The following is a 57,161-nucleotide window of genomic DNA, read 5'->3' as shown; positions in this document are numbered from 1 at the left end:
GCCCGGGCGTGGCGTGGCGGTGGCGCGAGTACGTCGACCGTTCGGCACGGCAGTCCCCGGCCCGGCTCGCGCTCGGGGTGTTCGGCCTGGTGATCGGCACGATCACGCTCGGCCTCTCCGCCCCGTGGGCGACGGCCACCGGACAGCGCGCCCCGTTCGTCGACGCGCTGTTCACGGCGACCTCCGCCAGCACCGTCACCGGCCTGGTCGTGGTCCCGACCGGCGAGTACTGGTCGGCGTGGGGCCTCGTCGTCATCCTCGTCGCCATCCAGATCGGTGGCCTCGGCGTGATGACGCTCGCGTCGCTGCTCGGCATGGCCGTGTCCCGGCGCATCGGCCTGACGCAGCGGCTGCTGGTCTCGTCGGAGACCAAGGAGACGCGGCTCGGGGAGGTCGGGTCGCTGATCCGGACCGTCATCATCACGTCCGTCGCGCTCGAGCTGACCATCGCGCTGGTCCTGTTCCCGCGGTTCCTCATGTTCGACGAGGACCTGGGCGAGGCGGCCTGGCACTCGATCTTCTACGCGATCTCCGCGTTCAACAACGCCGGCTTCGTGCCGACGCCGTACGGGCTGGAGCCGTTCGTGTCCGACTGGTGGGTGCTGATGCCCATCATCATCGGCGTGTTCATCGGCTCGCTCGGCTTCCCCGTGATCCTCAACGTGGCCCGGCGCCTGCGCGAGCCCCGGCGGTGGAGCCTGCACTCGAAGCTCACGGTGACCACCAGCCTCGCGCTCGTCGTCGCGGGATCGGTCCTCGTGGCGGCCTTCGAGTGGACCAACCCGGACACCTTCAAGCCCCTGGGCCCCAGCGCCACGGCGCTCGCCTCCCTGTTCGCCGGGGTCATGCCCCGGTCCGGCGGCTTCTCCACCGTGGACGTCGGCGAGATGCACGAGAGCACCTGGCTCCTCATGGACGCCCTCATGTTCGTCGGTGGCGGCTCGGCGTCGACCGCGGGTGGCATCAAGGTGACGACGCTCGCCGTCATGCTGCTCGCGATCATCGCGGAGGGCCGTGGCGACAAGGACGTCGAGGCCTACGGGCGGCGCATCCCGCGCGAGGCCCTGCAGGTCGCGATCGCCGTCTCGCTGGTCTCGGCGACACTGGTGCTGGTCTCGTCGCTGCTTCTCCTGGCCATCACCAACCTGACCCTCGACAGGGTGCTCTTCGAGGTCATCTCCGCGTTCGCCACGTGCGGGCTGTCCACCGGCATCACGCCGGACCTCCCCGACCCGGCGAAGTACGTGCTCACCGTGCTCATGTTCATCGGCCGGACCGGCACGATGACCCTTGCGGCCGCGCTCGCGCTGCGCAACCGTCGTCGGGTGATCCGGCTACCAGAAGAGAGGCCGATCATTGGCTGACAGGTTTGGCGACGCCCTCAAAGGGACGCAGAACGCACCGCGCACGCCGAAGAAGGACTCGGGCGTGCTCGTCATCGGGCTCGGCCGGTTCGGGTCCTCCATCGCCGCGACCCTGGACCGGCTCGGCCAGGACGTGCTCGCCGTCGAGCGCAACCCCGAGCTGGTCGCCCAGTGGGCCGGCCGCATCGCGCTCGTCGAGGCCGACGCCGCCAACCCCGAGGCGCTCGAGCAGCTCGGCGCGCGCGAGTTCCCCGTGGCGGTCGTCGGCGTCGGGTCCTACCTCGAGGCGTCGGTGCTCATCACCGGCAACCTGGTGGACATCGGCGTCCCGCAGATCTGGGCCAAGGCCGTGAGCAACGAGCACGCGCGCATCCTGCAGCGCATCGGTGCGCACCACGTGGTGCTCCCCGAGGCCGACGCCGGCGCGCGCGTGGCCCACCTGGTGTCCGGCAAGCTGCTCGACTACATCGAGGTCGAGGACGGGTTCACCATCGTCAAGATGCGCCCGCCCAAGGAGACGCAGGGGTTCACGCTCGCGCAGTCCAAGGTGCGCGAGCGCTACGGCGTGACCGTGATCGGCGTGAAGAGCCCGGGCATCGACTTCGTCTACGCGACCCCGGACACGCGCCTGTCGGGCAACGACCTGATCATCGTGTCGGGCCACGCGGACCTGCTGGAACGCTTCGCGGCGCGCCCCTGACGCACCGAGCTCGGTGGTTCGGGCCGAGCTCGGTGGCTGCAACCACCGAGCCGGGCGCGAACCACCGAGCTCGACGTCGGGCTAGCGGCGGCGGATGACCAGCAGGCGCTGCAGGACCACGAAGATCAGCAGCAGGGCGCCGATGAAGATCTTGGTCCACCACGAGCTCAGGGTGCCCTCGAACGTGATGATCGTCTGGATCAGGCCCAGCACCAGCACGCCGAGGACGGACCCCAGGACGAAGCCGCTGCCACCGGTCAGCAGGGTGCCGCCGATGACCACCGCGGCGATGGCGTCGAGCTCCATGCCGACACCGGTCAGCGCGTAGCCGGACCGCGAGAAGATCGCGAACAGCAGGCCGCCGAGCCCCGCACAGGTGCCGCTGATGACGTACACCAGCACCTTGGTGCGGGCCACGGGCAGACCCATGAGCTTCGCGGACTGCTCGCTGCCGCCGATCGCGTAGACCGTGCGACCGAACCGCGTGTAGTGCAGCGTCACGAACGCGATGGCCACGACGGCCAGCGCGATGACGCCGCTCGGCGTGATGACCAGGCCGTCGTCGGTGCCCCAGCGCGTCCGGGCGAGCGACACGATGGTCGGGTCGGTGATGGGGATGGACTTGGGCGCCACGATGTAGCAGAGCCCCCGGGCCAGGAACATGGCGGCCAGGGTGGCGATGAAGGGTTGTATCTCGAACACGTGGACCATCACGCCGACGACGAGCCCGATGACGGCGCCGACGAGGATGACCGCCGGGATCGTGACCGCGGCACCGTAGCCGTGCGTGAACATCCAGGCCGCGACGCAGCCGGACAGCGCCACGACGGCGCCGACGGACAGGTCGATCCCCCCGGTGAGGATCACGAACGTCATGCCGACGGCGATCACCACGAGGAACGAGTTGTTGATGAGCACGTTGGCCATGACGCGGCCGGTGAGGAAGTTCTCGTACCTGGAGCCGCCGATGATGAGCATCGCGACCAGGACGACGACCGTGCCCAGGACGGGGATGTACCGCTCGTCGATGCGGAAGCGTCGGACACGGGAGCCGAGGGACGCTCGCGCGTCCGTGGGCACCTTCGAAGGGGTGAGCTGGTCGGTCGCCATCAGGCCGGGACCTCCACGGGAGCAGGGGCCGCCACAACTCGTCGTTTCCGCAGCTTCTGCCGGACGACGGGCGACTGGAGCAGGCAGACCAGGATGACGACGAGGGCCTTGAACAAGGAGACCGCGTTGGCGGGGACGCCCAGGATCGTCACCGAGAACGTGAGCGTCGTGATCACCAGGACCCCGACCAGCGTGCCGACCAGCGAGAACTTGCCGCCCGCCAGCGAGGTGCCACCGATGACCACCGCGAGGATGGCGTCGAGCTCGATGAACAGCCCCACGTTGTTGGCGTCGGCCGCCATGATGTCGGAGCTGCGGATGAACCCGGCGACGCATGCGAAGAACGCGCACAGGATGTAGACGGTCCAGATGATCGTCCGGGCCCGCACGCCGGCCAGCCGCGAGGCGACGGGGTTGATGCCGACCGACTCGATGAGCACCCCGAGCGCCGTGCGACGCGTGATGAGGGCCATGGCGACGAAGAAGAACCCGGCGATGAGCGCCGCGACGGGCAGCCCCAGCCAGTAGCCGGTGGCGATCGTCTTGTACGGGGCGCTGGTCACGGTGGTGATCTGGCCGCCGGTGATGAGCATCGCGATGCCCCGGCCGGCGGTCATGATCACGAGGGTGGCGATGATCGGCTGGATCCCGACCACCGCGACGAGGAACCCGTTGAACACCCCGATCAGGAGGCAGACCAGGAGCGCGCTGCCGATGGCGGACAGCACGACGGCGAGCGACTCCGGGTTGTCCGAGGCCGCGATCTGGGACAGGGCGACCGCCCCGGCGATCGCCATGACGGCGCCGACGGACAGGTCGATGCCGCGCGTCGCGATGACGAGCGTCATGCCCAGGGCCACCAGCAGCAGCACGCTGGAGCGCCGCACGATGTCGATCGGGCCGCCGTACAGGTGCCCGTCCAGGACCGTGATGTTGAGGAAGGTGTTCGACTTCAGCACGCAGGCCAGCACCAGCACGGCCAGCGCGACGACGGGCCAGAACAACCGGTGCCGGGTGATGGCACCGGCCGAACTCATGACGGAGCTCATGACTGCCCTCCGCTCGCGATGAGGTGGACGACGTCGTCGGTGGTGACGTCGTCGTTGTTGGTGATCTCGGCGACCTTGCGGCGGTCGCGCAGCACCGCGATGCGGTGGGAGAGGCGCAGGACCTCCTCGAGCTCGGCCGAGATGAACACCACGGCCATGCCCTGCGCGGCGAGGTCGGCGACGAGCTTCTGGATCTCGGCCTTGGCGCCGACGTCGATCCCGCGGGTGGGCTCGTCGAGGAGCAGGAGCTTCGGGGCGGTGGCGAGCCACCGCGCGAGCAGCACCTTCTGCTGGTTGCCGCCGGACAGGTTGCCGGCGATCGCCTCGGGGTTGGCCGGGCGGATGCCCAGCGTCTCGATGTAGCGGTTCACGACCTCGTCGGACTTGCGCTTCGAGACCCGGCGCAGCCAGCCGCGGTCGGCCTGGAGGCCCAGCACGATGTTCTCGCGCACCGTCAGGTCCCCGACGATGCCCTCGGTCTTGCGGCTCTCCGAGGAGTAGACGATGCCGCGCGCCAGGGCGTTGCGCGGGGTCCGCATCTTCGTCGTGACCCCCTCGACCCGGAGCTCGCCCGAGTCCGCGTGGTCCGCGCCGTAGAGCAGGCGCGCGAGCTCCGTGCGGCCGGAGCCGAGCAGACCCGCGAGCCCGACGACCTCACCGGCGTACACGTCGAGGTCGAACGGCTCGATGGTGCCCTTGCGCCCCAGACCGATGGCCTGCACGAACGGCTGCGTGTCGGACCGCTCGGCGACGGACCGCTTCGGGGCCTCCTCGAGCTCCTCGAGCACGGCGAGCGCGCGGCCGATCATCTTCTGCACCAGCTCGACCCGGTCCAGGTCCGCCGTGCGGTACTCCCCCACCAGCGCGCCGTTGCGCAGGACCGTCATGCGGTCGCTGATCTCGTACACCTGGTCGAGGAAGTGGGAGACGAACAGGATGGCGACGCCGCGGTCGCGCAGGGCGCGCACGACGTCGAACAGCCGGGCGACCTCGTCGGCGTCGAGGCTGGACGTCGGCTCGTCGAGGATGAGCACCCGGGCGTCGACGACCATGGCACGCGAGATCGCGACCAGCTGCTGGACCGCCAGCGAGTGGGACGACAGCGACGACTTCGGGTCGATGTCGAGGTTCATGGTCCGCAGGTGCTCGCGGGCAGCGCTGCGGGTACGCCGCCAGTCGACCACCCCGGCGCGGCGGACCTCGTGGCCCAGCATGATGTTCTCGGCCACCGACAGGTTGTCGCAGAGGTTGACCTCTTGGTAGACGGTGCTGATCCCCGCGGCCTGCGCCTGCGCGGGACCGGCGAACGTGCGCTCCTCGCCGTCGATGACGATCGACCCGGAGTCGACCGTGTAGACGCCGGTGAGGGCCTTGATGAGGGTGGACTTCCCGGCACCGTTCTCGCCCATCAGGGCGTGCACCTCGCCGGGGAACAGCCGGAAGTCGACGCCGTCGAGCGCCTTGACCCCGGGGAACGTGATGGAGATCCCGGTCATCGCGACGATGGGTGCCGGGTCCTGCGTGGTGACTGCTGTGTCGGTCATCGTCGACCTTTCGTCCGCGCCGGTCTCACGGTACCGGCAGGGCGGTGCTGCCCGGGGGGACGCGGAGGTCCCCCCGGGCAGCCGGGGCGATAAGGGTCAGTACTGGCGGTCGGCCAGAACTGCCTGCGCACCCGCCTGGTCGAACGCCTCGTCCTTGGTGACGATGCGCGGCTCGACGGTGCCGCCGTCCTCGAGGGTCTTGATGATCTCCGCGAGGTCCGGGCCGAGCAGCGGGTTGCACTCGACGATGTAGCTGATCTCGCCGGCCGCGAGGGCGGTCATGCCGTCCTTGACGCCGTCGATGGTGACGACCTTGATGTCCTTGCCGGGCACCTTGCCGGCCGCCTTGATCGCCTCGATGGCACCCAGGCCCATGTCGTCGTTGTGCGCGTACACCACGTCGATGTCGGGGTACGCCTGGAGGAAGCCCTCCATGACCGTCTTGCCCTCGGCGCGCGTGAAGTTGCCGGTCTCGGAGGCGATCACCGAGATGTTGTCGTTCCCGGCGATGGCGTCCTCGAACCCGGTCTTGCGGTCGATCGCCGGTGCGGAGCCCGTGGTGCCCTGCAGCTCGACGACGTTGATGGGCTCGGTGCCGAGGTTGTCGGAGACCCACTCACCGATGCGCTTGCCCTCCTCGACGAAGTCGGACCCGATGAACGTCACGTAGAGCGACGTGTCCTCGGAGTCGACCGCGCGGTCGGTCAGGATGACGGGGATCCCGGCGTCCTTGGCCTCCTCGAGCACGCTGTCCCAGCCGGACTCGACGACCGGGGAGAACGCGATGTACTGCACACCCTGGGCGATGTACGACCGGATCGCCTGGATCTGGTTCTCCTGCTTCTGCTGGGCGTCCGAGAAGCTGAGGTCGAACCCGGCCTCAGCCGTGAGGGCGTCCTGGATCGACTTGGTGTTGGCTGCACGCCAGCCGCTCTCCGAGCCGACCTGGCTGAAGCCGACCGTGATCGCGCCGCCGTCGCCACCGTCACTACCGGCGGTCTCCCCGTCACCGGAGTCACCGCTGCTGCACGCTGCGAGACCGAGTGCGAGCACCGCGATACCTGCCGCGATCGACCGTGACCTGAACATCTTGCTGACCATCTGCTTCTCCTCCTCGAGAAACGCACTCGCTCGCAGGCCCGACCCACGCCGGTCGGGCCGCGTCGTGCACCGGGGCACCGGGACACGCGTCCCGCTGGACCGAGGTCCAGCAGGTGGTTCGCCTGCATGTTAGCGCTCACATTCGACGCAGGGGCGGCGTTCAAAGGTTGCATTCCGGTCACGCTTCGGAGAGGTCGCGCATCTCGCGCAGCGCCGGGACCCCACGCGCGGGCACGAACTCGCTCCTCCACGCCGAGCTCGCCGGACAGCGCCGAACTCGTCGTTCCGCGCCGGCTGCCGCTCACGATCTCGTCGCAGGCTGTCCATCCGGCGCGGTCGACGCGAGGACCCGGAGGTCGGGCAGCGCCGGGTCGGGGGCCTCAGGGGGTGCGGCGGCGGAGGGTGGCGGCGCCGACCACGAGGGCGCCGACGATGAAGCCGGCGATCACCGCCACGTCGCCGCGCACGTCGGTCCACGTGCCGCCCGCGGCCAGCAGCTGCATGGCGTCCAGGGCGTAGGTCAGCGGCAGCACGCGGGAGATCCACTCGAGGACGGTCGGCATCTCGTCGCGCGGCATGAGCAGCCCGCAGGTGATCAGCTGCGGGAACAGGACCAGCGGCATGAGCTGCACGGCCTGGAACTCGGTCTTCGCGAGGGCCGACGCGCCCAGGCCGAGCGCACACCCGAGCACGGCGTCCAGCACCGCGACGAGGACCACCAGCCCGATCGGCCCGGCGACGTCCATGCCGCACACCCAGACCGCGAACCCGACGATGACGAGCGCCTGGACGGTCGCGAGCACGGCGAACGCGAGGGCGTAGCCGACGACGACGTCGCCGCGCCCGATCGGCAGGGTCATCAGCCGCTCGAGCGTCCCGGACGTGCGTTCCCGCAGCGTGGCGACGCTGGTGACCAGGAACATCACCATCATCGGGAACAGCCCCACCAGCAGCGGACCGAACTGGTCGAGCACCGGGGTGCCGTTGAACATCCACGCGATCAGACCGATCAGCACGCACGGCAGCAGGACGACGAGCGCGATGGTCCGCTTGTCGTGCCGCAGCTGCGTGAGGACGCGGCGCGCGGTCGCCGCGGTGAGCGTGACCGTCATCGTGCGCGACGGGACGTCCCGGACCGCCGTCGCGGTCAGCGTGGCACTCATGACACTGCCCCTCTCGCGGCGACGTCGCCGGCTGCGGCCTCGTCGACGAGGGCCAGGAACGCCGCCTCCGCGTCGGTGGTGCCGGTGCGGCCGAGCAGGTCGGCGAGGGTGCCGTCGGCCAGCACGCCTCCCCCGCGCAGCAGGATGAGGCGGTCGCACCGTGCCGCCTCGTCCATGACGTGGCTGGACACCAGGAGGCTGACCCCGGACCGGCTCAGGCGGTGGAACAGGTCCCACAGGTCGCGGCGCAGGACCGGGTCGAGGCCGACGGTGGGCTCGTCGAGCACCAGCAGGTCGGGCTTGCCCAGCAGGGCGATCGCCAGCGACACCCGCGCGCGCTCCCCGCCGGACAGGGTCCCGATGGACTGGCCGGCGTGCCCGAGCAGGTCGACGTCCGTGAGGGCCTGGCGGATCGCCGCGGCGTCCACCCCGAGGATCGCGGCCGCGTACCGCAGGTTCTCCGTGACCGTCAGGTCCGAGTAGACGCTGGGCGACTGGGTGACGTACCCGATCCGGCGCCGTAGCGCGGCGGAGCCCGCGGGCAGGCCGAGGACCGTGACCGTGCCGCCCTCGACGATCTGCGCACCCACGATGGCGCGCATGAGCGTGGTCTTGCCGCTGCCGCTGGGGCCGAGGAGCCCGACGACCTGCCCGACCGGCACGGCCAGGTCGAGCGACGGGATGACGGGGGTGCCGCCGCGCACGACCCGGAGCCCTGCGATCTCGATCGCATTATTCCCCATGCGAGGAATTCTGCTCCTCGGTGGGCCGTGACGCAAGGACTACTGCGTCGAGTCCACGATCACCGCGCGCAGCCGGTCGACGGCCGCCTGCTCCCCGTCGACCGTGAGCCCGTCCACGCCGCCGCGCCCCCAGAGCCACAGCTCCAGGTCCCAGGCAGGGCCGGCGACCGTCGCGGTGACGTCCTCGTCCTCCCCTTCCCAGGGCGCGCCGCCGACGAGCTCCCCGCACTCCTCGTCGTACTCCGTGCCGGTGGTCGGGGACGTGCCGTGGAACCGGCCGAAGGCCAGGACCCACTCCCGCTCGGCGTCCGTGGCGAGCAGGCGAACCCGCTGGCCGTCGGGTGTGAACGTGGCCCACGCCGGCAGCCCGCTCACCATGACCCCGAGCATCTCGTCCACCCCGTCGGCCGCCAGCGCGATCCCCGGGTCGGTCACCGGCAACCCGGCGGTCTGCTCCGCGTCGACCCGGTGCACCAGCGCCTCGTGCGCCTGGCGGCGCAGCACCCATCCGACCGTCCCGCCCGTGGACGACCAGGACCAGCACGGGTCCGCCGGGTCGTGCGCCGCGAGCGCGGCCAGCAGCGCCTCCGTGCGCGTGCGCAGGAACGGGACGAGCTCGTCGTCGGCTAGGCGCTCCGTGTCGTCGGCGTCGTCGGGGCCGGCGGGGGCGTTGCCGACGATCTGCGACCAGAAGTCCTGCACCTCACCCAGGTGGTACGCCAGGTCGGCGGCGCTCCAGTCCGAGCACGACGGCACCGGGGCGGTCAGTGGAGCCTGCGCGAGGGCGTCCGCCATCCGCGCCGACTCCTGGGCGATCACGCCTGCGTAGTCCATGCGCCGCACGCTACCGAGGGAGGCCGACACAGACCTCCCGACGTGCCCGACGCCGACACCGGTGGCTACGGTGACGGGTGCTCACCGACACCCTCCGCCGGCACGGCCCCGCCCTGGCGCTCGCCGCCCTGCTGGGTACGTCGGGCGTGCTGCACCTGCGCAGGCCCGACATCTTCCGGCCCCTCATCCCGCGCACCCTGGGCGACCCCGACCCGTGGGTGCTGGGCAGCGGCGTCGCGGAGCTCGCGTGCGCCGCGGCCCTGGTGGCCCCGCCGACGAGGCGGCTCGGCGGGTGGGCGTCGGCCGCCCTCCTGGTCGGCGTCTTCCCGGGGAACGTGACGATGGCGGTCCGCTCCCGCCCCGACGCGCGCGGGTGGGCCGGGAAGCCTGCCGTCGCGTGGGCACGACTTCCTCTGCAGGTCCCGCTGGTCGCCTGGGCCGTCTCGGTGGCGCGCCGCGCGGACGGCTAGAGCGGACCGGTCAGGTAGCGCTCGAGCGTGGGAGCGACGAGGGCGACGACGTCCTCGGCGGGCATCGACGCGAGCGGCTCGAGCCGCAGGACGTGCCGGGCCAGCAGGACCCCGGCGACCTGCGACGCGACCAGGGACACCCGCAGCTGCTGGTCCGGCGGAGGGAGGAGCTGCGCCACCCGCGCGAAGACCGCCCGGCCGACGTACCCCGCGAGCGCCTCGGCCTGCATCTCCCCGGACGTCATCCCCGCGAACGCCACCCGCAGCGCGACACCGTCGTCCCGGCCCCAGATCCCCAGCACGGTGGTCAGCAGCCGCTCCCCGAGCCCGTCGACACCGTCGGCCGCGATCCGCGCCACGAGCACCGCCGGGTCGACACCGCTCGGCACGATCCCGGCGGCGAACAGGTCGGACTTGTTCCGGAAGTAGTGCCGCACCAGGCCCGGGTCCACGTCGGCTCGACGCGCCACCGACCGGATGCTCGCCCCGTCGAAGCCCCGCTCCGCGAACTCGTCGCGGGCCGCCGCCAGGATGGCGCCCCGCGTGTCCTCCCCCGCGGGCCGGCGCCCCCGGCGACGGGCCGTGGCAGCAGGGCCGACACCGGCGTCGTCGTCGGTGCCGGCGTCGAGGGACATGGGCACAGCGTACGGAGCGCGCTCAGGACCTCGGGGTGGCGTGGCGCTGCGTCGGGACCTCCGTGAGGGCGGATGGGCCCCGGCCGGCGGGCCAGCGCAGCGGACGGGTCGCGACGGGCGACGCCGCGACGGCGAGCACCGTCATCGCGACGGCAGCGGCGGCACTGACCAGCTCGAAGGCGATGGCGGCGAGGCCACCGGTGATGATGACCGTCTGGACGGATCGGCGAAGGAAGGGGTGCACGGCGGACTCCCTGGACGGGTGCGGGGGCGCCTCGGACGGGCGCGGAGCGTGTCGCGCAGGCGCGCGAGGCGCCCGGTCACGCAGGGAGGTCGAGGTTCTCGACGTCAGGTGCGGGAACGTGCCCAGGACACGGGCCCGCCCGCGAGCTCAGGACGCGCAGCTGCGGCGGCTCGACGTCGGCAGGCAGGGCACCGTCGGCACCGGAGCGCCCGCTCGACGTCGCGGTGCTCGCCCAGGCCGGCAGACCAGCCGCCTGTCCGTCCGAGGGCCTGGGGTCGTCGCCCCGGCTCGTGCCGCCACGGGCGTGCTCGACGCTCGGCGGCGAGACGGCGACCGGTGCCGGGTCGTCGGGGCTGCCCGGCCCGCCGCCGCCGTCGAGCCCGTGGCTCCACCCGCGGACCGGGCGAGCGGTGGCGACGACGGGCGGAGCGACGGGCGGGCACGGATCGACCTCCGCGACGGGGGCGGCCGGGTCGGCGGCAGCGACGGCCGGCGTGCTCGGGTGCCGCTCCGCGGTGTGCACCCTGCGTGCGACGGGCTGCGGCGAGGTGAGCGGCAGCGACGCGTCGAGCACGGGCGACAGCACCAGGGGCTCCGCGACCGCCGCTGCGACGCGCGCCTCCACGGTCGGCGCCACGGGTGCGACGGCCTCGACCGCGGTCTCCTCGACCGGCGGCTCCGGTACCTCAGGAGCAGGGACCACCTCGGGCGGCGCCTCCTCGACGAGCGGTGGCGCCGGGTCGAGCACGTCCTCGACCGCAGCGAACGGCGCCGGGACGTCCGTCGGCGGTGCGGGTTCCGGTGCGACCTCGTCGGCCACCGGGGTCACGGGGTCGTTGCCGGGCGGGTCGAGTCCGTCGGGTGGCGCATCCGCGACGGTCGGGGCAGCCGGAGCCGTCGTGAGGTCGACGGCGCCGTCCCCCGCCACCTCGTCCTGCGCCGACGCGCGCACAGCCGTGGAGAACCAGAGGACGGTGAGCAGCAACCCCGCGGCGGCGACGAGCAGGACCCGGAGCAGCCACCGGTTCCTGTCCGCCGCCTGCACGGTCATCGGTCCGCTCCCTGCTATCGCTCCCGCCCCTGGTCTGACGCTATGCACAGATGTCTGCGCGAGCAATGATCGGGGGCGGGAGAGGACTCAGAAACCCTGGGCGAGCCGGAAGTAGACCTGGTTCCAGCGGACCTGGTCGCGGAACCCCCGGCGCGTGGTGGCCTCGTCGATGACGAGGAGCTCGGTACGGGCGATCTCGGCGAAGTCCTCGAACGCCTCGACGCCGACGGCCGTCGTGAGCACCGTGTGGTGCGCTCCCCCGGCGGTCAGCCAGGACTCGGCGGACGTGCGGAAGTCGGGGCGGGGCTCCCAGACGGCCCGCGCGACCGGCAGGTGCGGCAGGTCGGCGGTGGGCGGGACGACGTCGACCACGTTGGCGGTGAGCCGGAACCGGTCGCGCATGTCGGCCAGCGACACGACGACGCCGACGCCGGGGTCGGCGTTGAACACCAGGCGGACCGGGTCCTCCTTGCCGCCGATGCCGAGCGGGTGGATCTCCAGGGTCGGCTTCGACGTGGTCAGGGTCGGGCAGATCTCGAGCATGTGGGCGCCGAGGATCCGCTCCGAGCCGGGCGTCAGGTCGTAGGTGTAGTCCTCCATCAGCGACGCGCCGCCGGGCAGCCCGGCGCCCATCACCTTGGCGGCGCGGACGAGGATCGCGGTCTTCCAGTCGCCCTCGGCACCGAACCCGTACCCGTCGGCCATCAGCCGCTGGACGGCGAGCCCGGGCAGCTGGCGCAGGTCGCCGAGGTCCTCGAAGTTCGTCGTGAAGGCCTTGGCCCCCAGCGACTCGAGCAGGGTGCGCAGCGCGATCTCCTGGCGCGCGCCGTAGCGCAGGGAGTCGTGCCGGTCGCCGCCCTTGGTCAGCTCCGGGACGACGTCGTACAGGTCCTCGTACTCGGCGACGAGCGCGTCCACGTCGGCGTCGGAGACCGCCTCGACCGCGGCGACCAGGTCGTTCACGCCCCACGTGTTCACCGAGACGCCGAACCGCAGCTCGGCCTCGGTCTTGTCTCCCTCGGTCACCGCGACGTTGCGCATGTTGTCGCCGAACCGGGCGAGCTTCAGCTCGTGCGTCGCGGCCCAGCCGGCGCACGCCCGCACCCAGACGTCGATCGACGCGGTGACGGCCGGGTTCGACACGTGCCCCGCGACCGTCTTGCGCGCGGCACCCAGGCGCGTCGCGATGTACCCGAACTCGCGGTCGCCGTGCGCGGCCTGGTTGAGGTTCATGAAGTCGAAGTCGATGGTGTCCCACGGCAGCTCGACGTTGGCCTGCGTGTGCAGGTGCAGCAGCGGGGTGCGCAGCGCGTCGAGGCCGGCGATCCACATCTTGGCCGGGGAGAACGTGTGCATCCACGCGATCACGCCGATGACCGCGTCGTCGGCGTTCGCCTCCAGCGCGGCGCGACGGATCGCGTCGGAGTCGGTCAGCACGGGCTTCCACACGACCTTCGCCGGGAGGACGTCCTGCAGGACGGCGGCGATCTCCTGCGACTGCGTCGCGACCTGCCGCAGGGTCTCCTCGCCGTACAGACCCTGGCTCCCGGTGAGGAACCAGATCTCGCGGTCGGCGTAGGGCTTGGTCATGAGTCGCTCTCCGGGGTGTTCGTGGGCTGCTGCTGGCCGTAGACGTGCTGGTAACGGGCGTACAGGGAGTCGATGTCGGACGGCGCGATCGGCACGGTGTCGCCGAGCTGACGGGCGATGTGCACCGTCCGCGCGACCTCCTCGACCATCACGGCCGCCTTCACCGCGGCCTTGGCGTCCTTGCCGATGGTGAACGGGCCGTGGTTGCGCATGAGCACGGCCGGGCTGCGGGAGTCCCGCAGGGTCTCGACGATGCCGCGGCCGATGGAGTCGTCGCCGATGAGCGCGAACGGGCCGATCGGCACGTCACCGCCGAACTCGTCGGCCATCATCGTCAGCACGCACGGCACCGGCTCGCCGCGGGCGGCCCAGGCCGTCGCGTAGGTCGAGTGCGTGTGCACGACGCCGCCGATGTGCGGCAGGTGCTGGTAGACGTACGCGTGCGCCGCGGTGTCGCTCGACGGTGCGCGGGTGCCGTCGACGAGCGTGCCGTCGAGGTCGCACACGACCATCGACTCCGGGGTCAGCTCGTCGTAGGTGACGCCCGACGGCTTGATGACCAGCAGGTCGTCGGGGCCGGGTGCCGATCCGACGACGACCCGCTGCGACACGTTGCCGGCCGTCCACACGACGAGGCCCCAGCGCGGGAGCTCAGCGTGCAGGGTGGCGACGACGGCGCGGGTGCGCTCGATCTCAGCGAGCACAGAGTGCGGGTATCCCTGCGGGTAGGTGCTCACAGTGCCTCCACCGCGGCCTTCTCGATCGCCAGCCCGGCGCTGTAGCGCTCGAGGTAGGCGTCGAAGCCGCGGACGTCGTCGGCGTCCGGCTCCACCGTCGTCGCGACGGCACCGCCGAACACGCGTTCCTCGAGATAGCCGGCCAGGTCCTGCTCCGACGCCGCTGCGAGGTACGCGGCGAGCACCGCGATCCCCCACGCGCCGCCCTCACCCGCGGTGCTGCCCACGGTCACGGGTGCACCGACGGCCGCCGCGAGCAGCCGCTGCGCCACGCCCTCGGTCCGGAACAGGCCGCCGTGCGCGAACATCGCGTCGAGCTCGACACCCTCGCCGCGCAGGACCCGCATGCCGAGGCTGAGGGTGCCGAACGCGCTGTAGACCTGGGTGCGCATGAAGTTTGCCAGCGTCAGCCGGCTGTCGGGGGTGCGCACGACGAGCGGGCGACCCTCGTCGAGCCCCGTGATCGGCTCGCCCGACAGGTAGTTGTAGGCCAGCAGGCCGCCGCCGTCCGCGTCCCCGCGCAGGGCCTCCCGCAGCAGCACGCCGAACACGTCGTCGGCGCTCGCCGTCGCCCCGAGCGCCGCGGCGAACTGGCCGAACACCTCGGCCCAGGCCCCGAGCTCGCTCGCGCCGTTGTTGCAGTGCACCATCGCGACGAGGTCGCCCGACGGGGTGGTGACCAGGTCGAGCTCGTGGTGCACGCTGCTCAGGGCCTTCTCCAGCACCACCATCGCGAAGATGCTGGTGCCGACGCTGACGTTGCCCGTGCGGGGGGCGACGGCGTTCGTCGCGACCATCCCCGTGCCGGCGTCGCCCTCGGGCGGGCACAGCGGGATGCCCGCCTGGAGCGTGCCGGTGGGGTCGAGGAGCGCCGCGCCGGCCTCGGTCAGGCTGCCGGCGTCCTGGCCGGCGAGCAGGACCTCGGGCAGCAGGCCCTCGAGGGATGCACCGGGGTAGGCCGCGAGCATCTGCGCGTCGTACGCCCGGGTCTCCGGGTCGATCGGGAACATGCCCGACGCGTCGCCGATGCCCAGCACCTTGCGACCGGTGAGCTTCCAGTGCACGTAGCCGGCGAGCGTGGTGACGAACGCGATGTCCGGGACGTGCGGCTCGGCGTCGAGCTCGGCCTGGCGCAGGTGGGCGATCGACCAGCGCAGCGGGATGTTGTGACCGAACAGACCGGTGAGCTCCGCCGCCGCCGCACCGGTCGTCGTGTTGCGCCAGGTGCGGAACGGGACGAGCAGCTCGTCGGCGGCGTCGAACGCGAGATAGCCGTGCATCATCGCGGAGATGCCGATGGCGCCGACCGTGGTCGGCCGCACCCCGTGCTTCTCCTCGGCGTCGGCCAGGAGAGCGGCGACGGCCGCCTGCAGGCCGGACCAGACGGCGTCGAGCGAGTACGTCCAGACGCGGTCGACGAACTGGTTCTCCCAGTCGTGGCTGCCGCCGGCCAGCGGGGCGTGGTCCGGACCGATGAGGACGGCCTTGATCCGCGTGGAGCCCAGCTCGATGCCGATCGCCGTCCGGCCGGCCGCGATGGCCTCCCGGGGATCGGCACCGTGGGGATCGACCGTCATCACGCGGACTCCGCTCCGTACGTCACGGACCGCGGCGGACGCCTGCGGCCGAGACATATGTTAGCGCTAACATCACGTCCTCGGTCCACCTTCTCGTCGGCGCTTCCCGTGGCGAACCCGGCATCGTTGCCGCTCATCGCCGAAGGATGGCACACGTGCCGGGTTGGTCAGCCGTGCGACGACCGGCCCAGCCCCGTCAGCGTGGTCAGGAGGAAGACGCTGTCGTCCACCGCGTGGACCGAGTGCCGCTCATGCGTCAGCACCCAGAGGTGCCCGGCGGTCGCCTCCACGTCGCCGGCCGGCGACTCGACGCGCACCCGCCCCCGCCAGACCTGGAGCGTCGCCGCGTTGGGCGAGTTGTGCTCCCCCAGGCTCGACCCGGCGGTCAGGGCGATGACCGACTGACGCAGCTCGCCGTCGTGCGCCACGACCCCGGCCGACCGGCCGTGCGGGTCGGAGCGGGCCGCGTCGAGGTGCTTCTCGGCGAGCTCGGCGATGTCGATCATCGGACCTCCAGGGGCGTCGGCGGTGACCCGAGCCTAGGACCCACGCGTGCGGCTCAGCACCGCCTCGACCAGCGCGGGGTCCACCGACGCCGCGAGCCGGGTGAGGGCTCGGGCGGTCTCGTCGTCTGCCGGGTAGAACGACTCGATCACCAGCTCGGCCACGGTGATGTCGAGCGGGGTGCCGAACGTCGCCACGGTGGTGAGGAACGTCAGCGACTCTCCGCCGACGGACAGGCCCATCGGGATCGCGACGCCGTCACCGGTGCCGCCCACGGCTTCACCGCCCGGATACCCGGTGAGCTCGTCGAGCAGAACGGCGAGCTCGCGGTCGCCCGTCGCCGCGACCTGCCTGCGGACCCGGTCGAGCGCGTGGGCCCGCCACTCCGCCAGGTTCGCGATGTGGGGCGCCATGCCGCGGGGGTGCATGGCGACGCGCAGCACGTTCACCGGAGGTTCGAGCAGCGCCGGATCCACGTCGCCGAGGAGGACGGCGACGGCCGCGTTGGCCTCGACCAGGTTCCAGGAGCGGTCGACGACGAGCGCCGGGTTGGGGCCGTGCCCGTCGAGCACCACGCGCAGCGCGGCACGGACCGCGGACATCGACGGGTCGTCCAGCGGGGTGCCGCGGTACTCGGGTGCGAAGCCGGCCGCGATCAGCAGGTGGTTGCGCTCACGCAGCGGCACGTCGAGATGCGAGCTGAGCCGGAGCACCAGGTCGCGGCTCGGGCTCGACCGGCCCGTCTCCACGAAGCTGAGGTGCCGCGTCGAGACCCCCGTCTGCGACGACAGCTCGAGCTGGCTCAACCGCCGACGCACCCGCCACTGCCGCAGCAGCGCGCCTGATCCTTGGGTCATGGTGCCGACGAGTCTGGCAGCCGCGCGAGCCCGCGTGCCTCGGCGACCGCGAACCCGGCGACGACCACCGCCTGCCCGATGACGTAGGCCACCCCGAACGGCGTCGCCGGGGTCGTCACGATCAGGACCGCGCTGGCCGCGACCCAGGCCCAGTTGGCGACGACGAGCGCACGGACCGCTCGTCGTCGCAGCGGGCGCGCGCGGCTCGTCCACACGAGGGCGACCACGTAGCCGATCAGCGCCAGCCCGACGACCCGAAGGACCTGCTCGGGCAGGCCGGTCAGCCGGGCGTACAGGCCCGTCGCGGCGAGCAGCCCGAGCGCGGCGACGAGCCCGACGAGCGCGTCCGCCGCCAGGACCCGGCGCAGGGTCCGCTCGCTCGTCGGCGCGGCGGTCAGGGCAGGGGATGCGGCCATGGTGCTCCTCCGGACGGTGGTGGTGGGTGTGCACCTGAACCGTCGCGTCCGGGGGGTCATCGTGTCGATGACCTCGGAGGTCATGCTCCGTGGGCGGTCTCCGCGGGACGGATCGAGCTGGCCCGGACCACGAGCTCTGCGGGGATCTGCTGGCGGGCGACGTCCTCGCCCGCGAACGCCGCCTGCAGCGAGTCGACCGCGAGCCGCCCGAGCGCCCCGAAGTCCTGCCGGACGGTGGTCAGCGGCGGTGTGTAGTGGGCGGCGCCGACCTCGTCGTCGAACCCGACGACCGCCACGTCGTCGGGCACCCGCACACCCTTCTCCCAGAACGCGTGCAGGAGCCCGAGCGCCAGCTGGTCGTTCGCCGCGAAGATCGCCCTCGGCACCCCCTCGCGGACCATGCGCAGCCCCAGCTCGTAGCCGTCGGCGGCGTCCCAGCCGGCCTCGATGTGCTCGGGGGCGCCAGGCCCGGAGACCTCGCGCCAGCCGGCCAGCCGGTCCTGGGCGTCGAACCAGTCCTGCGGGCCGGCGACGTGGACCACCTCGGTGAAGCCCTGGTCGAGCAGGTGCTGCGTGGCGAGCCGGGCGCCGTGGCGCTGGTCGACGCCGACCGCGTGCAGGTGCGGGACGGGTGGGACGTCGGACGCCGACGAGATGAGCACCACCGGGACCGGGGACGCGATCGCGGCGATGGCCTGGGCGACCTCCGTCGTCGGCGCGATGATCGCGATGCCGTCGACGCCCTGCCCGAGGAAGTGCTCGAGCGCGGTGTGCATGCTGTCGCCGTCGAACTGCCGGATGGTCGCGACGGAGACGAACCAGCCGACCACGCGCGCGGCTTCCTCGAGCCCGACCAGGGTGCTCGTCGGTCCGTACAGCGCGGTCGCCGGGGTGACGACGCCCAGGGTGCCGGACCGGCGCGTGACCAGGGTGCGAGCGGCGCTGTTGCGGCGGTAGCCCAGCTGGGCGATGGCCTCGGCGACGCGCTCGCGGGTCTCCGGTCGGACGCTCGGGTGGTCGTTGAGCACGCGGGAGACGGTCTGGTGGGAGACGCCCGCGAGCGCGGCGACGTCACTCATGGCGGGCGGACGCGCGGCACTGTTCATCAGTACTGCTGACCGAGCTCGCGCGACCGGTTCCGGGCGGCTTCCGCGGCGGCGACGACGCCCGCCCGGACGCCGTGGGCGTCGAGCACCTGGACCGCCGCGACCGTCGTGCCGCCCGGCGACGACACCCGTTCCCGCAGGACCGCGGGATGGTCCCCCGACTGGGCGGCGAGCGCGGCGGACCCCTCGACGGTGGCCACGGCGAGCCTGGTGGCGAGGTCCCGGCTGAGTCCGAGCAGGACCCCCGCCTCGGCCATCGCGTCGATGAGGTAGAACGCGTACGCCGGTCCGGAGCCGGAGATCGCGGTCACGGCGTCGAGGTCCTTCTCCTCCACCCGGACCACGAGCCCGGTGGCGGCGAGCATCGTCTCGACGAGGACCAGGTGCCCCTCGGTCGCGTGCGTGCCGGGCGCGATGGCGCTCGCGCCCTTGCCGACGACGGCCGGCGTGTTCGGCATCACGCGGACGACGGGCTGCCCGGTGGGCAGGCGCTTCTCGTAGCTGGAGATGGGGAGCCCGGCGGCGACGCTGACGACGAGCTCGCCGCCGCGCAGGGCCTGCGACACCTCGTCGAGCACCGAGGCGACCACGTTCGGCTTGACCGCCAGGAGCACGACGTCGGCACGGGCGGCCGCCTCGGCGTTCGACGCGCCGGTGCGGACGCCGTACCGGCCGGCGAGCTCGTCGGCCCGCGGGACGTGCCGCTCCGTGACCTCGACCTGCTCCGGCGCCCAGCCCGCGGTGAGCAGCGCACTGAGCAGCGTCTCCCCCATCACACCGCCGCCCAGCACCGCGACCTGCGGCCTGCCGCCGGTGGGCTCGTCGGTCATCGTGGTCCTCCCGCTCCGTGCCGCCGGAAGGCGACGTCGCGAGCCTACCGACGTGCGGCGGGCGCCGGGGTGAGCGCTCACATGGGCGCGCCCGCCGCCGGCGTCAGCCGCCGCTGCGCTGGGTGAACCCGGCCGGTGGACCGCCTCCCAGGTCGCCGTTCATGACGAACCCTTCCGGCGGCCCCATCATCTCCGTCTGGTCGCCCCCCAGGCCGGACAGGCCCGTGGTCGTCGACGTGCTGGACTCGATCGGCTCGTCGAGGTCCGCCAGGACCACCTCGTCGCCGACCGCGAGACCGTCCGTGATCTCCGTGCGCTCCGTGCCGACCGCCCCGAGGGTCACGGTGACCTCGGTCGGCGTGCCGTCCTGGAGCACCTGGACCGTGGCGGTCGTCCCGTCGACGTGGACCGCCGACGTCGGGACGGTGAGCACCTCGTCGGCGCCCGCGACCGTGATCCGCACCTGCGCGGACGCGCCGTCGTAGAGCTTCTCGTCCGTCGGGTCGACGGCGAGCTCGACCGTGTAGGCGGGGTCGGCGGTGGTCGACGTGTCGAGGATGCCGATGCTGCTGACCGTGCCGGTGAGCGCCGTGTCCGTGCTCGGCGTCGTCACCTGCGCCGCCTGGCCGACCGACACGATGTCGATCGACGTCAACGGGACGCTGGTGGTGACCGTGTAGCCGTCGGGGCCGAGGACCGTGATGACCGCGGTGGTCGACGACGCGGTCACCGCGTCGCCCGGCGCCAGCGCGACCGCGGCGACCGTGCCGGAGATCGGGCTGGTCAGCGTCGCGAACGGGAGCCTGCTCTGCGCCAGCGTGACGTTCGCCGAGGCCAGGTCGATCGCCGCCTGGTCGGCCACGATCGTCGCCGCGGTGACCGTCGTGGTGTCGTTGTCGTCGGAGGGAGCCTGCGTGCTCGACGACGGGGTGCTGGTGGACGGGGTGCTGGTGGACGGCGCGCTTGCGGACGGGGTGTCCGTGGACGGGGTGTTCGGCGACGGGCTCGACGACGACTCCGCGACGGCCTTCTGCAGCTCCTGCACCGCCTGGTCCAGCGCGGCGGCGAGCGTCAGGAGCGCCTGCTGCTCGGTGTCCGTCGCGGTCTGGGCGTCGAGGGCTCCCGTCAGCGCGGCCTGGCAGTCGGCGAGCGCCTGCTCGACGGCGGTCGGGTCGGGCTCCTCGGTGCTCGGCTCGTCGGCGTCGGTCGGGTCGGTCGCGTCCGTCGCGTCCGTCGCGTCGGTGGCGTCCGGAGGCTCGCTGGCCGCCGGCTCCGGCGTCTCGATGTCGCCGCCGACGACGGCGAGGAACGCCGCGCACGTCGCCTGCGAGGCCGTGACGCTCGCGCTGCTGGCGGTCAGGGCGTCGGCGGTGAGCTGGTACTGGTCGAGGAGCGCCCCCTGAGCCTTGCGCACCTCGGCCGCCGCCCGCTCGACGGCGGGGTCCACGGAGTCACCACGGGTGTCGTCGGCCGCGGGGGCCTCCGTCTCCGTGGACGTCGAGGGAGACGCGGAGGGGGTGGCGGAGGGCGACGGGGTCGAGCTGGACGAGCTGCTCGAGGTCGAGCTGGACGCCGACGAGCCCGACGTCTGCGCGTCGAGGTCGTCGCTGAGCTGCTGCTGGGCGTCGGCGAGGTCGGCCTGCGCCTTCTCGACCGCGTTCCGGAGCGCCTCGGTGTCGAGGGTGGCCAGCACGTCCCCGGCCGCGACCACCTGCCCGACCGTCACGCCCACGGTCGCGACGGTCCCGTCGACGGAGAACGACGCGTCCCGCCGGCTGGCCGACGCGATCGTCCCGACGGTGTCGATGACCTGCTCGACACTCGCCCGCTCGGCGGCGGCGGTGCGGTACCGGTTGTCGTCGGAACCGCCGACGGCCAGGGCGACCCCGCCGCCGGCAGCCATGAGGACCACCGCACCGGCGGTTCCCAGCGCGACGATGCGACGGCGGCGGGCGCGGTGCCGGCGCGCGACGGACGGCCGGGCTGCGAGCTCAGGCATCGGTGCCACCGTCCTGCGTGGAGCCCTGCGGGCCCCCACCGAAGCGCTGGAGCATCCCCATCGAGCACTCCCCGTCGGTCGGTGCGGACACGGTGATGCTCGTCGCGGTCACCTTGCCGCTGTCGTCCGCCTCGCCGCGGGCGCTGGCGCACTGCCCGACCACGATCGCCGACGCGTCGGCCGCCACCGTCGTCGTGTACGTGGTCGCGTCGGTCACGGTGACCGTGCGCGTCGTCGTCTCGTCGTCGCCCCCGGTGGACTCGACCGTCAGCGTGCTGCCGTCGACCGCGGTGACCGTGCCGATGGCGCCGCCGCTGAACGACCGCATGCCACCGGGAGGCAGATCGGTCGGGGCGCCGTCGGGCCGCTCCCCCTCGGGCATGGTCGGCAGGTCCGTCGGCGCCCCGTCGGGCCGTTCTCCACCGAAGGCCGGCCCGCCACCGAAGCCACCGGTGCAGGTGCCGTCGTCGGTCGGCTGGGTGACCTGGACGCTCGTCGCCTCGACCGGGGCAGAGGTGTCGGTGTCCGTGCCCGTCGCGCTGGTGGACACCGCCACGACGCACGAGCCGACCGTCACGTCGGCGAGCGTGCCGGCGACCGTCGCGGAGAACGTGGTGGCGTCGGTCCAGGTCACCGCCGTCTGCGAGTCCGTCGACCGAAGCTGCATGACGGTGCCGGTGACGGACGCGATCTCGCCGGACGCGCCGCCTCCGCCGCCGCCCGGGCCGGAGCGCTGCGGTCCGTCGCCCTGCCGCGTGGCGGCGGTCGAGTCGTCGTCGGGTGGTGCGGCCGACGAGGGAGTTCCGGTGCAGCCGGCGAGCACGAGGACCGTGGCCGCGGCGAGCGCCGGGAGCACCAGGGCGGTGCGGTGTCGCGTGGTCAGAGACATGGGGTGACTCCTTGCTGGGAGGGGGTTACTCCGCGCGCAGCGCGTCGATGGGGGCCAGTCGCGCGGCGCGCGTGGCGGGGTAGACGCCGAACACCAGGCCGATGCCCATCGCGACGACGACGGACCCGGCGACGGCCGCACCGGAGACGACGACGGACGTGTCGAGCAGGCCGGGCAGGACCTGCGCAGCGACGATCCCGAGCACCGCGCCCAGCACGCCGCCGGCCAGGCCGAGCACACCGGCCTCGACCAGGAACTGCCGGCGGACGGCCCACGGCGGGGCGCCGAGCGCCTTGCGCAGACCGATCTCGCGCGTCCGCTCGGTGACCGAGACGAGCATGATGTTCATGACCCCGATCCCGCCGACCAGCAGCGACAGGGCCGCGATGCCGGTGAGCAGGACGGTCAGGGTCTTGTAGACCGCGGTCGCCGTGGAGACCAGGGCGTCCTGGCTGTTGATGGTGAAGTCGGCGCTGTCGGCGTCGGTGATGCCGTGCAGGTTGAGCAGCAGCGCCTGCGCCTCCTGGTAGGCGGCGGTGAGCTGGTCCGACGACGCGGCCTGCAGGTAGATCGTCGAGACGGCGTTGCGGTCCTGGCCGCCGACGAGGGTGTCCGCCGCGGTCGACATCGGGATGACCGCGAGGTCGTCGAGGTCGCTCTCGCCGGACGCACCCTCGGCCTCCAGGACGCCGACGACGCGCAGGTCGGTGTCGCCGACGGTCACGGTCTGGCCCACCACGCGGGTGGACCCGAACAGCTCCTCGGCGGTGGACGGCCCGAGCACGACGACCGCCGCGCGGGACGCCTCGTCGTCGGCCGTGAAGAACTCGCCGGACGCGAGCGTGCGGCCGCGGACGTCGAGCCAGTCCGTGCTCGTGCCGACGACGCTCGTGGTCCAGTTGGTGTCGTTGGCCTCCAGCGAGGCCGACGATGTCTTCTCGGCGGCGACCTTCCCGATGTCGGGTGCGTTCACCGACGAGTCGAGCGCCTCCGCGTCGGCCGTCGTCAGCGTGGTGCGCGAGCCGAAGCCGCCGCGGACGCCCTCAGTGCTGGTGCTGCTGCCCGGCCGGACGATGAGCAGGTCGCTGCCCAGCTGGCTGATCTGCGCGCTCACGTCCTTCTGCGTGCCCAGCCCCAGGCCGACCGTGAGGATCACCGCGGCGATGCCGATGAGGATGCCGAGCACCGTGAGGATCGACCGCATCGCGTGCGACGTGACGGCCGACCAGCCCGTGCGCAGGGTCTCGGTCCAGGTCATCGGGCACCGTCCGAGACGATCAGGCCGTCGTGCACCCGCACGATGCGGTCCGCGCGGGCGGCGACGTCGGCCTCGTGCGTGATCAGGACGATCGTGCGGCCCTGCGTGTGCAGCTCGTCGAACAGCGCCAGGACGTCCTGCGTGGAGGTCGAGTCGAGGTTGCCGGTGGGCTCGTCGGCGAGGAGCAAGGCGGGTTCGCCGACGAGGGCCCGGGCCACCGCGACGCGCTGCTGCTGGCCACCGGACAGCTCACCGGGGCGGTTGTCGAGCCGGTCGGCCAGGCCGACCCGGTCGAGCGCGGCCACCGCACGGTCGCGCCGGACCGCGGTCGGCACCCGCCCGTAGACGAGCGGGAGCTCGACGTTGCGCCACGCCGAGAGCGACGGCAGCAGGTGGAACTGCTGGAACACGAAGCCGATGCGGCGGTTGCGGATGTCGGCGAGGTCGATCTCGTCGAGCTCCCCCACGTCCTCGCCGGCCAGGTGGTACGAGCCGCGGGTCAGGGTGTCCAGGCAGCCGAGGATGTTCATCAGCGTCGACTTGCCCGAGCCCGACGGACCCATGACCGCGACGTACTCGCCGGGCTCGATCCGCAGGTCGACACCGCGCAGGGCCTCGAACTCGAGGCTGCCGGACGTGTAGGTCTTGGTGACACCGACGAGGTCGATGACGGAGTCGGTGCGCCTCTCGACGAGCGGCATCGTGAGCTCAGCCATTCGTCGGACCACCCTGCTGCAGGACCGGACCGGTGCCCCCGTCGGGGGGAACGCCCTGGAACCCACCCTCGGGGAAGGTGCCCTGGTTCTGCCGGCCGGTGCCGCCGGTGCCGGGCGTGAAGACCGCGAGCACCACCTCGTCCCCCTCGGCCAGCCCCTCCGTGATCTCCGTGACGTTCCCGGACGTCTCGCCGGTGGTGACCGGGACGTCGACGAGCTCGCCGTCGGCGTCCGTCTGCTGCACGGTCGTGGTGCCGTCGGCAGCGGTGGTGACCGCGAGGCTGGGCACGGTCAGGACGTCGGTGCGGCGCTCGTAGACCAGCTCGACCTCGGCGGCGACCCCGTCGTGCAGGCCCTCCTGGTCGCCCGTGACCGCGACGGTCACGGGGTAGGCCGCGACGCCGGTGTCGCTGGTGGACAGCAGGCCGATCGCGCTGATGGTGCCGAAGACGGGCTCCGTGGCACCGTCGAGCGTGACCTCCGCCTGGTCGCCGACCTCGACGAGCGCGACGTCCGCGTCGGAGACCGTGACCTCGACCTGCCAGGCGTCGGTGCCGACGATGGTGAACTGCGCCTCGGTCTCGCCGGACGCGGACGGTCCGGCGCTGCTCCCGACAGCGTCGCCCACCTCGACGTTCACGGCGGTGAGCAGACCGGCCACCGGTGCCGTCAGGGTGGCGCCGTCCATCGCCGACTGTGCGGTGTCCACGCCCGACCGGGCGACGTCGACCTGCGCCTGCGCGGCCGCGACCTGCGCGCTGCCGGACGCGTCGGCCAGCTTCGCCTGTGCGTCCGCCAGCGTGGCCTTGGCCTGGAGCAGGTCCGCGGTGAGCTGCAGGGTGTCGACCGTTGCCAGCGGCTGCCCGACCGTGACCGTCTGACCGACCGCCACCGGGACGGCGTTGACCGTGCCGGTGACCTCGAAGCTCACGTCCTGGTGCACCGACGGGGTCAGCGTCCCGCTGCCGCTGACCGACTTCTGCATCGTCGTCAGGCTCGCCGCGACGGTCCGCGTGACCGACTCGGCCGACGCCGCCGACGCGTCCCGGATCCCGAACCACCAGATGCCCGCGACCACGAGCGCGACGAGGACCACGGCGGTGACCGTCCTCGTCAGCGGCGTCGTCCGCCTCCATACGTGCTGCATGTTCTCCCTCACGTCGACCCGGCCGGATGACCTGGGCCGAACGTAGGGACGGGCGCTGGGCCGCCCGTAGCACTGACCTGTGGCTCACCTGTGAGTCGGCAGCCGGCTCCACAGGTCGAGCAAGCCATGGGTGCCGCCACGGGGTCGATTGGAGTCACTCATGGCTTGTTCGACCCCGGGCGGCGAGCCAGCACCCCAAACGTTTCGGGTCTGTCCGGTTCGACCCTTTCTTTGGTAACTTGACTAACTCTGCTCCGCCTCGTCCGCGACCGTCCGGTCTGTGCGGTTCGAGACCACCCAGGAGGTTCAATGAAGAACCGTCATCTCGCGCGTGCTCTGACTGCGGGGATCACCGCTGCGGCGCTCAGCGGGCTCGTGGCACTGCCCGCGGCCCAGGCGGCCGAGACCGTCACCATCGTCGACCCAGGTGCCAGCCCGGCGACCCGGTCGCTGTTCTCCTACCTCGACGACATCCGCGGCGAGGGCATCCTGTTCGGCCACCAGCACACGACGTCCTACGGCCTGACCGTGACCGGTGCGGACGGCACGAAGTCCGACGTCAAGAACATGACTGGCGACTTCCCGGCTGTCTTCGGCTGGGACACGCTGATCCTGCAGGGCGACGAGGCCCCGGGCTCCGCGAGCAACTCGACCGCGCAGAACATCGCGGCGCTCGACGACTACATCGCCAAGGCGCACGGCCTCGGCGGCATCAACACGCTGTCCGCGCACATGGAGAACTTCGTCACCGGCGGCAGCTTCTACGACACCACGGGCGACACGCTGCGCGCGGTCCTGCCCGGCGGCGCGAAGAACGCGGACCTGAACGCGTACCTGGACAACATCGCCGCCGCGGCCGACGGCGCCCGCGACGCCGAGGGCAACCTCATCCCGATCATCTTCCGGCCGTACCACGAGAACGCCGGCTCCTGGTTCTGGTGGGGTGCCGCGTTCGGCTCCCCCGGCGAGTACAAGGAGCTCTTCCGCTACACGGTCGAGTACCTGCGCGACATCAAGGGCGTCTCCAACTTCCTGTACGCGTTCGGCCCGGGCAGCGGGTTCGGCGGGAACGCCGACACGTACCTGCGCACCTACCCGGGTGACGAGTTCGTCGACGTCTTCGGCCTCGACGCGTACGACAACACCGGCTCGGCCGCGTTCCTCGACGGTCTGGTCAAGGACCTCGGCATGATCGCCGACCTGGCCGACGCCAAGGGCAAGGTCTCCGCGTTCACCGAGTTCGGCGTGACCAACGGCGTCGGCAGCACCGGCTCCAGCCCGGAGCAGTGGTTCACCAAGGTCCTGGCCGCCATCAAGGCCGACCCGAAGGCCAGCCGCAACGCGTACATGGAGACGTGGGCCAACTTCGACGCCGGCCAGCACTACGTGCCCGTGACCGGTGACGCCCTGCTGCCCGACTTCCAGGACTACGCGGCCGACCCGTACACGCTGTTCGCGAGCGAGGTCACGGGCGCGTTCGACCGTGCGGTGGACACGACGCCCGCCGGCCCGGTGCTGCACATCGCCTCCCCGGCGGACAGCGCCCGGGTCGCCACGTCACCGACGACGATCCGCGCCACCGTCCAGAACGTCGCCGCGGACCGCGTCTACGCCACCGTCGGCGACACCGAGATCGAGCTCGCCCCCGGTGACGGCCTGTGGTGGTCCGCTCCGTGGGACATCCCCGCGGCGCAGCTGGACAACAGCACGCGGACGCTCACGGTGCACGTGGTCGCCGACGGCGTCGAGGTGCTCACCGAGAGCTCGTCCGTGGTCCTCGGGCCGCGACCGACGTTCGGACCGGGCGTCGTCGACGACTACGAGGGCTACGGCGACGACACCGCGCTGCGGGCCGAGTACGTCTCCTACGGCGCCAACACGCTCTCGCTGGACACGAGCGGTTCGTCGAAGGCGCTGCGGATGGACTACGACTTCGCCACGCAGACGTACACCGGGTTCGGGAAGCAGATCAGCGGCGACTGGTCCGACTTCAACGAGCTCGCGCTGTGGATCAAGCCCGACGGCTCGGGCAACAAGATGGTGCTCCAGCTCGTGGCCGGCGGCGTCTCCTACGAGGCGTACCCGTCCCTGGCGGGCACCGAGCCCGGTGTGGTGACCTTCCCGTTCATCGACTGGCGACCGGCCCCGTGGGACACGGCCAACGCCAACCGCCGCATCAGCGACGCGGACCTGAAGGCGATCTCGCAGTTCAACATCTACGTCAACGCGGCCGACGACGGCACCGGCGACCCGTCGGGAAGCATCGTGGTCGACGACATCGCCGCCCTGCCGGGGGTCGAGCCGCCGCCGGTGTTCTCCGACGTCCTGCCGGGCTCGCTGAACTTCGACAGCATCATCTGGCTGCACGACCAGGGCCTCGACGACGGCTACCAGGACGGCACGTTCCGCCCGACCAAGCCGGAGACCCGCGAGGCCGTGGCGTCGCTGCTCTACCGCTACTCGGAGGCCACCTTCGTCCCCACGGCGCCGAAGCCGACGTTCCGCGACGTGCCCAGGAAGCATGCCTTCTACGACGAGATCGAGTGGCTGGCGCACGAGAAGCTGGTCGACACGACGATCCCGCTGTTCCTGCCCAAGGCGCCGCTCGACCGCTCGTCGGCGGCGGAGCTGCTCTGGCGGCTGGCGGGGTCGCCCGAGCCTGCCGCGCCGGAGGCGTTCAGCGACGTCCCGTCATGGCACCCGTACGGCAAGGCCATCGCGTGGGCGACCGAGACCGGCATCATCGTGCCGACGTCGGCGTACAAGTTCGGCGTGCTCAAGGTCGTCACGCGCGGTGACTTCGCCGGGTACCTCGACCGGTTCGACCACCGGCCGAGCCCGCTGGAGCCCGTCGTGCTGACGGACTTCACGGACGGCGCCCAGGGCTGGGGGCCCATCGGTGAGGGCACGGCCACCGGCACCGGGGGGACGCTGACGATCGACGCGGCTGCTCCCGACGGCGGCTGGTTCGGGTTCGGCCCGTCGGTCGGTGACTGGACCGGGCGCACCGAGCTGCGGTTCGACGTGGTGTCCACCACGGGCTTCGACACCAAGGCCGCCCTGCAGCTGGGGTCGTCGTGGACCTGGTGCGAGACCGCGCAGGTGGGGTGGATCTCCGCCCCGACGTCGGACGTGCTGGTCGACCTGGCCACGCTGAGCGCCGAGTGCGGGGTGCAGCTGGCCGACGTGAAGAAGGTGAACCTGTACTTCAACGCAGGAGCCCACGTGATCGACGACGTCGAGATCCGCTGACGGACCGACGCGCGTCCACCCGCTGACGTCCGCACTCCTGAGGGCCCCTCCCCCTCGGAGTGCGGACGTCAGCACGTCTGACCCGGCAACGTCCGCACTCCGGCGGGCTCGAGCCCGCTCGAGTGCGGACGTTGCGGCGCTAGTCCGCGGGGAGCAGCAGGCCGTCGCGGATCAGGCCACGGGCCGACGGGAGGACGTCCGCGGCGACCGCCTCGGCGCCGACCTCCAGCAGCGCGCCGAGGGCGCTGACGATCTGGCCGACCGTGAGCTCGCCGTCGCAGACGCCGACGAACCCCGCGAGCGCCGTGCCCGCCTGCACGGCCCGGCCGAAGCCGCCGCCCTGGCGCAGCAGCACCACCTGCGGGTCGGGGTCGCCGGGCGTGAGGTACCGCTCCTCGGTCACGTCGGGGGCGACGACGAGGCGCTGGTCCGCGAGGTCGTCGTCGCTCATGGAGAGCCAGTCGTGCGCGGCGAGGGAGGCGGCGAGGGCCGGACCGAGCGGCTGCCGGACCGTCCCGGTGACCTCCTCCAGCCGGCGCAGCGTCGGAGCGCCGAGCGGCTTGCGCAAGGTGACGAAGCCGAACCCGATGCCCTCGACGTCCCGCGACGCGAAGTCGTCCAGCCACTGCCCGTACCGGACGGCCCACGCGGCGCGGTCACGGTCGGGTGTGGTGCCGCCGTCGCGGATCCACGTCTCCGCGTACTGCGCGGGGTCCTGCAGCTCGCGCTGGACCACCCACCCGTCCAGCCCGCTGGCGTCGAGCCAGGAGCCGACGCGCTCGTGCCACTGCTCGCCGCGCCGCACCTCCCAGTTGCCCAGCAGCTGCGCCACTCCCCCGGGCGCCAGCACCGCTCCGACGCCCTCGACGAGCTCGCGCACGATCGCGTCCCCGGCACGGCCACCGTCGCGGTACTCGTACGACGGCATCCCCGGGGTCCGGGGCGTGATGACGAACGGCGGGTTGCTCACGACCAGGTCGAAGCGCTCGTCGGCGACGGGGTCGAGCATCGACCCCTCGCGGAGATCAAGCCCCACCCCGGCGAGCGCGGCGTTGAACCGCGCGAACGCGAGCGCCCGCCGCGAGATGTCGGTGCCGACCACCCGGCGCGAGTGCCGGGACGCGTGCAGCGCCTGGATCCCGCAGCCGGTGCCGAGGTCGAGCACGTGGTCGCGGTCGTCGCGCACGGTGACCTGCGCGAGCGTCGTGGACGCCCCGCCGACGCCCAGCACGTGGTCGGTCCGCAGCGCCTGGCCGGTGGCGAGCTCGCCGAGGTCGGAGGCGATCCACCAGTCGACCTCGCCGCCCCCGTCGACCGCGGTGTACGGACGCAGGTCGACGCGGGCACGCACCTGGTCGCCGTCGGTCTCGACCAGGCCGAGCCGCTCCGCTCCGTCGATCCCCAGCGTGGGCAACGCTCGCTCCAGGGTCCGCCGCGGGACGGCGACACCGAGCAGGAAGGTGCGGACGAGCGCGGCGACCACGTCGTCGGCCGCCGCCCCCGTCGCGCGCAGGGCCGGCACGGGCTCCTCCCGGTGCAGCGCGTCGGCGGCAACCGCCCCCAGCACCTCCTCGACCCCGGCGACGCCGTACCCCGCAGCCGCCAGGTCGTCACGCAGCGCCGCGACGAGTGCGGGATCGGTCAAGGGCGCACCGGGCGTGATGTCGAGAGCCACCCCGCCATCATCCCCGCCCCACGCTTGATCAAGCCGACAGCGTCCGCACATCCGGTCGTCCGGGCGCTCGAATCCGCGGACGTCCGGGTCCTAGCGCAGGAGGTCCACGACGAGTGGGCGGTGGTCGCTGCCGACCTGGGCGGGCTGGCCGGACGGCACCCGGGCGGTCCCCGTCGCCAGGTCCGGGGACCGCAGGATCGCGTCGATGCGCTGCCGCGGCTCGATCGCGGGGAACGTCGGGTCACCCATCGGGTCGACGTCGACCAGCACGGTGGTGAGAGTCGTCCAGGTGGGCCCGCCGGGCGGCTCGTTGAGGTCGCCGAGCACGACGGTCCGCATCCTCGGCACGTGGTGGACCAGGAGGTCCGACAGGTGGGCGGCGCGCTCGTCACGGACCAGCGACAGGTGCACGACGACGAACCGGACGCCGTCGACGGTCGCGACGGCGACACCGCGGGCGGTCCGGCCGGACAGGTTCGGCAGCTTCACCGCGGACGCGCCGGTCACCGACCGGCCACGCGCGACGAGGAGGGCGGTCGTGCGGGCGCCACGACCGTTCACCACGGCGCTCATCCCCACGTCGCGCGCGAACCGCCACGTCTGGAACCAGCCGAGGAGTCCACGCGGCGGCTCCTGCACGCCGAGCACGTCCGGTGCGGCCGCGCGCACCACGGCGACGACGTCGGGCCGGGACAGCTGCAGGCCCTTGACGTTGTACGTCATGACCCGCAACGGGGCGCGCTCGGGGACGGTGGTCATCGACCCATCCTGGCGAGGACCTGAGAGGGGCACAACGGACAGCATCCCGTCGGGCGGCCGCGGGCTAGCGTGATCCGTCATGGAGGCGCCGTCCGACCGCTGGGTCCCACCGCGCTGGGTGGCGTGGGGGGCTGTCGTGGTGGCCTTCGCCTTCGCGGGTGTCAGCCTCGCGTGGGCCCTGGGGAGCACGGTGGGCCTGGACACCCTCGGAGGCGCCATCGAGCGGATGGCTCGGGCCGGCGACCCGGCGCTGCTGGCCGCGAACGCCGTCGCCCTCGTGCTGAAGGTGATGGGCGGCGTCCTCGCGCTGGCGCTGGTCCAGCCGTGGGGTCGTCACCTGCCGCAGCGACCCCTCCTGATCCTGGGCTGGCTCGGCGCCGGCGTGCTGGTGCTCTACGGCGCGCTCCAGACGGGGTCGGTCGCCCTCGTGGCGGCGGGCGTGGTCGAGCTCGACGAACCCCTGTCCGAGCGGGCGCTCACGTGGCGGCTGTTCCTGTGGGAGCCCTGGTTCCTGGTGTGGGGCCTGCTCCTGGCCGGTGCGACCCTGCGGTGTCAGCGGCTCAGCAGCCAGCGGACCTCGCGGCGGAACAGGTCGACGCGCGACGGGGACCGGTAGGAGCGGACGTCGTGCCCGAGGGCGTCGTAGACGATCCGGCCCGGTCCGGGGGCGACCCAGACGACGGGGTGCGCGGTCCCCTCGTGGTCGGCGACGACGAGGACCTCCACGTCCGGGGACACGTCGAGCGAGAGGTACTGCTCGTCCTGCACGGAGATCTCGGACAGACCCGCGACGGCGGGGTGGTCCGAGGCGACCACCCGGAACGTCACGTCGCCGAGCGGGGGGTGCCAGGTGGTGCCCTCGATCCACCGGCCGCCGAGCAGCGGGCCCCACGACGGTGCGTCGAGGAACGTGTTGGTCGCCTGGTGCAGACCGAGCACGGGGACGCCGGATGCCACGAGCGCGGAGAGCCGCGCGTGGAACGGCAGCCAGTCCTCGTCGGTCCCGTCGAAGTCGGCGTCGGGCCTGCCACGGCCGGACGCGACCACCAGCAGGTCGGGCTCGATGTCGTCGAGCGCGTCGGGCAGGGTCCCCCGGATCGTCACGTCGATCGCGTCGTCGGCCAGCAGCTGCGCCACGCGATGGGCTATCGCGGCGTTGTCGTGCCACGGGTCCTGGTAGCGGCCGTGTCCGGCGAGCACGAGCGCGTGGGTCATCGGTCCTCCTGCGGTGTCAGGGCGTACCTGGCGTTCGACCACACCACATAGAGAAGCGGGGCGCACGCGATCAGGACCCCGATGCCGGGCTTGACCAGCAGGACCGTCACCAGGACGGCGAGCACGAGGACATTGAGCGCGGACAGGTACCAGCGCCGCAGCGCCACCACGGCCGCCACCCGCAGGGGTGCGCCGACCAGGGCGTACGGCAGCACCGCGACGACGAGCACCGCCAGGACCACGAACATCGGCAGGAGCGGCCGGGCGAACGCGACGTCGCCGGAGAGCGCACCGGCGACGTTGACGGCGAGCACTCCGAGGACCGCGGCCCCACCCGCCCAGAGCAGCAGAGCGCGCAGGAACCCGCGCCGGTACGCCGCCACGAACGCCGCGGCCGGACGGTCGTCGGCGGCGAACGAGCCGAACGCGCCCACGATCGCCGGCCCGCACAGGCACGACAGCACCGCGAAGAAGGGGAGCGACGCCAACGGGTCGTCGACCAGCACGAGCGCGAGCAGCAGCGGCGCGCACGCCACGGCCAGCAGCAGGTTCACGACGAGCGCCGTCCACAGGCCACGGAAGCCGCGCTCGTAGGTGGTCACGGACAGGGTGCTCATCCCTTCAGCCCGCTCGTCGCGATGCCCTGGATGAAGTACTTCTGCCCGAGCAGGAAGATCACCAGGATCGGCACGACGGAGATCACCGAGCCGGTCATGATCATCGCGTAGTCGCCGTCGAAGAGGCCGACGAACGACTTGAGCCCCAGCTGCACGGTCCACAGCTCGTTGCTGGTCAGGTAGATGAACGGCCCCATGTAGTCGTTCCAGGTGGCGACGAACGTGAGCAGCGCGAGGCTGGCGAGCGCCGGCTTGGACAGCGGAAGGATGATCCGCCGGTAGATGCCGTACTCGGACAGGCCGTCGATGCGGGCTGCCTCGCAGAGCTCGTCGGGGATGGTCAGGTAGTACTGCCGCAGCAGGAACACCCCGAACGCGCCGAACGCCTGGAGCAGGATCAGCGACCAGAACGTGTTGACCAGGCCGGCCTTCTGCAGCATCACGTACTGCGGCACCATGTACGCCTGCCACGGCACGGCGATGGTCGCGATGTAGGCGACGAACAGGGCGTCGCGGCCGCGCCAGCGCACCTTGGAGAACCCGTACGCCGCGAACGAGCCGGTGAGCACCTGCAGGAACGTGATGACGAGCGACAGGAACAGCGAGTTGCGCAGGTAGGTGGTCATCGGGATGCGCGACCAGATGTCCACGTAGTTGTGCCACTGGAAGTCGCGCGGGATCCACTGCGTCGGGACGGTGAAGACCTCGTTGTTGTTCTTCAGCGACGAGGAGACCATCCACACGAACGGCACGAGCACGCCGAGCGCGATGACGGTGATCAGCACGTACATGACGGCGGTCCGCACCGGGTGGCGCTCCGGACCGGGCGACGGCACGTCCGGCGGGTCCAGCGAGACGGTGGCGATGGGGGCTTCGACGACGCTCATCAGCGGTCCTTCCGCTCACCGAGACGGAACTGCAGCACCGTGACCAGGAGCACGATGACGAAGAGCACCAGGGAGATGGCCGACGCGTACCCGAACTCGCCTTGTGCGATGCCTTCGCGGTAGATCAGCTGCGAGAGGACGAGGGTGGCTCGGCCGGGGCCGCCGTCGGTCATGACGACGATGAGGTCGAAGACCTTGAACGAGCCGACGGTCAGCAGGATCAGGACGAGGAACGTGGTGGGTCGCAGGGTCGGCAGCGTGATGTGCCAGAACCGCTGCCACGCGTTGGCGCCGTCGACGCGCGCGGCCTCGTAGTACTCGACGGGGATGGTCTGCAGACCGGCGAGGAACAGGATCATGTAGTAGCCCATGTCCCGCCAGACGCTCGTGATGATGACGGCGGGCATGGCCCAGTCGGTGCTCGACGTCCACCCGGGCGGGTTCGCGACGCCCAGGGTGGTCAGGAGCTGGTTGACCGGCCCCATCGTCGGGTTGAACAGCATGTTCCAGACCACGGCGACGGCCACCATCGAGGTGACGTACGGGAAGAACGCGGCCGTCCGGAAGAACCGCACCCCGCGGAGCTTGCGGTTGAGCACGAGGGCGAGGCCCAGCGAGCACAGCAGCGTGAGCGGGACGTGGCCGATGCCGTAGTACAGGGTGTTGCGCAGCGCGATCCAGAACGTGTCGTTGCCGAACATCTTCTGGAAGTTGTCCAGACCCACGAACTCGGCGGGGTTGTAGGAGTCCCACTCCATGAACGCCAGCCCGAAGGCGGCCACCACGGGGACGAGCGTGAGCAGGGCGAACCCGAGGAAGTTCGGCAGGATGAAGCTGATGCCGATGAGGGTGTTGCGGCGGGACTGCCGCCCGGTCGTGCCGGACCCCGCCGACGTCGCTGTCGGCGCCGTCGGTGGCGCTGCGGTGATGGCCATGGTGCTCCTTCGCCGATCCGCGCGGGCCGGCCCGGGAAGGAGCCGGCCCGCGCGAACGACTGCTAGTCGAGGACGTCCTGCTTGACGCGGCTCTCCATGTCCGCGATGCCCTGGTCGACCGACTTCTCGCCGACCATGATCAGGTCGTGCTCCTCGTTGAGGATCACGTCGACGTCGGCCGTGATGTCCGACGGGGCGATCTCGAGGGCCACGTCGTCCGGCGCGAACGCCTCCTTGGACAGCTCGTCCGTGGGCATGCCGTCCAGCGCGAAGTACGCCGCCGTGACGTCGTCGCTCTGCAGCGCGGGGACGACGCCGATCGCGGAGATCGCCTTGGCACCCTCGAGCGATGCGGCGAACGCCAGGAACGTCTTGGCGGCGTCCTTGTGCTTCGACGCCTTGTTCACCGCGAACGCGGTGGGTCCGCCGAACGTCGTGGTCTGGTCGACGTCGTCCACCTGCGGCATCGGCGCGATGCCCCACTCGACGGTGGACTTGCCGTCCTTCTTGGCCTGCAGGATCCCGGAGATGTACCAGGTGCCCATCGGCATCATCGCGGTGGCCTGCGTCTCGAACATCGTGCGGTAGCTGACCTGCTGGGTCTTGGCCGTCGAGTAGTCGAGCGCGTAGCCGTCCTTCTGGAGGCCGACGTTGAGGTCGTACTGGTCCTTGAGGAACCCGTAGTCCCCGCTGAGCAGGTCGGCGCCCTCGTTCTGCGCCTGGGCCGCGGCCTGCGTGACCGAGCGCCAGATGTGGTTGTACGTGCCGTAGACCTTCTGCCCCGCCGCGTCGGTGCCCGTGAGCTTCTGCGCGAGGTCGGCGTACTCGTCCCACGTGACGTGGTCGGGGTAGTCGAGGCCGGCCGCGTCGAACAGCGTCTTGTTGTAGTAGAGGACCCAGAAGTCCTGCCGGTACGGGACCGCGAAGAACTTGCCGTCCTGGTCGTAGCCGTCGGTACCGGCCAGCTTGCCGTCCGGGTAGTCGGTGACCAGGTCCGTGACGTCCTCGAGCTGACCGCGGCCGGCGTAGCGCGAGTAGTCCGTGAGGGTCTTCATCGTCAGGACGTCGGTGGTGTCGCCACCGGCCAGCATCGTCGTGACCTTCTCGGGGTAGTCGTCCGCGAGGATGTCGACCGGCTTGATCGTGATGTCCGGGTAGGCCGCCTCGAACGCGTCGAAGAGGGCCTGGAACTCGGGCGTCTGGTCCATGCTCCAGACGGCGACCGACAGCTCGACCGGTCCGGACTCGGTGGCCTCGTCCTCCGGGGCGTCCCCGCTGCTGCTGCCGCACGCGGCGAGCGTCAGCGAGAGAGCCGCGGCGGCGCCGATGGCGGCCAGGGCCTTCCTGTTCATGGTGCTCTCCTCTTGGGTCGTCATCACGCCGGGCGCCGTCGCCCGCGTGCTACTGCTGGTGGGGCAACGTGCAGGTGGTCACGCGGGCGTCGGCCCACGTCACGGTCAGCTGCTGCCCGAGGACGGCAGCGGTCGGGGGGGCGGTCGGGTGCTGCGCGAGGCAGACGGCGGTGACCCACCAGCTGCCGGCGACCACCGGGGTGGAGACCCAGGGGGTCGCGGTCCAGGTGCCGAGCGGGCTGGCGTCCTTGTCCAGCCGGACCTCGGTGTCGAGCCCGTCGGCGACGAGCAACGAGGTCAGCCCGTCGCCGCGCACGCCGTGCGTCAGGACGGCCGGTTCGCCCGACACGGGCCAGCCCGCGCTGCGGACCGTGAGACCCGGGTCGGCGTCGTCGACGCAGACGGCCCGGACCTCCCAGGCCCCGCGCACGACGGACACGATGGTGAGGGTGCCGACGACGACGGAGGTGCCGACGAGACCGGAGCCGTGGGTCTGGACCGACGGGTCCACGTCGACGCGGTGCGCCTCGCTGCGGGAGGCGGCGGTGCCGACACCGTCGACGACCTCGCAGGTCAGCAGGGTCATCCCGGACCGGTGGGTGGATCGCCCGTCGGCGTCGACCAGCACGACGGCCTGGTCGAACGGCTCGGCCCAGGCCTCCTCATCGAGCAGAGGCGCGGTCGCCGTGGAGTAGCCGAGCCGGGCGTACAGGGGCGAGTCACCGTCGAGCGAGCCCTCGAACGCGTGGTCGGTGCCGTGGTTGACCACGCGCACGATGCCGTCGTCGTGGGTCCCGCTGACGATCCAGCCGGGCGCCGCGACGGCGACGAGGTCGTCCGCGACCTCCACCGGCAGCGGCTCCTCGGCGGCGGTCCACACCGGGTGGTCGGCCGGCAGCGCGAGCCCGAGCATCCCCTTGGCCGCCCAGTACGGTGACCCGGTGCCGGAGTAGCTCTGCGCGAGCGGCCGCCACGGCCCGTGCCACCCGAGGGTCAGCAGGCCGTCCTCGTCCGGGGCGCCGTGCTGCACGAAGTGCGTGACGATGCTCGACGCGGCCCGGCGCAGCTGCCCGGGCGACGTGCTGGGCACGCCGGCGATCGCGCCCGCCCAGTAGGGGGCCGCCGCCGCGAACCGGTAGGTCAGGCTGCGGCCCTGGAGGAGCGGGCTGCCGTCGGCGCCGACCAGGCGGATGGCGTCCTGCAGGTACCGGTCGAGACGCGCGACGTCCCGGGCCTGTCGCTCCGGCGTCAGGGAAGCCCCCTGCATCCGCGCCCACAGCACCGGGTACAGGTGCATCGCCCAGCCGACGTAGTGGTCGTAGGAGCGCTGGTCGCCGTCGGAGAACCAGCCGTCGGCGCGCGCGAACGACTCGTGCAGCGCGAGGTCCTCCTCGAGGTCCTCGGCCGACCACGGTCCGCCCACCGACCTCAGGAACGTCTCGACGACGATCCGGAACCAGAGCCAGTTGTTGCGCGGGTACCCGCGGTCGCCGACGACGGACGAGAGGTAGTCGACGACGCGTTCCTGCACGCCGGCATCGAGACCGTCCCAGAGCCACGGGCGCGTCAGGTCGAGGATGAGCGCGAGCGACGCGGCCTCGACCTTCGCCTGACCGTGCTCCTCCGGCCGCACCCAGCGCTCGGGCGACGACGGGTCGGTGCCCGCCGCCAGGCCGGCTGCGTAGTGCTCCGCGAGGTTGAGGGGGTCGGCGCCGCGCTCCCCGGCGAGCCGGAACCCCGCCAGCAGGAACGTCCGCGCGAAGCCCTCGAGCCCGTCGACCGCGGTGCCGTAACCGCCGGGCGCGCCGGGCAGGGTGATCAGGGCATGGCTCGGAGAGGCGTACGGGCGGACCGCCAGCAGCATCTCGTCGGCCAGCGCCGCCCACTGCTCGCGGGTGCGGATCTGGCGCGCGGTCATGCGCCCACCACCAGGTGCTCGCGGGTGACCGGTGCCAGGACCGGCCGCCCGAGGATCAGCCGCTCCAGCTCGTCGAGGGTGTGGTCGCTCATGCGCCGCGCCTCGGAGCCCAGCGAGCCGGCGATGTGCGGGGTGAGCATGACGTTGGGCAGGTCGTAGAGGACCGACGTGGGTGGCAGAGGCTCCGGGTCGGTGACGTCGAGGACCGCGAACAGCCGCCCGCTGGACGCCTCGCACTCCAGGGCGGCGGTGTCGACGAGCACGCCACGGGCCGTGTTGATCAGGGTCGCGCCGTCGGGCATCAGGGCCAGCTCCTCGGCACCGATGAGGTGACGCGTCTCCGGGAGTGCCGGGGCGTGCAGGCTGACGATGTCGCTGCGGCGCAGCAGCTCGGGCAGGTCCACCAGCTGCGCGCCGGTGCCCAGCAGGTCGTCCGCGGTGATCGTGGGGTCCGCGACGAGCACACCGTCGGTCTCCAGGACGTCGAGCAGCTCGACCGTGCGGCGCCCGATCCGGGACCAGCCGACGATGCCGATGGTCCGGCCCCGGTTGCTGAGGTCGCCGCGCTCGTCGGCGAACGACCAGCGGTCGCGACGGGTCCGGGCCTCGGCGGCGAGGAACGGTGCCCGCTTGCCGGCCAGGATGATCGCCGCGAGCGTGTACTCGGCCACCGGTCGCGCGTTCTCGTCGGCGGCGGAGGTCACGACGATCCCCCGCGCCCACGCCTCGTCCGGCACCAGGCCGCGCACGGTGCCGGCGGCGTGCAGGATGGCCCGCAGCCGAGGTGCGGCGGCGAGGTGCGCCGGGGTGATCGGTGGTGCACCCCACGAGGTGACGATCACGTCGGCCTCGGCCAGCTGCGTGCGACCGTCTTCGCCGTCCAGGTCGTCGAGCCGCAGCGGCTCACCCACCTCGGCCAGCTCGCGCAGCCGGTCGACCTGCTCCGTGTGGAACTGGAGGTCGAAGGTGCCCTCGCTCATGAGCAGCAGGACGTGGGGCCGCGCGGCTGCGGAGGTGCTGGGATGCGTCACGCGTCGTCCTTCCTCATCGAAGTCGCGCCCGGGTCGATGTCGTCTTTGATCGGTTCGACCCGGCGAGGAGGAGTTAAACGCACACAAACGATCTTCGTCAAGCGCTTCCCCGATGAGTTACGATCATTTTCGATCATCGCCGATCCGAAACGAGGGCCCATGTCGACAGCCGTGCGTGCAGGACTTCCCCTGCCGACCGATCGCACATTCTGGGCGTCCGTCGACGACCGCGGGCTCCTTGCGCGCGCACGGACCGAGCTCGGCACACCGTGGCCCCAGCCCCTGGCCAGCCAGTACGCCCGGTACCGGCGCGACGGCGACCGGGTCGAGTACGAGGCACGGGTGTTCGGTCGCGAGGACCGGCTGACCCGCGCGGTGGTCGCGGCGCTCGTCACGGACGACCCGGTATGGGTCGACGAGGTGGCGGACGGCGCGACGCTCCTGTGCGAGCAGAGCTCCTGGTGCTGGCCCGCACACGATGTCGCGGCGGCCGCGCTGGGCACGGTCGTCCCCGTGGTCACCGAGCCCGTGCTCGACCTGGGCGCGGGCGAGGTGGCCGCACGGCTCGCGTGGATCGACCACGTGCTGGGCGACCAGCTCGACGCCCGCGTCCCCGGCGTGCGTCGCCGCATCCGGCACGAGGTGCGCACGCGCGTGCTCGACCCGTTCGTCACGCGTGACGACTGGGGCTGGCTGGTCCCGCCGCTGAGCAACTGGACCGCCTGGATCCACGCGAACGTCCTGACCGCGGCCGTGGTCCTGCTCGAGCCGCCGGAGCGCGACGCGGTCGTGGCGCGGGTGGCCACGGGCCTCGGCGACTACCTGGCGTCCCTGCCGGCCGACGGCGCGATCGACGAGGGCTACTCGTACTGGTGGCAGGGTGCCTGCCGCGCGCTCGAGGCGCTGACCCTGCTGGAGCACGCGACCGGCGAGGACGCCTCGACGTGGCCGGTCGTGCGGGCCATGGTCGACTACCCGCACACGATGCACCTCGGCGGCGCGTGGTACCTCGGCGTCGGCGACGGCACCGCGACGCCGTCGACCGACCTCCCGTGGCACGTCCTGCACTCCTGGGCGCTGCGCACCGGCTCGTCCGCCGCCGCCGCGCACGCCGCCGCCGAGCACGCCCGCTCCGACCTGCCCGAGCGCGGCGGCATCGGCCGCACGCTGGAGGCGCTGGCCTACGACGCGTGGCCGGCGAGCGCCCCGCAGTCCCCCCTCCCGGCGCACGTCTGGTTCCCGAGCACGGAGGTCGGCCTCCTGCGTGAGACAGCGGGGTCGTCGCAGGGGCTGGCCGTCGCGCTCAAGGGCGGGCACAACGGCGAGTCGCACAACCACAACGACCTCGGGTCCGTCGTCGTGGCCGTGGACGGGGTTCCGGTCGTCGTCGACCCGGGCCGCCCCACGTACACCGCGCAGACGTTCGGCCCGGACCGGTACGACCTCTGGACGATGCAGAGCTCGTGGCACTCCGCGCCCGAGGTCCGCGGCACCCCGCAGCACCACGGTCAGGAGTTCCGGGCCGCGCAGGCGCCGGGGGACGCGGACCGGATGCAGCTCGACCTCACGGCGGCCTACCCGACCGAGGAGCTGACCCGCTGGACCCGGACGGTCACCCTCGACCGGCCCGGCTCCCGCGTGCTCGTGGCGGACGACTGGGAGGTGACCCCGGGCGGGACCGGCACCGTCGTGCACTGGATGCTCGCGGGGTCCGTGCAGGCCACCGCCCCGGGCCTCGTCACGATCCACCCGCTCGATGGCGCGCGCGCGACCCGCCTGACCTGGGACCCTGCCACGGTGACCTCGTCGCTGACCGTCCGGCCGCTGGACGACCCGATGCTCTCCGACGTGTGGGGCGACCACCTCACGCGCCTGGAGCTGGCCGTCGACGACTCCGCCGGGCGGGGCTCCCTCGTCGTGACGATCGAGGTGGCCCGATGACCTCCCTGCCCGTGACCCGGCGCGACCAGCTCCTCGACGTGCTCCGTCGCGAGGGCACGGTCCGCGTCAGCGACATCGCCTCCGCGCTCGGCGTCACCCCCGTGACGGTCCGCCGCGACATCACCCAGCTGGCCAACGAGGGCTTGGTGCGCCGGGTGCACGGCGGCGCGACGCTGCTGGCTCCACCGGGCGGCGACGAGGAGACCCCTGCTGTCGCGACGCTCGGCATGGTCGTCCCGTCGCTCGACTACTACTACCCCGGCGTGCTCCAGGGTGCGCGCGAGGCCGCCGCGCGGCTGGGGGTCCGGCTCGTGCTGCGGGGCTCGTCGTACCAGGTGGAGGACGACGAGCGACAGGTCACGGGCCTGGTCGAGACCGTCGGCGTCGACGGCCTGCTCATCGCACCCAACCTGTCCGGGCCGGGCGGCGACGCGCTGCTGGCCCGGCTGGCCGGCCTCGACGTCCCCGTGGTCCTGCTGGAGCGCACCGCGACGATCCCGCCGCACGGCGCGCCGATGGAGTCCGTCGTGTCCGACCACGCCCTGGGCGCGAGCATCGCCGTGCACCACCTCGCGTCCCTGGGCCACCGTCGCATCGGGCTGGCGTACTCGCAGGCCAGCCCCACGGCGCCCAAGGTCCGGACGGGCTGGCTGGGCGCGTGCGAGGAGCTCGGGCTGGATGCCGCACCCGACCTGTCGATGGTGAACTACCGCGACCCGATCTGGCGCACGGAGGTGGACCGCATCCTCGACGCGTGCCTCGCAGCAGGCACGACCGCGCTGCTGGTGCACTCCGACCCGGAGGCGATCTCCCTGGTGGAGCGCTGCGAGGAGCGGGGGATCCGCGTGCCGGGGCAGCTGTCCGTCGTGGCGTACGACGACGAGGTCGCCGGGATGGCCAACCCGCCGCTGACGGCCGTCCGCCCGCCGCGACGCTCGATCGGCCGGACCGCGGTCGAGCTGCTGGTCGGGCGGCTGGGCGAGCCCGCTCGGGCGGTGCACCGCGTGACCGTCACGCCCGAGCTGATGATCCGGGAGTCGACCGCTCCCCCGTCGTGACCGACGAGGGAGCGATCGACCGTCCGTCAGGCGAGCGCCTTCTCGGCCTCGCGTGTCAGGTCGTTCTTGTCGTCGCGCGCCGCCCGGAGCCGGGACGCCACGACCGCGCCGGCCGCGACGAGCGCGGCGACGACGGCGATCGACAGGCGGACCGTCTGGTTGGCGTCCTCGCCCACCGAGATGGCCACGACGGCCGGCGCGATGAGCAGGGCCACGAGGTTCATGACCTTGATCAGCGGGTTGATCGCCGGGCCGGCGGTGTCCTTGAACGGGTCGCCGACGGTGTCGCCGATGACCGCCGCCGAGTGGGCGTCGGACCCCTTGCCGCCGAAGTTGCCGTCCTCGACGATCTTCTTCGCGTTGTCCCAGGCACCGCCCGAGTTGGCCAGGAAGACCGCCATGAGCACGCCGGTCGCGATGGCCCCGCCGAGGAAGCCGGCGAGCGGACCGACGCCGAGCCCGAACCCGACGGCGATCGGCGCGAACGCCGCGAGCAGACCGGGCGTGGCCAGCTCCCGCAGGGAGTCGCGGGTGCAGATGTCGACGACCTTGCCGTACTCCGGTCGCACCTCGTACGTCATGATCCCGGGGTTCTCCCGGAACTGGCGACGGACCTCGAACACGATGGCCCCGGCTGCGCGGGTCACGGCGTCGATGGCCAGGCCCGAGAACAGGAAGACCGTCGCGCCACCGAGGATCACCCCGACCAGGGTGACCGGGCTGATGATGCTGTAGTTCAGCATCGACGCCGTGAGCTCGTCGCCCACCTCGCCCGCCGTGCGCAGCGCGGACGCCACCGCGTCGGCGTACGACCCGAACAGGGCGGTCGCGGCCAGCACGGCCGTCGCGATCGCGATGCCCTTGGTGACGGCCTTCGTCGTGTTGCCGACGGCGTCGAGGTCCGTGAGGATCTGTGCGCCCTCGGGCGTGACGTCGCCCGACATCTCGGCGATGCCCTGCGCGTTGTCGCTGACCGGCCCGAACGTGTCCATGGCGACGATGACGCCGACCGTGGTCAGCAGGCCGCAGCCCGCGAGCGCGATGAGGAACAGGGACAGCGCCACCGAGCCGCCGGCCAGCAGGAACACACCGCAGATGGCTGCCGCGATGATGCCGGCGGTGTAGACGGCGGACTCCAGGCCGACCCCGATGCCGGACAGGACCACGGTGGCCGCGCCGGTCAGGGTGGTGCGTGCCACGTGGAGCGTCGGCTTGCTCGTCGTGCCCGTGAAGTACCCGGTCACCCACAGGATGATGCCCGCCAGCACGACGCCGATGGCCACGGCGACCGAGGCGATCAGCCGCGGGTCGCCGCCGTGCGTCTCCAGGCCGACCGTGCCGCCCGTGAGCTCCGCGAAGGACGACGGCAGGTAGACGAACGCCGCGATCGCGGAGAGCGCGACACCGACGAGCGCCGAGATGTAGAAGCCCCGGTTGATGGCCGCGAGGCCGCTCTCCGCACCCCGCACCCGCGTGATGAACACGCCGAGGACAGCGACGACGGCCCCCATGGCCGTGACGATGAGCGGGAACACGAGCCCCTGCTCACCGAACGCCGCCTTGCCCAGGATCAGGGCCGCGACGAGCGTGACGGCGTAGGACTCGAACAGGTCCGCCGCCATGCCCGCGCAGTCGCCGACGTTGTCGCCGACGTTGTCCGCGATGGTGGCCGCGTTGCGCGGGTCGTCCTCCGGGATGTGCTTCTCGACCTTGCCGACGAGGTCGGCGCCGACGTCTGCCGCCTTGGTGAAGATGCCACCACCGACCCGCATGAACATGGCGAGCAGCGCGGCACCGAAGCCGAAGCCCTCGAGCACCGCCGGCGCCTCGGCCTTGTAGATCAGGACGACGGACGCGGCGCCGAGCAGGCCGAGGCCCACGACGCTCATGCCGACGAACCCGCCGGTCCGGAACGCGATGCGCGCGCCCTCTGCACGCCCACCGACCTCCGACGCGGCCGCCGCCACCCGGACGTTCGCCCGCGTCGCGAGCCACATCCCCAGGTAGCCGATCGCTGCCGAGAAACCGGCCCCGACCAGGAAGAACACCGAACGGCCCAGCTTGATGCCGCCGTCGCCCGGCAGCAGGAACAGCAGGGCGCAGACGATGACCGCGAAGAGGGCCAGGGTGCGGAACTGCCGGCTCAGGTACGCCGACGCCCCTTCCTGGACCGCGCGCGCGATCTCGCGCATGGACTCGGTCCCCTCACCGGCCGCGAGCACCTGGCGGCGCAGGACAACGGCGATGAGCAGGGACGCGACCGCAACGGCCGCGATGACACTGACGATCGTGATGCTCGTGGACCCGAGCTCGACCATGCATCCTCCTCGGACATCAGCGAGGCCCCCCTGACCGCGCCCGTCCCACAGCCCCGTTGCTGCGCGACCCGGTGAGTCTAGCCAGCAGATGTGACGTGGATCGCACCACCACGCGACCGTGATCCGGAGCGCCGTCCGCGAGACGATCGTGGGGACCCCAACCGTTCGGGCGCCCCGTGCGTCTGAGCAGGTGAGGACAGTTCCGTACGGAGCGAGGGGACGACCATGAGCTGGGAGGACGATCTCGACCGGCTCGTCGCCGAGCGGGGCTCGGCGCTGGTCGCCTACGCGTACCTCTTGACCGGCGACCTGTCGGCGGCGGAGGACCTGGTGCAGGACGGGCTGGTCCGCACGTTCGGCCGCCGCCGGCCCGAGGACGTCGTCTGGGTGGAGGCCTACGTCCGGCGGGTCATCCTCAACACCTACCTCGACGGCTACCGGGCCCGTCGCCGCTTCGCGGCCGTCACCCACCTGGTCGCGACACCCGAGACCGCCGCGGACGAGCTCGTCGCGGCGGGCGACCGCGCCGACGTGGCACGGGCACTGACCGCGCTGTCCCCCCGCGAGCGCGCCTGCGTCGTCCTGCGCTTCTCCGACGACCTCACGCTCCCCGAGATCGGCCGCCGGCTCGGGGTCTCCCCCGGGGCGGTCAAGCGGTACCTGTCCGACGCCCGCCGCAAGCTCGAGCCGCTCCTGGGCCCGCAACCGGGCCTGACCACCGAGGACGTCCCCACGATCACGAAGGGAGCCGGGCGATGAACCACGACCTCGAGTCGGCCCTCGGCGAGCTGGAGGACCGCGCCGAGCGCAGTCACCGCACCGGTCGCGCGCCGCTGCCGGTCGCCCGGATCGCCGCCCGCGCCCGCGCGCGCCGTCGCACCCGCGCCGCCCTGACGATCGGTGGCGCCGCCGCGGCCGCCGTCCTCGTCGCCGGCACCGCGTACGGGCTCCTCCCCGACCGCAGCCCTGCGCCGCCGGCGATCTCGCCGTCCCCCAGCGTCACCACGCAGCAGCCGTCGCCGACGCCGACGCCGACGGTGCCCGCCGTGCTCCCCGCGGTCCTGCCCACCGGTGACCCCGCACGCCCGTACGGAACCTGCGGGTCCCTGGTCGACGCCCCGGTGACCTACCCCGTCGACGACCGCATCCTCGCCCGGATCGCGCCCGACTCGGCGTCACTGCCGGCTGGTGGGCACCTCGTGTCCGGCGGCGAGGTCGAGCGCAGCACCGCGTCCGAGACGTTCGTCGCGTTCGCCGTGCCGGTCGGTGGGCCGCGGGTCGCGGTGGTCCGCGACGGCGTGGTCGTCGGCACCGCGGGCTTCTACCCCGCCACGTACGACGCGATGTCGAGCCGCAGCGGCAACCAGGGCGAGTCGACCTGGTACCGCGGCCCGCTCGACCTCACCGTCTGCGACCCGGGCGACGACCCGGCTGTGACCGTCGGCCGACCTCTGCCCGCGGGCGCGTACGAGCTGCGCCCCTGGGCCGACGTCGTCACCTACGGCGGAGCGGACCAGGCTCCCGCGGAGCTCGCGGGCGGCACGCTGACGTTCGAGCAGGCGGCCGCGCTCGACGGTGCCGAGCGCGCGACGGCCCTCGGCGACCCCGTGTCCGTCACGGTGACCGGCGAGGCCGACGAGCAGCTGCCGCTCCCCGGTGCGGACGCCGTGCTCGACCGGACGACGAGGGCGGGCCGTCCCGCGTGCGGAGCCCCCGCACCGGCCACCCCGGTCCGCACCGCGATGCTCGACCTCCAGCTGACGCCGGCGGCGACCACGCTCCCCGCCGGTGAGGCGCTGCACGCCACCGCCACCGTGCAGTACACGGGTCCGGGCCGGCTCCGCGCATGGGGCTACTACGCGGTCGAGTACTGGATCGTGCGCGACGGCGTGGTGGTGGGGACGACCGTGCAGGCGAACGACGCCTTCTCCGTGGTCGACCTCGGCGCCGGCGCCCCTCTGCTCTTCACCGACGAGGGTCGCGTGCTGACGTCCTGCGTCGCCGACTCGGAGCTGCCGCTCACGAGCGGGGACCCGCTGCCCCCCGGCGAGTACACCGTGATCCCCGCGTGGCTCCTGTCCGGGCCGACGGTGTGGACCCCCACCGAGACCGTCCTCCTGCAGGACCCGGCGTCGGGCGGGTACGCGCTGACCCTCGGTGCGTCGTTCCCCGTCACCCTCACCTGATCGCGCGCCCGACCAACGGTTCGCACCTCCCGGTCGTCCAGGAAGATGACGGCACCACGAGGAGGTGGCATGACGACCTGGGAACAGGTTCTGGACGAGCTCGTGCGGGCTCGGGGGCGTGCGCTCGTGCGGTACGCGACCCTGCTGACCGGCGACGAGCGCGAGGGTGAGGACCTGGTCCAGGACGCGCTGGTGCGCTGCTTCAGCCAGGGCCGTCCGATCCGCGACCCCGGCGCGGCCGAGTCGTACGTGCGGCAGGCGATCCTCACGATCTTCCTGGACGCCTACCGCCGCCGGGCCCGCTGGACCGCGGTCCGCCACCTGCTGGCCCGGGACGACGACACCGCCGACCACGGACCGGCCAGCACGGCACGGCTCGACGTGCAGACCGCGCTGCTCACGCTCCGGCCACGGCTGCGCGCCTGCGTGGTGCTCCGGTTCTACGACGACCTGACCGTGCCGGAGATCGCCCGCCGGCTCGCGCTCTCGGACGGCACCGTCAAGCGGTACCTCTTCGACGCGATCGGCCAGCTCGAGGCCCTGCTGGGTCCGCTGCCCGACGCGCACACGATCGACATCCAGCTCGTCCCGACAGGAGTGACCCGATGAGCCCCGACCTGGCCCGTTCGCTGCGCGACGCCGTCGACACCGGCCCCGACGACCCGCCCTTCGACGTCCTGTCCCTCACCGGCCGCATCCGGCGCCGCCGGACCGTCCGCGCGGGGGTGCGTGGGGGTGTGGCCGTCGGGGCCGTCGGAGCCGTGGCGTTCGGCGCCGTGTACGTCGGAGGGCGGCAGCCCCTGTCGGTGCTCCCCGCGGCCCGGGCCGACGCAGCGCCCGGGACGTGCGGCTCGGACATCGGGCTCCTCCCGACGGCCGACCCGGGTCGTGTCGGCCTGCTGCCGGCGACGGACGGCTCGTGGTACCAGGAGGACTCTTCCGCCGTGCCCCAGCAGGGCAGCCACCTGGGAACGCTGCTCGGGCGCACCATGAGCCCGGTCCTCGTCCGCGAGCTGTCACCGGCTGCTCGGGACGCCGCGGTCGCCGAGCTGGTGCGCAGCGCGAACGAGACGCTGGCCGCCGCGGAGGAGCGTCGCGCGGCCGCGATGGCGGATCCGCCGGCTGCTGTCCCGCTCACCGCCGGGCAGGTCGCCGCACTGGACCGAGCGGTGGAGGTCGCGCGCCAGCAGCTCGAGGCCGCGGAGAGCTCGGAGCGGATCAGCGGCACCGGCGACGAGCTCGACAGCCAGATCCTGATCACCCACGACGGCACGGTCGTGGCGTCCGACGCCGACCCGTCGCCGGACCCGCGGTACTCGTGGCTGTCCTCGCCCGACCGCTCCGTGGTCTCGGGCATGACGAGCACGGAGCTGACCACCTGCGCGACGGACGGCGACCCCGGGGGCGTGCCGTTGCCCTCCGGCGAGTACTCGGTCTACGTGAGCTATGCCGAGGCGGACGGGCGCGCCGTGGCGGGCCCCTGGTCCCTGACCCTGCTCGACATGCCCCCGGCACCGACCGGCTTCCCCGAGGGCTTCCCCGTCGACGACGTCCCCCTCGTCGGTGGCCGGCTGGTCTCGGTCAGCCCGATGGCCGGCTCGAGCGGCGACGGGTGGAGCGTCGTGATCGCCGTCGGCGGGGACGACGCCGCCAAGGAGGCCGTCCGGCTGCTCGGCGACGACTGGTCGACCTACCCGGCGCTCGCGCCCCCGCCCGGCATCACCTTCCCCGTGGCGGGGTGGGAGGTCGGCGTCGCAGCGTCGACGTCGGAGGACGGAGAGCAGACCGTCGTCTACTCGATCCTTCCAGCGACCTGACTCCCTCAGCCGATCGGCGCCACCGCCAGGTCGTCCCAGCGGGCCACGGCCAGGGCGGTCGCCGACGAGCTGAGGTAGGTCTGCAGCCGGACAGCGCCGGCCGACTGCAGGCCTACGGTCGAGTCGGTCGTCGTGTACTGCCAGGCGGCCGGCTCGCTCGATCCGGCGGCCCAGGCCTTGACGCGCACGACCGTGGGTGACGTGCCCTGCACCTGGACCCGCACCCGCAGCTGCTGGCCCGCCGTCAGGGTCAGGTCCGGCAGCGTGCCGCCCGCGAGCACCGTGCCGGTGCGCTCGGTGTGCAGCTGGACGACGCCCGTGGGCATGAGCTTGAGCCGCGCGCCGTAGGTCGCCGACCCGACGACCCGCCCGGCGACCGTCAGGTACACCGGGCCCGTGGGGACGGTGTCCATGCTGACGCCCACCGTGGTGTCCGTCGCGGTCGAGGACACGCCGGCGAGCGTCGCTGTGAGGGTGCCGCCGATGGCCGGCGACTGGAGGCCGACGCTGCCGTTCACCGCGAACCGCGTGCTCCCGCCACCGACCGTCCAGGCACCGCCCGTCGTCGCACTGCCCCAGCCCGAGCTGACGGTGCGGGTGAACGAGTCGGTCGCGAGGGTGGTCGGCGGCGGCACGGCCGTCACGGTGACCTGCCGCGTGGTGCTCGTCGTGGCGCCGTCGTCGTCGGTCACCGTCAGGGTGATCGTGTAGGTGCCGGCCGCGGCGTAGGTGCGGCTGCTCGTCGCGCCGGTCCCGGTCGAGCCGTCGCCGAACGCCCACACCCGGCTCNACCGTCAGGGTGATCGTGTAGGTGCCGGCCGCGGCGTAGGTGCGGCTGCTCGTCGCGCCGGTCCCGGTCGAGCCGTCGCCGAACGCCCACACCCGGCTGACGATCGTGCCGTCGGAGTCGGTCGACGCCGACGAGTCGACCGATGCCGTCAGACCCGTCGCGGCGACCGTGAAGCTCGCCGTCGGCGCGACGTTCGGCGGCGGGGCGGTGACCGTGACCTGGCGGGTGGTGCTCGTCGCGGCGCCGTCGTCGTCGGTCACCGTCAGGGTGATCGTGTAGGTGCCGGCCGCGGCGTAGGTGCGGCTGCTCGTCGCGCCGGTCCCGGTCGAGCCGTCGCNCGGCGCCGTCGTCGTCGGTCACCGTCAGGGTGATCGTGTAGGTGCCGGCCGCGGCGTAGGTGCGGCTGCTCGTCGCGCCGGTCCCGGTCGAGCCGTCGCCGAACGCCCACACCCGGCTCACGATCGTGCCGTCGGAGTCCGTCGACGCCGACGAGTCCACCGACGCCGTCAGCCCGGCCGCGCTCGCGGTGAAGCTCGCGCTGGGCGGCACGTTCGGTGGCGGGGTCGTGCCGCCGACGCCCGTCGCGAGCAGGTCGTCGTACCGCGCGAGGATGTTGCCGCCGGTCACGGTCGAGCTCGCGTACGTCGTCAGCCGCACGCCGCCGCCCGACTGGAGGCCAGCCGTCGAGTCGGTCGCCGTGTACTGCCAGGTCGTGGGCTCCGCGGAGCCGACCTTCCACGCCCGCGTCCGGATGGTCGTCGGGCTGGTGCCCTCGACCTGCACGCGGACGCGCAGCCGGTCGCCGGCGGCCAGCGTCAGGCCCGGCAGCGTGTTGCCCGTGAGCACCGTGCCCGACCGCTCCGTGTGCAGCTGGACCGCACCCGTGGCGAGCACCTTCACGCGCGCCCCGTAGTCCGCGCTCCCGACCACCCGCCCGGAGACCGTCAGGTACACGGGCCCGGACGGCACCCGGTCGAGCCCGACGGAGACGGAGACGTCGGACGACGCCGACGTGACGGACCCGAGCGTCGCGGCGACGGTCCCGCCGGCCCCGGCGGCCTGCTGCCCCACGCCCGAACCCACCGAGAACCGGGTCGTGCCCCCGCCGACGGTCCATACGCCGCCGGTGTCGGCCGTGCCCCAGCCGTTCGCGACGGTCCGCGAGAAGGCGTCCGACGCGAGCGTCGCCGGGCCGGCCTGCGCGGTCGTGTAGGACCAGGTCGGGCTGCGCGTCACCGACGTGCCGTCGTCGACCGTCGCGTACCAGTCGACCAGGGTGCCCGGTGGCAACGCCGGGACCGGGACCGACGCGACCGAGCCCGACGCGACCGTCGCGGTACCGACCACCGGCAGGTCCGCGGGCTCTCTCATGTCGTACGGGACCGTGAACTGGCTGTCCGCGTCCGTCTCGAACTGCCCGAGGAACGGCGAGTACGTGAACGCGCGGATCTCGTCGGCGCCCGGGTCGAACGTGAGGTACCGCAGCCACCCGTCGCCGCCGCGCGGGCGGTCCTGGTAGTCGGAGAGCATCGCCTGCACGGGCTGCCCGCACGCGTTGGTGTCCGTCCGGCGCGCCTCGGCGGTGACCTCGTCGGAGAAGTGCCCGTTGACCACGAGGAACACCGAACAGCTCGGCCGGACCAGCTCCTCCCAGATCGCCTGGCCGCTGTTCCCGCCGTCCGCACGGGCGACCTGGGTGGTCAGGCCGCCGGCGGTGTCGACGTAGCTGTGCGTCGCGACGATCGCCCGGCGGTCCGGGTACGCGGCCAGCACCCGCCGCGCCCAGTCGAGGACCGGGTCGGGGGCGTTGAACTCGAGGCTGAGCAGCAGGAAGTCCATGCCGCCCGCGGTGAACAGGGAGTAGCTGTCGAGGTTCTGCCGGTCCACGGGGTCGTCGCCGAACTGGTCCTGGCCGAAGTAGCCGCCGTAGGACGCCGTCGGTGAGTTCCAGGTCGCGTTCGCGTACCGGCTCACCGGGAAGTACTGCTGGTAGAGCGCCGCCGACCCCGTGGTCAGGTTCATGTCGTGGTTCCCAGGCAGCACCGCACTCGGCACGTTGGCCGCGTCGAGGATCGCCAGGTACTGCGAGGCGCGGTCCCACTGCACCGTCGCCGTCTCCACCCCGACGATGTCGCCGAGGTGCGCCACGAACGCGATGTTCAGCGGGTCCTTGTTGTCCGCGATCCACTGCGCCTGCTGCCGCATGATGTCGGTGTTCGCCGTCGTGCTCACGTAGTTCTGCGTGTCCGGCATGAGCATGAGCGTGAACGGGTCGCCCGTCCCCGGGGTGCCGGGGGTGTGCGCCTGCGCGTGGAACGTCACGTCCACCTGGGCGTCGTCGGGATCCGACGCGCGGACCTGCAGCTGCGCCGTCGAGGGCACCGAGGGCGCTCCGGCGACCGGGCCGACCAGGACGGGCACGCTCGGCGCGGCACCGCCGGCCTGCGCAGGCGTCACGAACCCCACGATGGCCAGGGCACTGACCGCACCGGTGGCGAGGCAGGCACGTAGCCGCATCGTCGTCCCCTCGCTGAACGGGGAGCGGTCGCCGCGACGTCGGCGGCCAGTCGTCCCGCGACGAGTTCACGCCCCGCGGAGAACCCTGTCAATATCTGACAAACCGGACACGGCGCGTTTCACCCGGTCGCGCGTCCAGGACACCCGATCAGGCGTCCAGGGCCGCCTCCACCGTGTCGTGCACCGTGAACACCTGGAGCAGCGCGGTGATCCGGAAGACCTTGAGCAGCTTCTCGGAGTCGATCACGAGCTGCAGCTGACCACCGGCCAGCCGGACCTTCTTCAGGGTGCCGACGAGGACGCCGAGGCCCGTCGAGTCCATGAACCGGACTGCCCGCAGGTCGATGACCAGGTCGGTCCGGTCCCGCTCGAGCAGCTCCGAGATCTGGTCGCGCAGCGCGTCGGCGGACGACACGTCGATCTCGCCCTCGACCGCCACGACGGTCCGGGGACCGACATCCCGGCTGGTCACACGCACATCCATCGGGTCCCCTCCCTCCGTGCATTCAAACAGACGCGAGGCCGTGGACGAAGGACACGCGGTCCCCCGGCCTGACCTGGGCGAGCCGGCCGTGCGCGTACCGCCGGACCACCGCGACCACCGGGTAGCCGCCCGTGACGGGATGGTCCACGCCGAACACGACGGGCTGCCCGTCCGGCGGCACCTGCACGGCACCGAGGACCAGCCCTTCCGACGGCAGCTCCCGTCCCGTGGCGTCGGGGGTGCGGGCGAGCGCCGGCCCCGTCAGGCGCACCGCCACCCGGTTCGTCGACGGCGTCACGTGCCACTCGCCGGCCTGCAACCGCGCGAGCACGTCCTCGAACCAGTCGGCGTGCGGCCCCGGCACCACGGGCAGCTCGACCCGGTCCGGCGGGGCCGCCACCGGCGCGAGGTCCACCACCGGCCAGCCCACCGGCGCGGCACCGACCGGCAGGACGTCACCGGCCCGCACGGGTCCCGGCCCGAGTGCGGCGAGCTGGTCCGTCGACCGGGACCCCAGCACCGTCGGCACGTCGATCCCGCCCCGCACCGCGACGTACGTCCGCAGCCCGGAGGTGACCGTGCCCAGCCGCAGCTCCGTGCCCGACCGCAGCTCCAGCACGGCCTCGTGTCCGACCGGCCGGTCGTCCAGCCACGCCGGTCCCCGGGCGCCCGCGAGCGCGACGGTCACGTCCCCGACGGCACGCACCCGCAGCCCGCCGAGCAGGACCTCGAGCCCCGCCGCGCCCTCGTCGTTGGCGACGAGCCGGTTGGCCAGCCGCAGCGCCCCCGCATCGGCCGCGCCCGACCGGCCGACCCCGATGTGCGCCCAGCCGGGCCGCCCCAGGTCCTCGACGAGCGTGAGCAGACCCGGCTCGAGCACCTCCAGCGCGCGGTCCGTCATGACGCCGTGAACCGCACGTGCGTGCCGGGCTGGAGGAGCGCCGGGGGGTCGCGGTGGACGTCGAAGAGCGTCCGCTCGCACCGGCCGAGCAGTCGCCAGCCGCCCGGGGTGGCCGCCGGATACACCGCGCTGAACTCGTCCGCGATCGCCACCGATCCCGCGGGGACACGCTCGCGCGGGCTGTCGAGGCGCGGCACGCGCAGCACCGGGTCCAGGCCGACCAGGTACGCGAAGCCCGCCATGAAACCGCCGAACGCCACCGTGTACCGCGCTCCCGTGTGCCGCGCGACGACCTCGTCGACCGTGAGCCCGGTCAGCCGGGAGACGTCGGCGAGGTCCGGGCCGTCGTAGTCGACGGCGAGCACGACCTCGCGGGCTTCTGCCTCGGCGGTCCGGTCGGACCGTGCAGCCCACCAGCGTTCCACCGGCAGCGCCCCGGGGTCCGCGTCCTCGCGTACCCGCAGCAGGAGCGTGCGCGCGGCCGGGACCTGGTCGACGATGCCCGCCGCGTCGGGGTCCGTGGTGCGCGCCGCCCGGACGGCGTCGTCGAGCGCGCGGACCTCCGCGAGCCCCGGGAGCTCGACGAGGACGGCGTCGTCCCCGTAGGGCACCACCCGAGGCGCGCGTGCGTCGGTCATGAGCCGATCCTGCCGGACGTCGGGCACGGGGACCGCGCCGGTCGTCTCCGTGACCCGACGCGCCACGCGCGGTGCGGCCCGTCCGCACCCGCGGGTCGTGCGTCAGGCCACGAAGGGCACGACCGCCACACCGTTCTCGACCAGGGCAGCCCGGACCGTCCGGGCCAGTGCCGCGGCCCCCGGGGTGTCGGAGTGCACGCACACCGACTCGGCACCCACCCGCACCTCGGTCCCGTCGACGGCCCGGACGACACCCTCCGTGGCGAGCCGCACCACCCGGGCGGCCACCTCGTCGGTGTCGGTGACCAGCGCCCCCGGCTCCGAGCGGGGCACGAGCGTGCCGTCCGCCCGGTAGCCGCGGTCGGCGAAGGCCTCCGTCACCGCACGCAGTCCCCGCGCAGTCGCAGCGGCCAGCACCGCGGACCCCGGCAGCCCCAGGACGGGCAGGTCCGTGAGCGCGGCGACGACCGCCTGTGCGTGCTCCTCGTGGTGGACGACCGCGTTGTAGAGCGCGCCGTGCGGCTTCACGTAGGCCACGCGTGTCCCCTCGTGGTGCGCGATCGCCTGCAGCGCCCCGATCTGCTGCGCCACCTGCGCCCGCAGCACGTCCGGCGGCACGTCGACGAAGCGGCGCCCGAAGTGCTCGCGGTCGAGGTAGGACACGTGCGCGCCGACGGCCACCCCACGGGCCGCCGCCGCCCGGCACACCGCGGCCATGATGCGCTCGTCGCCCGCGTGGAATCCGCACGCGACGTTCGCGCTGGTCACGACGTCGAGCAGCATGGTGTCGAGGCCGTCGACCCCCGGCTCCCAGGCGTCGACCTCCTCTCCGAGGTCGCAGTTGAGGTCGATCCGGTCCGCCATGCACCCGATCCTGCCCTCCCGCGCGTGGTGATGTGGGGGCGGCGCGGCGGTCGTCGGGCCCGGTGCGAGGATGGACGGGTGGTGGAACCCGGCGCGCTGCTCGACGTGCTGCTCGCCGCCGGGGGCCGCTCCGAGCGCATGACCCACGTCCGGCACCTGCCCGCGCGGGCCGGTACGCAGGCGGACTGGCCGTCGTGGGCGGACCCCGACCTCGTGCAGGGCTACCGCGCGCTGGGCGTCGACCGTCCCTGGCTGCACCAGGTCGAGGCCGCCGACGCCGCGTGGTCCGGTCGGCACACTGTCCTGGCGACCTCCACCGGGTCCGGCAAGTCCCTCGCGTTCTGGCTCCCCGCCCTGTCGACGGCCCGGGCCGCGAGCGCCCGGTCCCTGCTCGACCCCGGCCGCATCGAGTCGGTGACCCGGCGCGCGACGACCCTCTACCTGTGCCCGACCAAGGCGCTGGCCGCCGACCAGCTTGCCGCCCTCGACCGGCTCCTGGTGGCCGGCCGCACCCGCGACGTGCGGGTCTCCACCTGTGACGGCGACACGTCCCTCGACGAGCGACGCTGGGTGCAGGAGCACGCGGACGTCGTCCTGACCAATCCCGACTTCCTGCACTTCGCGCTCCTGCCCCAGCACCGGCGGTGGGCGCGGCTGCTCGGGTCGCTGCGGTACGTGGTGGTCGACGAGTGCCACGCGTTCCGCGGGGTGTTCGGTGCGCACGTCGGCCTGGTGCTGCGCCGCCTGCGCCGGCTCGCCGCGTCCTACGGTGCGACGCCGACGTTCCTGCTCGCGTCCGCCACCACGTCCGATCCCGCCGTGAGCGCGGCCCGGCTCATCGGCGTCGACCCGTCCGAGGTCACGGCCGTCACCGCCGACGCCTCCCCCGCCGGCCGCAAGACCTTCGTCCTGTGGCAGCCGCCTGAGCTGCCCGGCTCCGACGCCCCCTGGTCCGCGCTCCTGCCCGAGGACGACCCGTGGGCCACCCCGCTCGCGCTGCCCCGCCACGTGACCCGCAGCGCCGACGACCTGAGCCCACCCGCTCCGGACGACGTCTGGGCGGTACCCGGAACCGTCGCGACGCCGCCTCCCGCGTTCCCCGGCGCCGACGACCCCGTCGTCCTCGCGGAGGCCCTCGCCGAGATGCTCCCCGGGGTCGGCGACGGTCCTGGACCGAACCCCGGCAGGTTCGGAGCACGCGAGGCGTCGGGCGCGGGCCTCGATCCCGGCCTACCCACCACGCACCTCGATGCCGGCGCGCCCACGACGGCCTGGGAGTCCGGTTCGCTCGGCACGGGCGAGGGGTCCGGCCCGCTCGGCACGGGCGAGCGGTTCGTCGCGGAGCCGTCCGACCGGCCGCGCCGCACCGCGACCGCCGAGATCGCGGACCTCCTCGCCGACCTCACCGCCGCGGGAGCCCGCTCGCTCGCGTTCACGCGGTCACGCCGTGGCGCCGAGTCCGTCGCGGCCACCACCCGGGCGCACCTGCTGGAGATCGACCCCACGTTCGCGACGTCCGTGCAGGCCTACCGCGGCGGCTACCTGCCCGAGGAGCGTCGGGCCCTGGAGTCCGCGATCCGGTCCGGCGCACTGCGGGCGCTCGCGACGACCAACGCCCTGGAGCTGGGCGTCGACATCTCCGGGCTCGACGCCGTGCTCATCGCCGGCTGGCCCGGCACCCGCGTCTCGCTGTGGCAGCAGGCGGGCCGCGCCGGACGAGCGGGCACCGACGGGCTCGTCGTCCTCGTCGCCCGCGAGGACCCGCTCGACACGTTCCTGGTGCACCACGCCGAGGCGATCTTCGACGCCCCCGTCGAGGCCACCGTCTTCGACACCACCAACCCCTACGTGCTGGCGCCGCACCTGTGCGCCGCCGCCGCCGAGCTGCCGCTGCGGTCCGAGGAGCTCGGCCTCTTCGGGCCACGCACCGCCGAGCTGCTCGCCGAGCTGGTCGAGCGCGGGACCCTGCGGCGGCGGCCGTCCGGCTGGTACTGGACGCACAACGAGCAGGCCAGCCGTCTGACCGACCTGCGCGGCGCCGGCGGCGACCCCGTCCGCGTCGTCGAGTCCGTCACCGGCCGCCTGCTCGGCACGGTCGACGCCGCCTCCGCCGACTCCACCGTGCACGACGGCGCCGTCTACGTGCACCAGGGCGCCTCGTTCGTCGTCGACGAGCTCCGGCTCGAGGACGGCGTCGCCCTCGTCACCCGCCGCGACGTCGACTACGGCACCTGGGCGCGCTGGGTCACGACGACCGAGATCCAGTCCGTCGACGCCGAGGTGCCCTGGGGACCGGTCACCTGGGGGTTCGGGTCCGTCGACGTGACCACCCAGGTCCTCGGCTACCAGCGCAAACGCATCCCCGACCTGCA

The 57,161-nt window shown here is 72.9% G+C and carries 51 protein-coding genes and 1 pseudogene (2 of these 52 cut by a window edge); 12 read left to right on the top strand and 40 right to left on the bottom strand.

The annotated features are described in order from the left end of the window. Positions 1–1,364: the 3' portion of a TrkH family potassium uptake protein gene (locus ASD16_RS01070; protein WP_055911971.1), read on the top strand. 13 nt of this gene lie to the left of the window's left edge; only the last 1,364 of its 1,377 coding nucleotides appear in the window; the start codon falls outside the window, past its left edge; it ends in the stop codon at positions 1,362–1,364. A gap of 64 nt (positions 1,365–1,428) precedes the next feature. Next, positions 1,429–2,064, top strand: coding sequence for a TrkA family potassium uptake protein (locus ASD16_RS01065; RefSeq protein WP_235523065.1), 636 nt, complete (start codon positions 1,429–1,431; stop codon positions 2,062–2,064). An 81-nt stretch (positions 2,065–2,145) separates the two neighbouring features. On the opposite strand, the gene yjfF is transcribed toward ASD16_RS01065, so the two are convergent. The 7 genes from yjfF to ASD16_RS01030 form a co-directional block, all read right to left on the bottom strand. Next, positions 2,146–3,174, bottom strand: coding sequence for a galactofuranose ABC transporter, permease protein YjfF (gene yjfF, locus ASD16_RS01060; protein ID WP_055911967.1), 1,029 nt, complete (start codon positions 3,172–3,174; stop codon positions 2,146–2,148). Further along, on the bottom strand, positions 3,174–4,223 hold the full coding sequence (locus ASD16_RS01055; protein ID WP_235523064.1) for an ABC transporter permease: 1,050 nt from the start codon (positions 4,221–4,223) through the stop codon (positions 3,174–3,176). The genes yjfF and ASD16_RS01055 overlap by 1 nt, the downstream gene beginning before the upstream one ends. After that, on the bottom strand, positions 4,220–5,767 hold the full coding sequence (locus ASD16_RS01050) for a sugar ABC transporter ATP-binding protein (protein ID WP_055911965.1): 1,548 nt from the start codon (positions 5,765–5,767) through the stop codon (positions 4,220–4,222). The genes ASD16_RS01055 and ASD16_RS01050 overlap by 4 nt, the downstream gene beginning before the upstream one ends. A gap of 96 nt (positions 5,768–5,863) precedes the next feature. Continuing rightward, positions 5,864–6,868, bottom strand: coding sequence for an ABC transporter substrate-binding protein (locus tag ASD16_RS01045; protein WP_082570532.1), 1,005 nt, complete (start codon positions 6,866–6,868; stop codon positions 5,864–5,866). 380 nt (positions 6,869–7,248) lie between these two features. Continuing rightward, the gene (locus ASD16_RS01040) at positions 7,249–7,980 is read right to left on the bottom strand and encodes an ABC transporter permease (protein ID WP_055915517.1); all 732 of its coding nucleotides are present in this window, start codon (positions 7,978–7,980) and stop codon (positions 7,249–7,251) included. Between the two features lie 47 nt (positions 7,981–8,027). Next, a complete protein-coding gene (locus ASD16_RS01035) occupies positions 8,028–8,774 on the bottom strand; it encodes an ABC transporter ATP-binding protein (RefSeq protein WP_055911963.1) in 747 nt (248 codons plus the stop codon). A 39-nt stretch (positions 8,775–8,813) separates the two neighbouring features. Continuing rightward, positions 8,814–9,608 (bottom strand): maleylpyruvate isomerase N-terminal domain-containing protein, encoded by a 795-nt coding sequence (locus tag ASD16_RS01030; RefSeq protein WP_055911961.1) that lies wholly within the window; start codon positions 9,606–9,608, stop codon positions 8,814–8,816. Between the two features lie 77 nt (positions 9,609–9,685). Between ASD16_RS01030 and ASD16_RS01025 the strand changes: the two genes are divergently transcribed. Then, entirely contained in the window at positions 9,686–10,078 is a 393-nt protein-coding gene (locus tag ASD16_RS01025; protein ID WP_055911959.1) for a DoxX family protein, read from the top strand. Here the strand turns inward: ASD16_RS01025 and ASD16_RS01020 are convergent. The 16 genes from ASD16_RS01020 to ASD16_RS00945 form a co-directional block, all read right to left on the bottom strand. After that, on the bottom strand, positions 10,075–10,713 hold the full coding sequence (locus ASD16_RS01020) for a TetR family transcriptional regulator (RefSeq protein WP_055911957.1): 639 nt from the start codon (positions 10,711–10,713) through the stop codon (positions 10,075–10,077). The genes ASD16_RS01025 and ASD16_RS01020 overlap by 4 nt on opposite strands. Before the next feature lie 22 nt (positions 10,714–10,735). Beyond that, complete coding sequence (locus ASD16_RS01015; protein WP_055911955.1) at positions 10,736–10,957, bottom strand: hypothetical protein; 222 nt, start codon at positions 10,955–10,957, stop codon at positions 10,736–10,738. Between the two features lie 76 nt (positions 10,958–11,033). Further along, positions 11,034–12,008 carry a hypothetical protein gene (locus tag ASD16_RS01010; RefSeq protein WP_055911953.1) on the bottom strand — a complete coding sequence of 325 codons (975 nt, stop codon included), beginning with the start codon at positions 12,006–12,008 and terminating at the stop codon, positions 11,034–11,036. Between the two features lie 87 nt (positions 12,009–12,095). Beyond that, positions 12,096–13,598 carry an L-arabinose isomerase gene (araA, locus tag ASD16_RS01005; RefSeq protein WP_055911952.1) on the bottom strand — a complete coding sequence of 501 codons (1,503 nt, stop codon included), beginning with the start codon at positions 13,596–13,598 and terminating at the stop codon, positions 12,096–12,098. Next, the gene (locus tag ASD16_RS01000; protein WP_235523063.1) at positions 13,595–14,302 is read right to left on the bottom strand and encodes an L-ribulose-5-phosphate 4-epimerase; all 708 of its coding nucleotides are present in this window, start codon (positions 14,300–14,302) and stop codon (positions 13,595–13,597) included. Before ASD16_RS01000 ends, araA begins: the two co-directional genes overlap by 4 nt. Positions 14,303–14,331: 29 nt before the next feature. Continuing rightward, a complete protein-coding gene (locus tag ASD16_RS00995; RefSeq protein WP_055911948.1) occupies positions 14,332–15,912 on the bottom strand; it encodes a xylulokinase in 1,581 nt (526 codons plus the stop codon). Positions 15,913–16,079: 167 nt separating this feature from the next. After that, positions 16,080–16,418, bottom strand: a complete 339-nt coding sequence (locus ASD16_RS00990) for a hypothetical protein (protein ID WP_055911946.1) — start codon at positions 16,416–16,418, stop codon at positions 16,080–16,082. Positions 16,419–16,451: 33 nt separating this feature from the next. After that, positions 16,452–17,273, bottom strand: a complete 822-nt coding sequence (locus ASD16_RS00985) for a helix-turn-helix transcriptional regulator (protein WP_055911943.1) — start codon at positions 17,271–17,273, stop codon at positions 16,452–16,454. Then, positions 17,270–17,689, bottom strand: coding sequence for a hypothetical protein (locus tag ASD16_RS00980; RefSeq protein ID WP_157453749.1), 420 nt, complete (start codon positions 17,687–17,689; stop codon positions 17,270–17,272). The genes ASD16_RS00985 and ASD16_RS00980 overlap by 4 nt, the downstream gene beginning before the upstream one ends. An 80-nt stretch (positions 17,690–17,769) precedes the next feature. Continuing rightward, the gene (locus ASD16_RS00975; RefSeq protein WP_235523062.1) at positions 17,770–18,795 is read right to left on the bottom strand and encodes a LacI family DNA-binding transcriptional regulator; all 1,026 of its coding nucleotides are present in this window, start codon (positions 18,793–18,795) and stop codon (positions 17,770–17,772) included. Beyond that, complete coding sequence (gene proC / locus ASD16_RS00970; RefSeq protein WP_055911937.1) at positions 18,795–19,625, bottom strand: pyrroline-5-carboxylate reductase; 831 nt, start codon at positions 19,623–19,625, stop codon at positions 18,795–18,797. Before proC ends, ASD16_RS00975 begins: the two co-directional genes overlap by 1 nt. A 103-nt stretch (positions 19,626–19,728) precedes the next feature. After that, on the bottom strand, positions 19,729–21,624 hold the full coding sequence (locus ASD16_RS00965; protein WP_157453748.1) for an HlyD family efflux transporter periplasmic adaptor subunit: 1,896 nt from the start codon (positions 21,622–21,624) through the stop codon (positions 19,729–19,731). Further along, complete coding sequence (locus ASD16_RS00960) at positions 21,617–22,513, bottom strand: hypothetical protein (RefSeq protein ID WP_055911933.1); 897 nt, start codon at positions 22,511–22,513, stop codon at positions 21,617–21,619. Before ASD16_RS00960 ends, ASD16_RS00965 begins: the two co-directional genes overlap by 8 nt. Positions 22,514–22,538: 25 nt before the next feature. Next, on the bottom strand, positions 22,539–23,771 hold the full coding sequence (locus ASD16_RS00955) for an ABC transporter permease (RefSeq protein WP_055911931.1): 1,233 nt from the start codon (positions 23,769–23,771) through the stop codon (positions 22,539–22,541). Beyond that, positions 23,768–24,487: an ABC transporter ATP-binding protein gene (locus tag ASD16_RS00950; protein ID WP_055911930.1), complete on the bottom strand. Its 720-nt coding sequence runs from the start codon at positions 24,485–24,487 to the stop codon at positions 23,768–23,770. The genes ASD16_RS00955 and ASD16_RS00950 overlap by 4 nt, the downstream gene beginning before the upstream one ends. Then, positions 24,480–25,634 carry an efflux RND transporter periplasmic adaptor subunit gene (locus tag ASD16_RS00945; RefSeq protein ID WP_055911928.1) on the bottom strand — a complete coding sequence of 385 codons (1,155 nt, stop codon included), beginning with the start codon at positions 25,632–25,634 and terminating at the stop codon, positions 24,480–24,482. The genes ASD16_RS00950 and ASD16_RS00945 overlap by 8 nt, the downstream gene beginning before the upstream one ends. A gap of 309 nt (positions 25,635–25,943) precedes the next feature. Between ASD16_RS00945 and ASD16_RS00940 the strand changes: the two genes are divergently transcribed. After that, positions 25,944–28,886 (top strand): glycosyl hydrolase, encoded by a 2,943-nt coding sequence (locus ASD16_RS00940; protein WP_055911926.1) that lies wholly within the window; start codon positions 25,944–25,946, stop codon positions 28,884–28,886. Positions 28,887–29,025: 139 nt separating this feature from the next. Here ASD16_RS00940 and ASD16_RS00935 read toward each other — a convergent pair whose 3' ends face one another. Together ASD16_RS00935 and ASD16_RS00930 are read right to left on the bottom strand one after the other, a co-directional pair. Beyond that, a complete protein-coding gene (locus ASD16_RS00935; protein WP_235523061.1) occupies positions 29,026–30,561 on the bottom strand; it encodes a methyltransferase in 1,536 nt (511 codons plus the stop codon). Between the two features lie 90 nt (positions 30,562–30,651). Next, complete coding sequence (locus tag ASD16_RS00930; RefSeq protein ID WP_055911924.1) at positions 30,652–31,320, bottom strand: endonuclease/exonuclease/phosphatase family protein; 669 nt, start codon at positions 31,318–31,320, stop codon at positions 30,652–30,654. Positions 31,321–31,399: 79 nt separating this feature from the next. On the opposite strand from ASD16_RS00930, the gene ASD16_RS00925 reads away from it, so the two are divergent. Next, entirely contained in the window at positions 31,400–31,936 is a 537-nt protein-coding gene (locus tag ASD16_RS00925) for a DUF3995 domain-containing protein (RefSeq protein WP_055911922.1), read from the top strand. Here the strand turns inward: ASD16_RS00925 and ASD16_RS00920 are convergent. The 7 genes from ASD16_RS00920 to ASD16_RS00890 form a co-directional block, all read right to left on the bottom strand. Further along, positions 31,873–32,535, bottom strand: a complete 663-nt coding sequence (locus ASD16_RS00920) for a ThuA domain-containing protein (protein ID WP_055911921.1) — start codon at positions 32,533–32,535, stop codon at positions 31,873–31,875. The two genes, ASD16_RS00925 and ASD16_RS00920, sit on opposite strands and share 64 nt — an antisense overlap. Next, the gene (locus ASD16_RS00915) at positions 32,532–33,152 is read right to left on the bottom strand and encodes a hypothetical protein (protein WP_055911919.1); all 621 of its coding nucleotides are present in this window, start codon (positions 33,150–33,152) and stop codon (positions 32,532–32,534) included. Before ASD16_RS00915 ends, ASD16_RS00920 begins: the two co-directional genes overlap by 4 nt. Then, the gene (locus ASD16_RS00910) at positions 33,149–33,943 is read right to left on the bottom strand and encodes a carbohydrate ABC transporter permease (protein ID WP_235523183.1); all 795 of its coding nucleotides are present in this window, start codon (positions 33,941–33,943) and stop codon (positions 33,149–33,151) included. Before ASD16_RS00910 ends, ASD16_RS00915 begins: the two co-directional genes overlap by 4 nt. 95 nt (positions 33,944–34,038) lie before the next feature. Continuing rightward, positions 34,039–34,974 (bottom strand): carbohydrate ABC transporter permease, encoded by a 936-nt coding sequence (locus ASD16_RS00905; protein ID WP_055911915.1) that lies wholly within the window; start codon positions 34,972–34,974, stop codon positions 34,039–34,041. A 62-nt stretch (positions 34,975–35,036) separates the two neighbouring features. Beyond that, positions 35,037–36,326, bottom strand: coding sequence for a sugar ABC transporter substrate-binding protein (locus ASD16_RS00900; RefSeq protein WP_055911913.1), 1,290 nt, complete (start codon positions 36,324–36,326; stop codon positions 35,037–35,039). 49 nt (positions 36,327–36,375) lie between these two features. Next, positions 36,376–38,244 (bottom strand): DUF2264 domain-containing protein, encoded by a 1,869-nt coding sequence (locus ASD16_RS00895; protein ID WP_055911911.1) that lies wholly within the window; start codon positions 38,242–38,244, stop codon positions 36,376–36,378. Then, entirely contained in the window at positions 38,241–39,275 is a 1,035-nt protein-coding gene (locus ASD16_RS00890) for a hydroxyacid dehydrogenase (protein ID WP_235523060.1), read from the bottom strand. The genes ASD16_RS00895 and ASD16_RS00890 overlap by 4 nt, the downstream gene beginning before the upstream one ends. 159 nt (positions 39,276–39,434) lie before the next feature. Here ASD16_RS00890 and ASD16_RS00885 point away from each other — a divergent pair, with 159 nt between their 5' ends. Together ASD16_RS00885 and ASD16_RS00880 are read left to right on the top strand one after the other, a co-directional pair. Next, positions 39,435–41,216, top strand: a complete 1,782-nt coding sequence (locus ASD16_RS00885; RefSeq protein ID WP_055911909.1) for a heparinase II/III family protein — start codon at positions 39,435–39,437, stop codon at positions 41,214–41,216. Continuing rightward, entirely contained in the window at positions 41,213–42,274 is a 1,062-nt protein-coding gene (locus tag ASD16_RS00880; RefSeq protein ID WP_055911907.1) for a substrate-binding domain-containing protein, read from the top strand. Before ASD16_RS00885 ends, ASD16_RS00880 begins: the two co-directional genes overlap by 4 nt. A 26-nt stretch (positions 42,275–42,300) precedes the next feature. Here ASD16_RS00880 and ASD16_RS00875 read toward each other — a convergent pair whose 3' ends face one another. Next, on the bottom strand, positions 42,301–44,592 hold the full coding sequence (locus tag ASD16_RS00875) for a sodium-translocating pyrophosphatase (protein ID WP_055911905.1): 2,292 nt from the start codon (positions 44,590–44,592) through the stop codon (positions 42,301–42,303). Between the two features lie 225 nt (positions 44,593–44,817). On the opposite strand from ASD16_RS00875, the gene ASD16_RS00870 reads away from it, so the two are divergent. The 4 genes from ASD16_RS00870 to ASD16_RS00855 all read left to right on the top strand — a co-directional run bounded on the left by ASD16_RS00870 (position 44,818) and on the right by ASD16_RS00855 (position 48,595). Then, positions 44,818–45,351, top strand: coding sequence for a sigma-70 family RNA polymerase sigma factor (locus ASD16_RS00870; RefSeq protein WP_055911903.1), 534 nt, complete (start codon positions 44,818–44,820; stop codon positions 45,349–45,351). Further along, positions 45,348–46,778: a hypothetical protein gene (locus ASD16_RS00865; RefSeq protein WP_055911901.1), complete on the top strand. Its 1,431-nt coding sequence runs from the start codon at positions 45,348–45,350 to the stop codon at positions 46,776–46,778. Before ASD16_RS00870 ends, ASD16_RS00865 begins: the two co-directional genes overlap by 4 nt. Positions 46,779–46,847: 69 nt before the next feature. Then, entirely contained in the window at positions 46,848–47,387 is a 540-nt protein-coding gene (locus ASD16_RS00860; RefSeq protein WP_055911897.1) for a sigma-70 family RNA polymerase sigma factor, read from the top strand. Further along, positions 47,384–48,595 (top strand): hypothetical protein, encoded by a 1,212-nt coding sequence (locus ASD16_RS00855; RefSeq protein WP_055911895.1) that lies wholly within the window; start codon positions 47,384–47,386, stop codon positions 48,593–48,595. Before ASD16_RS00860 ends, ASD16_RS00855 begins: the two co-directional genes overlap by 4 nt. 5 nt (positions 48,596–48,600) lie before the next feature. Here ASD16_RS00855 and ASD16_RS00850 read toward each other — a convergent pair whose 3' ends face one another. From ASD16_RS00850 to ASD16_RS00825, 7 genes and pseudogenes are all read right to left on the bottom strand, one after another. Further along, a complete protein-coding gene (locus ASD16_RS00850; protein ID WP_055911894.1) occupies positions 48,601–49,377 on the bottom strand; it encodes a PKD domain-containing protein in 777 nt (258 codons plus the stop codon). An 8-nt stretch (positions 49,378–49,385) separates the two neighbouring features. Further along, a pseudogene (locus ASD16_RS22410) lies at positions 49,386–49,722 on the bottom strand (PKD domain-containing protein); the annotation flags it as partial. Position 49,723: 1 nt separating this feature from the next. After that, the coding region (locus tag ASD16_RS22405; RefSeq protein ID WP_369817942.1) for a PKD domain-containing protein at positions 49,724–50,756 on the bottom strand (1,033 nt) is incomplete at its 3' end. A gap of 1,294 nt (positions 50,757–52,050) precedes the next feature. After that, entirely contained in the window at positions 52,051–52,386 is a 336-nt protein-coding gene (locus ASD16_RS00840) for an STAS domain-containing protein (RefSeq protein ID WP_055911889.1), read from the bottom strand. Between the two features lie 22 nt (positions 52,387–52,408). Further along, positions 52,409–53,287 (bottom strand): biotin-dependent carboxyltransferase family protein, encoded by an 879-nt coding sequence (locus ASD16_RS00835; protein ID WP_055911886.1) that lies wholly within the window; start codon positions 53,285–53,287, stop codon positions 52,409–52,411. After that, entirely contained in the window at positions 53,284–53,925 is a 642-nt protein-coding gene (locus ASD16_RS00830; RefSeq protein ID WP_055915512.1) for an allophanate hydrolase subunit 1, read from the bottom strand. The genes ASD16_RS00835 and ASD16_RS00830 overlap by 4 nt, the downstream gene beginning before the upstream one ends. A 102-nt stretch (positions 53,926–54,027) precedes the next feature. Then, the gene (locus tag ASD16_RS00825; RefSeq protein ID WP_055915511.1) at positions 54,028–54,789 is read right to left on the bottom strand and encodes a LamB/YcsF family protein; all 762 of its coding nucleotides are present in this window, start codon (positions 54,787–54,789) and stop codon (positions 54,028–54,030) included. 138 nt (positions 54,790–54,927) lie between these two features. Between ASD16_RS00825 and ASD16_RS00820 the strand changes: the two genes are divergently transcribed. After that, positions 54,928–57,161: the 5' portion of a DEAD/DEAH box helicase gene (locus tag ASD16_RS00820; protein ID WP_235523179.1), read on the top strand. The gene runs 472 nt beyond the window's last position; the window shows 2,234 of its 2,706 coding nt (coding positions 1–2,234); it begins with the start codon at positions 54,928–54,930; the stop codon falls past the right edge of the window.

Source organism: Cellulomonas sp. Root485, assembly GCF_001426705.1.
GTDB lineage: Bacteria > Actinomycetota > Actinomycetes > Actinomycetales > Cellulomonadaceae > Cellulomonas.
The sequence above is the reverse complement of the archived record's forward strand: the minus strand, read 5'-3'. Positions and strand labels throughout refer to the sequence as shown.

Bases quoted from the DNA above. Each gene is read 5' to 3' on its own strand.
- ASD16_RS00870 (WP_055911903.1), top strand. From the start codon at position 44,818: ATGAGCTGGGAGGACGATCTCGACCGGCTCGTCGCCGAGCGGGGCTCG.
- ASD16_RS00985 (WP_055911943.1), bottom strand. From the start codon at position 17,273: ATGACCCAAGGATCAGGCGCGCTGCTGCGGCAGTGGCGGGTGCGTCGG.
- ASD16_RS00915 (WP_055911919.1), bottom strand. From the start codon at position 33,152: ATGAGCACCCTGTCCGTGACCACCTACGAGCGCGGCTTCCGTGGCCTG.
- ASD16_RS00910 (WP_235523183.1), bottom strand. From the start codon at position 33,943: ATGTACGTGCTGATCACCGTCATCGCGCTCGGCGTGCTCGTGCCGTTC.
- ASD16_RS00840 (WP_055911889.1), bottom strand. From the start codon at position 52,386: ATGGATGTGCGTGTGACCAGCCGGGATGTCGGTCCCCGGACCGTCGTG.
- ASD16_RS01010 (WP_055911953.1), bottom strand. From the start codon at position 12,008: ATGACCGTGCAGGCGGCGGACAGGAACCGGTGGCTGCTCCGGGTCCTG.
- ASD16_RS00855 (WP_055911895.1), top strand. From the start codon at position 47,384: ATGAGCCCCGACCTGGCCCGTTCGCTGCGCGACGCCGTCGACACCGGC.
- ASD16_RS01050 (WP_055911965.1), bottom strand. From the start codon at position 5,767: ATGACCGACACAGCAGTCACCACGCAGGACCCGGCACCCATCGTCGCG.
- ASD16_RS00860 (WP_055911897.1), top strand. From the start codon at position 46,848: ATGACGACCTGGGAACAGGTTCTGGACGAGCTCGTGCGGGCTCGGGGG.
- ASD16_RS00830 (WP_055915512.1), bottom strand. From the start codon at position 53,925: ATGACCGACGCACGCGCGCCTCGGGTGGTGCCCTACGGGGACGACGCC.
- ASD16_RS00950 (WP_055911930.1), bottom strand. From the start codon at position 24,487: ATGGCTGAGCTCACGATGCCGCTCGTCGAGAGGCGCACCGACTCCGTC.
- ASD16_RS00865 (WP_055911901.1), top strand. From the start codon at position 45,348: ATGAACCACGACCTCGAGTCGGCCCTCGGCGAGCTGGAGGACCGCGCC.
- ASD16_RS00960 (WP_055911933.1), bottom strand. From the start codon at position 22,513: ATGTCTCTGACCACGCGACACCGCACCGCCCTGGTGCTCCCGGCGCTC.
- ASD16_RS00930 (WP_055911924.1), bottom strand. From the start codon at position 31,320: ATGACCACCGTCCCCGAGCGCGCCCCGTTGCGGGTCATGACGTACAAC.
- ASD16_RS00880 (WP_055911907.1), top strand. From the start codon at position 41,213: ATGACCTCCCTGCCCGTGACCCGGCGCGACCAGCTCCTCGACGTGCTC.
- ASD16_RS00945 (WP_055911928.1), bottom strand. From the start codon at position 25,634: ATGCAGCACGTATGGAGGCGGACGACGCCGCTGACGAGGACGGTCACC.
- ASD16_RS01035 (WP_055911963.1), bottom strand. From the start codon at position 8,774: ATGGGGAATAATGCGATCGAGATCGCAGGGCTCCGGGTCGTGCGCGGC.
- ASD16_RS00905 (WP_055911915.1), bottom strand. From the start codon at position 34,974: ATGGCCATCACCGCAGCGCCACCGACGGCGCCGACAGCGACGTCGGCG.
- ASD16_RS00995 (WP_055911948.1), bottom strand. From the start codon at position 15,912: ATGACGGTCGATCCCCACGGTGCCGATCCCCGGGAGGCCATCGCGGCC.
- ASD16_RS00875 (WP_055911905.1), bottom strand. From the start codon at position 44,592: ATGGTCGAGCTCGGGTCCACGAGCATCACGATCGTCAGTGTCATCGCG.
- ASD16_RS01020 (WP_055911957.1), bottom strand. From the start codon at position 10,713: ATGTCCCTCGACGCCGGCACCGACGACGACGCCGGTGTCGGCCCTGCT.
- ASD16_RS00965 (WP_157453748.1), bottom strand. From the start codon at position 21,624: ATGCCTGAGCTCGCAGCCCGGCCGTCCGTCGCGCGCCGGCACCGCGCC.
- ASD16_RS00925 (WP_055911922.1), top strand. From the start codon at position 31,400: ATGGAGGCGCCGTCCGACCGCTGGGTCCCACCGCGCTGGGTGGCGTGG.
- ASD16_RS00885 (WP_055911909.1), top strand. From the start codon at position 39,435: ATGTCGACAGCCGTGCGTGCAGGACTTCCCCTGCCGACCGATCGCACA.
- ASD16_RS00955 (WP_055911931.1), bottom strand. From the start codon at position 23,771: ATGACCTGGACCGAGACCCTGCGCACGGGCTGGTCGGCCGTCACGTCG.
- ASD16_RS00825 (WP_055915511.1), bottom strand. From the start codon at position 54,789: ATGGCGGACCGGATCGACCTCAACTGCGACCTCGGAGAGGAGGTCGAC.
- ASD16_RS01045 (WP_082570532.1), bottom strand. From the start codon at position 6,868: ATGGTCAGCAAGATGTTCAGGTCACGGTCGATCGCGGCAGGTATCGCG.
- ASD16_RS01040 (WP_055915517.1), bottom strand. From the start codon at position 7,980: ATGACGGTCACGCTCACCGCGGCGACCGCGCGCCGCGTCCTCACGCAG.
- ASD16_RS01055 (WP_235523064.1), bottom strand. From the start codon at position 4,223: ATGAGCTCCGTCATGAGTTCGGCCGGTGCCATCACCCGGCACCGGTTG.
- ASD16_RS00895 (WP_055911911.1), bottom strand. From the start codon at position 38,244: ATGACCGCGCGCCAGATCCGCACCCGCGAGCAGTGGGCGGCGCTGGCC.
- ASD16_RS00900 (WP_055911913.1), bottom strand. From the start codon at position 36,326: ATGAACAGGAAGGCCCTGGCCGCCATCGGCGCCGCCGCGGCTCTCTCG.
- ASD16_RS00835 (WP_055911886.1), bottom strand. From the start codon at position 53,287: ATGACGGACCGCGCGCTGGAGGTGCTCGAGCCGGGTCTGCTCACGCTC.
- ASD16_RS00980 (WP_157453749.1), bottom strand. From the start codon at position 17,689: ATGGCCGCATCCCCTGCCCTGACCGCCGCGCCGACGAGCGAGCGGACC.
- araA (WP_055911952.1), bottom strand. From the start codon at position 13,598: ATGACCAAGCCCTACGCCGACCGCGAGATCTGGTTCCTCACCGGGAGC.
- proC (WP_055911937.1), bottom strand. From the start codon at position 19,625: ATGACCGACGAGCCCACCGGCGGCAGGCCGCAGGTCGCGGTGCTGGGC.
- ASD16_RS00940 (WP_055911926.1), top strand. From the start codon at position 25,944: ATGAAGAACCGTCATCTCGCGCGTGCTCTGACTGCGGGGATCACCGCT.
- ASD16_RS00990 (WP_055911946.1), bottom strand. From the start codon at position 16,418: ATGATCGACATCGCCGAGCTCGCCGAGAAGCACCTCGACGCGGCCCGC.
- yjfF (WP_055911967.1), bottom strand. From the start codon at position 3,174: ATGGCGACCGACCAGCTCACCCCTTCGAAGGTGCCCACGGACGCGCGA.
- ASD16_RS00920 (WP_055911921.1), bottom strand. From the start codon at position 32,535: ATGACCCACGCGCTCGTGCTCGCCGGACACGGCCGCTACCAGGACCCG.
- ASD16_RS01030 (WP_055911961.1), bottom strand. From the start codon at position 9,608: ATGGACTACGCAGGCGTGATCGCCCAGGAGTCGGCGCGGATGGCGGAC.
- ASD16_RS00975 (WP_235523062.1), bottom strand. From the start codon at position 18,795: ATGAACAGTGCCGCGCGTCCGCCCGCCATGAGTGACGTCGCCGCGCTC.